At 69.0% G+C, this 57,671-nt stretch carries 41 protein-coding genes and 1 pseudogene (2 of these 42 cut by a window edge); 13 read left to right on the forward strand and 29 right to left on the reverse strand.

The annotated features are described in order from the left end of the window. On the reverse strand, positions 1 to 1,291 hold the 5' portion of the coding sequence (locus FE633_RS01905) for an NAD(P)/FAD-dependent oxidoreductase (RefSeq protein ID WP_138043231.1). Its footprint begins 92 nt before the window's first position; the window shows 1,291 of its 1,383 coding nt (coding positions 1–1,291); the start codon lies at positions 1,289 to 1,291; the stop codon falls past the left edge of the window. A gap of 150 nt (positions 1,292 to 1,441) precedes the next feature. Further along, positions 1,442 to 2,809 carry an MFS transporter gene (locus FE633_RS01910; RefSeq protein ID WP_138043232.1) on the reverse strand — a complete coding sequence of 456 codons (1,368 nt, stop codon included), beginning with the start codon at positions 2,807 to 2,809 and terminating at the stop codon, positions 1,442 to 1,444. Between the two features lie 393 nt (positions 2,810 to 3,202). On the opposite strand from FE633_RS01910, the gene FE633_RS01915 reads away from it, so the two are divergent. Then, complete coding sequence (locus FE633_RS01915; RefSeq protein ID WP_138043233.1) at positions 3,203 to 5,056, forward strand: helix-turn-helix domain-containing protein; 1,854 nt, start codon at positions 3,203 to 3,205, stop codon at positions 5,054 to 5,056. A gap of 100 nt (positions 5,057 to 5,156) precedes the next feature. On the opposite strand, the gene FE633_RS01920 is transcribed toward FE633_RS01915, so the two are convergent. Further along, positions 5,157 to 5,822 (reverse strand): GntR family transcriptional regulator, encoded by a 666-nt coding sequence (locus FE633_RS01920; RefSeq protein ID WP_138043234.1) that lies wholly within the window; start codon positions 5,820 to 5,822, stop codon positions 5,157 to 5,159. A 94-nt stretch (positions 5,823 to 5,916) separates the two neighbouring features. Here FE633_RS01920 and glyA point away from each other — a divergent pair, with 94 nt between their 5' ends. The 6 genes and pseudogenes from glyA to FE633_RS01950 all read left to right on the forward strand — a co-directional run. Beyond that, positions 5,917 to 7,242: a serine hydroxymethyltransferase gene (glyA, locus tag FE633_RS01925; protein ID WP_138043235.1), complete on the forward strand. Its 1,326-nt coding sequence runs from the start codon at positions 5,917 to 5,919 to the stop codon at positions 7,240 to 7,242. Further along, positions 7,239 to 8,459 carry a sarcosine oxidase subunit beta family protein gene (locus tag FE633_RS01930; protein WP_138043236.1) on the forward strand — a complete coding sequence of 407 codons (1,221 nt, stop codon included), beginning with the start codon at positions 7,239 to 7,241 and terminating at the stop codon, positions 8,457 to 8,459. The genes glyA and FE633_RS01930 overlap by 4 nt, the downstream gene beginning before the upstream one ends. Before the next feature lie 34 nt (positions 8,460 to 8,493). Next, complete coding sequence (locus tag FE633_RS01935) at positions 8,494 to 8,820, forward strand: sarcosine oxidase subunit delta (protein WP_138043237.1); 327 nt, start codon at positions 8,494 to 8,496, stop codon at positions 8,818 to 8,820. Further along, positions 8,817 to 11,747 (forward strand): sarcosine oxidase subunit alpha family protein, encoded by a 2,931-nt coding sequence (locus FE633_RS01940; RefSeq protein ID WP_138043238.1) that lies wholly within the window; start codon positions 8,817 to 8,819, stop codon positions 11,745 to 11,747. The genes FE633_RS01935 and FE633_RS01940 overlap by 4 nt, the downstream gene beginning before the upstream one ends. After that, a complete protein-coding gene (locus FE633_RS01945; protein ID WP_138043239.1) occupies positions 11,740 to 12,393 on the forward strand; it encodes a sarcosine oxidase subunit gamma in 654 nt (217 codons plus the stop codon). The genes FE633_RS01940 and FE633_RS01945 overlap by 8 nt, the downstream gene beginning before the upstream one ends. Positions 12,394 to 12,633: 240 nt before the next feature. After that, positions 12,634 to 13,188: pseudogene (locus FE633_RS01950) on the forward strand (formyltetrahydrofolate deformylase); the annotation flags it as partial. Positions 13,189 to 13,300: 112 nt separating this feature from the next. On the opposite strand, the gene FE633_RS01955 reads toward FE633_RS01950, so the two are convergent. After that, complete coding sequence (locus FE633_RS01955; RefSeq protein ID WP_138043240.1) at positions 13,301 to 15,064, reverse strand: hydroxysqualene dehydroxylase; 1,764 nt, start codon at positions 15,062 to 15,064, stop codon at positions 13,301 to 13,303. Positions 15,065 to 16,042: 978 nt separating this feature from the next. Here FE633_RS01955 and FE633_RS01960 point away from each other — a divergent pair. Beyond that, on the forward strand, positions 16,043 to 16,267 hold the full coding sequence (locus FE633_RS01960; RefSeq protein ID WP_138043241.1) for a hypothetical protein: 225 nt from the start codon (positions 16,043 to 16,045) through the stop codon (positions 16,265 to 16,267). A gap of 31 nt (positions 16,268 to 16,298) precedes the next feature. On the opposite strand, the gene FE633_RS49660 is transcribed toward FE633_RS01960, so the two are convergent. The 4 genes from FE633_RS49660 to FE633_RS01975 form a co-directional block, all read right to left on the reverse strand. Next, positions 16,299 to 16,745, reverse strand: coding sequence for a DUF6817 domain-containing protein (locus FE633_RS49660; protein ID WP_425473133.1), 447 nt, complete (start codon positions 16,743 to 16,745; stop codon positions 16,299 to 16,301). 58 nt (positions 16,746 to 16,803) lie between these two features. Continuing rightward, positions 16,804 to 18,096, reverse strand: coding sequence for an NAD(P)/FAD-dependent oxidoreductase (locus FE633_RS01965; RefSeq protein ID WP_138043242.1), 1,293 nt, complete (start codon positions 18,094 to 18,096; stop codon positions 16,804 to 16,806). 50 nt (positions 18,097 to 18,146) lie between these two features. Beyond that, the gene (locus tag FE633_RS01970) at positions 18,147 to 18,830 is read right to left on the reverse strand and encodes a haloacid dehalogenase type II (RefSeq protein ID WP_138043243.1); all 684 of its coding nucleotides are present in this window, start codon (positions 18,828 to 18,830) and stop codon (positions 18,147 to 18,149) included. Positions 18,831 to 19,383: 553 nt separating this feature from the next. Next, positions 19,384 to 20,601 carry a PucR family transcriptional regulator gene (locus FE633_RS01975; protein WP_138043244.1) on the reverse strand — a complete coding sequence of 406 codons (1,218 nt, stop codon included), beginning with the start codon at positions 20,599 to 20,601 and terminating at the stop codon, positions 19,384 to 19,386. A gap of 778 nt (positions 20,602 to 21,379) precedes the next feature. Here FE633_RS01975 and FE633_RS01980 point away from each other — a divergent pair. Further along, positions 21,380 to 24,406 carry an aminotransferase class III-fold pyridoxal phosphate-dependent enzyme gene (locus FE633_RS01980; RefSeq protein WP_138043245.1) on the forward strand — a complete coding sequence of 1,009 codons (3,027 nt, stop codon included), beginning with the start codon at positions 21,380 to 21,382 and terminating at the stop codon, positions 24,404 to 24,406. Between the two features lie 453 nt (positions 24,407 to 24,859). On the opposite strand, the gene FE633_RS01985 is transcribed toward FE633_RS01980, so the two are convergent. The 5 genes from FE633_RS01985 to FE633_RS02005 form a co-directional block, all read right to left on the reverse strand. Continuing rightward, complete coding sequence (locus FE633_RS01985) at positions 24,860 to 25,738, reverse strand: alpha/beta fold hydrolase (RefSeq protein WP_138043246.1); 879 nt, start codon at positions 25,736 to 25,738, stop codon at positions 24,860 to 24,862. A gap of 140 nt (positions 25,739 to 25,878) precedes the next feature. Then, positions 25,879 to 26,592 (reverse strand): ABC transporter ATP-binding protein, encoded by a 714-nt coding sequence (locus FE633_RS01990; protein WP_138043247.1) that lies wholly within the window; start codon positions 26,590 to 26,592, stop codon positions 25,879 to 25,881. Further along, positions 26,589 to 27,404 carry an ABC transporter ATP-binding protein gene (locus FE633_RS01995; protein WP_138043248.1) on the reverse strand — a complete coding sequence of 272 codons (816 nt, stop codon included), beginning with the start codon at positions 27,402 to 27,404 and terminating at the stop codon, positions 26,589 to 26,591. The genes FE633_RS01990 and FE633_RS01995 overlap by 4 nt, the downstream gene beginning before the upstream one ends. After that, a complete protein-coding gene (locus tag FE633_RS02000; protein ID WP_138043249.1) occupies positions 27,401 to 29,428 on the reverse strand; it encodes a branched-chain amino acid ABC transporter permease in 2,028 nt (675 codons plus the stop codon). The genes FE633_RS01995 and FE633_RS02000 overlap by 4 nt, the downstream gene beginning before the upstream one ends. Positions 29,429 to 29,527: 99 nt before the next feature. Continuing rightward, the gene (locus FE633_RS02005; protein ID WP_138043250.1) at positions 29,528 to 30,841 is read right to left on the reverse strand and encodes an ABC transporter substrate-binding protein; all 1,314 of its coding nucleotides are present in this window, start codon (positions 30,839 to 30,841) and stop codon (positions 29,528 to 29,530) included. Between the two features lie 277 nt (positions 30,842 to 31,118). Here FE633_RS02005 and FE633_RS02010 point away from each other — a divergent pair, with 277 nt between their 5' ends. Next, complete coding sequence (locus tag FE633_RS02010; RefSeq protein ID WP_246113364.1) at positions 31,119 to 31,853, forward strand: hypothetical protein; 735 nt, start codon at positions 31,119 to 31,121, stop codon at positions 31,851 to 31,853. A 627-nt stretch (positions 31,854 to 32,480) separates the two neighbouring features. Here the strand turns inward: FE633_RS02010 and FE633_RS02015 are convergent. The 11 genes from FE633_RS02015 to FE633_RS02070 form a co-directional block, all read right to left on the reverse strand. Beyond that, complete coding sequence (locus FE633_RS02015; protein ID WP_138043251.1) at positions 32,481 to 34,091, reverse strand: glycoside hydrolase family 13 protein; 1,611 nt, start codon at positions 34,089 to 34,091, stop codon at positions 32,481 to 32,483. A 35-nt stretch (positions 34,092 to 34,126) separates the two neighbouring features. Then, positions 34,127 to 35,071 (reverse strand): carbohydrate kinase family protein, encoded by a 945-nt coding sequence (locus tag FE633_RS02020; protein ID WP_138043252.1) that lies wholly within the window; start codon positions 35,069 to 35,071, stop codon positions 34,127 to 34,129. Next, positions 35,068 to 36,561, reverse strand: coding sequence for a glycoside hydrolase family 32 protein (locus FE633_RS02025; RefSeq protein ID WP_138043253.1), 1,494 nt, complete (start codon positions 36,559 to 36,561; stop codon positions 35,068 to 35,070). The genes FE633_RS02020 and FE633_RS02025 overlap by 4 nt, the downstream gene beginning before the upstream one ends. A gap of 46 nt (positions 36,562 to 36,607) precedes the next feature. Continuing rightward, complete coding sequence (locus FE633_RS02030) at positions 36,608 to 37,486, reverse strand: carbohydrate ABC transporter permease (protein ID WP_138043254.1); 879 nt, start codon at positions 37,484 to 37,486, stop codon at positions 36,608 to 36,610. Continuing rightward, complete coding sequence (locus FE633_RS02035) at positions 37,483 to 38,478, reverse strand: carbohydrate ABC transporter permease (protein ID WP_138043256.1); 996 nt, start codon at positions 38,476 to 38,478, stop codon at positions 37,483 to 37,485. The genes FE633_RS02030 and FE633_RS02035 overlap by 4 nt, the downstream gene beginning before the upstream one ends. Before the next feature lie 7 nt (positions 38,479 to 38,485). Further along, positions 38,486 to 39,898, reverse strand: a complete 1,413-nt coding sequence (locus tag FE633_RS02040) for an ABC transporter substrate-binding protein (protein ID WP_171059763.1) — start codon at positions 39,896 to 39,898, stop codon at positions 38,486 to 38,488. Between the two features lie 92 nt (positions 39,899 to 39,990). Next, the gene (locus tag FE633_RS02045; RefSeq protein ID WP_138043257.1) at positions 39,991 to 41,049 is read right to left on the reverse strand and encodes a LacI family DNA-binding transcriptional regulator; all 1,059 of its coding nucleotides are present in this window, start codon (positions 41,047 to 41,049) and stop codon (positions 39,991 to 39,993) included. Positions 41,050 to 41,508: 459 nt separating this feature from the next. Next, positions 41,509 to 41,967 carry a hypothetical protein gene (locus FE633_RS02050; RefSeq protein ID WP_138043258.1) on the reverse strand — a complete coding sequence of 153 codons (459 nt, stop codon included), beginning with the start codon at positions 41,965 to 41,967 and terminating at the stop codon, positions 41,509 to 41,511. Between the two features lie 221 nt (positions 41,968 to 42,188). Next, the gene (locus tag FE633_RS02055; protein WP_246113365.1) at positions 42,189 to 42,350 is read right to left on the reverse strand and encodes a helix-turn-helix domain-containing protein; all 162 of its coding nucleotides are present in this window, start codon (positions 42,348 to 42,350) and stop codon (positions 42,189 to 42,191) included. A 333-nt stretch (positions 42,351 to 42,683) separates the two neighbouring features. After that, the gene (locus FE633_RS02060; RefSeq protein ID WP_138043260.1) at positions 42,684 to 43,904 is read right to left on the reverse strand and encodes a metallophosphoesterase; all 1,221 of its coding nucleotides are present in this window, start codon (positions 43,902 to 43,904) and stop codon (positions 42,684 to 42,686) included. Between the two features lie 1,004 nt (positions 43,905 to 44,908). After that, positions 44,909 to 46,375: a non-reducing end alpha-L-arabinofuranosidase family hydrolase gene (locus FE633_RS02070; RefSeq protein WP_138043261.1), complete on the reverse strand. Its 1,467-nt coding sequence runs from the start codon at positions 46,373 to 46,375 to the stop codon at positions 44,909 to 44,911. Between the two features lie 905 nt (positions 46,376 to 47,280). On the opposite strand from FE633_RS02070, the gene FE633_RS02080 reads away from it, so the two are divergent. The 3 genes from FE633_RS02080 (at position 47,281) to FE633_RS02090 (ending at position 52,443) form a co-directional block, all read left to right on the forward strand. After that, entirely contained in the window at positions 47,281 to 48,711 is a 1,431-nt protein-coding gene (locus FE633_RS02080; protein ID WP_138043262.1) for an endo-1,4-beta-xylanase, read from the forward strand. Between the two features lie 31 nt (positions 48,712 to 48,742). Next, complete coding sequence (locus FE633_RS02085; RefSeq protein ID WP_425473134.1) at positions 48,743 to 50,113, forward strand: RICIN domain-containing protein; 1,371 nt, start codon at positions 48,743 to 48,745, stop codon at positions 50,111 to 50,113. 410 nt (positions 50,114 to 50,523) lie between these two features. Beyond that, positions 50,524 to 52,443: an ABC transporter ATP-binding protein gene (locus FE633_RS02090; RefSeq protein WP_138043263.1), complete on the forward strand. Its 1,920-nt coding sequence runs from the start codon at positions 50,524 to 50,526 to the stop codon at positions 52,441 to 52,443. 203 nt (positions 52,444 to 52,646) lie between these two features. Here the strand turns inward: FE633_RS02090 and FE633_RS02095 are convergent, their stop codons facing one another. The 5 genes from FE633_RS02095 to FE633_RS02115 form a co-directional block, all read right to left on the reverse strand. Then, positions 52,647 to 52,829, reverse strand: coding sequence for a hypothetical protein (locus tag FE633_RS02095; RefSeq protein ID WP_138043264.1), 183 nt, complete (start codon positions 52,827 to 52,829; stop codon positions 52,647 to 52,649). A 180-nt stretch (positions 52,830 to 53,009) separates the two neighbouring features. After that, positions 53,010 to 54,533, reverse strand: a complete 1,524-nt coding sequence (gene adh / locus FE633_RS02100; RefSeq protein WP_138043266.1) for an aldehyde dehydrogenase — start codon at positions 54,531 to 54,533, stop codon at positions 53,010 to 53,012. A gap of 209 nt (positions 54,534 to 54,742) precedes the next feature. Continuing rightward, positions 54,743 to 56,047, reverse strand: coding sequence for a GAF domain-containing protein (locus tag FE633_RS02105; protein WP_138043268.1), 1,305 nt, complete (start codon positions 56,045 to 56,047; stop codon positions 54,743 to 54,745). A gap of 95 nt (positions 56,048 to 56,142) precedes the next feature. Beyond that, positions 56,143 to 56,754, reverse strand: coding sequence for an N-acetylmuramoyl-L-alanine amidase (locus tag FE633_RS02110; RefSeq protein WP_246113366.1), 612 nt, complete (start codon positions 56,752 to 56,754; stop codon positions 56,143 to 56,145). Positions 56,755 to 56,982: 228 nt separating this feature from the next. Beyond that, positions 56,983 to 57,671: the 3' portion of an acetamidase/formamidase family protein gene (locus FE633_RS02115; RefSeq protein ID WP_138043271.1), read on the reverse strand. 325 nt of this gene lie beyond the right edge of the window; only the last 689 of its 1,014 coding nucleotides appear in the window; its start codon lies beyond the right edge, outside the window; the stop codon is at positions 56,983 to 56,985.

Raw genomic sequence — 57,671 nt, forward strand, 5'->3', positions numbered from 1 at the left:
GGATCGCGGTCTCGGTGTAGAGGGTGCCGAGGTAGTCACCGGCCAGGAGCACCCTTCCTGTGCGGCGGGTCAGCGTCTGCTGCAGCTTCCCGCGGCCGGGGAAGCAGTAGGGCGCGCCGGTGGGCCAGCGCTGGATCCCGGCTTCGACGACCTTGTCGGCGAAGCCGGGCAGGACCTGGTCCAGGTCGTCGAGGTAGATCCGACGGATCTTGTCGTCGTCGTGCTCCAGCAGTTCGCGCGCCAGACTGCCCGGCGAGAAGGTCATGAGGCTGCTGCCGGGCCGGCGCTCCGCCTCGTAACCGCGCACGACGTTCGACATGTTCAGCGCGACGTTGAACGACCGCTTCGGCGTCGCGATGGCGTAGGCGTCGTCCCAGACCTGACGCCCGGTCTCGTTGGTGAGGAACGCCGCGCTCACGTAGGGGCCGTACACGATCTTCGACAGGGCCTCGCGGACGTCGGGGTCGAGGTCGACGGCGACCCGGTGACTGACGGTCGCGGGAGTGGCCAGCACGACGCAGCGTGCCTCGACCTCCTTCTCCGCTCCGTCACGCCGGTAACGGACGACGACTGAGTCGTTCTTCTGCACGATCTCGTCGACGGTCGCGTTCAACCGCACCCGGTCCGACAGGGCTGCGGCGATGCTCTCGGTGAGGGTGGACGGGCCGCCGAGGATGCTCTGGGAGAGGCCGGAACCGATGTTCCACACAAGGCTGAAGTACCCCACGCCCGCGCCGGCCGAGAGTTGGTCGATGTCGGCGGCGGAGCGGGTCACCGTGGGCTTGAACAGGGCTTCGGCGTCCTCGGGCAGGTCGCCGATGAAGTCCTTGAAGGAACGGTCGTTCATGAAGTCGTAGATCCGCTGCTGGCGCTGAGCCTCGTCCTCGCCCCGCCGTCGCTGGACGATACGGGCGTAGCGGGCCACCGACAGGGCGACCTTGGCACCCGCCTTGACCATGCCGACCCGCGCCGACATCGGCATCGGAATGCGGAACGGGTAGCTCTCCACCCTGCCCTTGAGCAGCAGTTTGCCGTTCATCGACAGCCCGGCCAGCGAGCCGGGCACCGGTACCGAGTCGACTCCGGTGCTGTTCAGCAGCCACGACGTCGCCGAGTTCCCGCCGGCGTAGACGTGCCCGCCCCAGTTGAGCCAGTACGGTCCGCGCCGCTCCGATCGGATGCGCCCACCGACCCGCCCCTCGGACTCGAGCAGGAGCGCGTCCCAGTGCCGCAGACGCCAGCCGGCGGCCAGTCCCGCGATGCCGCCTCCCACGATCACAACGTCCTTCATCGGTGCCCTCCTGCACAGTTGCGGGTGAAGATTCGGCTGCTCGAAGAGCCTCGCCGCGCGATGTCCCCGTGGATGTGCCGACCGATACGGCAACCAGGGCGCTGTCGGCCGCCCGGGCCCCTGCCGGATGGTGAGGGCCCGGGCGGTTGGTCAGACGTTGGCGGGGCGGCCGGTGGGCTCGGTCCGCGGAGTCAGTGCGGCGGCTTCGTGCAGGGCCATGCCGCGTGTCTCGGGTGCCCACAGGACGGAGACGACGGCGCCGATGAGGCTGATGGCGGCAGCCGCGAGCATGGTGCCGCCGACGCCCCAGCCGGTCAGGGCCAGGGGGACGAGGTAGGTGCCGACGGCGGCGCCGATACGGCTGGCGGAGGAGGCCAGGCCGACAGCGGAGCCGCGTACCTCGGTCGGGAACAGCTCGTTCGGGTAGACCCACTGCAGGATCTGGGTGCCGCCGATGATGACCGCGTACAGGGCGAAGAGGGTCATGATCACGCCTGACGGGGCGTCGGGGAAGATGCCGAGCAGCAGCAGGGCCAGGCCCGACCAGATGAAGCTGTGAATGACCAGAGGGCGTCGGCCCATGCGGTTCACGCAGAGCAGGGCGATCACACAGCCGATGAGGAACATGACGGTGATCATGGCCTCGCCGATGTTGGCGAGGCCGCCCTCGAGCTGGAGCGCGTCCAGGATCTTCGGACCGAAGGCGTAGATGGCGAAGAGCGGGATGATGGAGCAGGTCCAGAAGACAGAGATGTAGAGCATCCGTCCGCCGTATCCGGAGCGCATGATCGCCTTGAGGTCGACGTTCTCGCGCTCCTCCGCCTCGTCCGGCAGGTCGGCGATCGTCGTGTCGGGGCCGTAGACCTGCTTGAGGACGGCTCCGGCCTCTTCGGTGCGGCCTTTGTTCGCCAGCCAGCGCGGGGACTCGGGCGTGCCATGGCGCAGCAGCACGATGATCGTGGCGGGCAGCGCGGCGCTGGCGAGCATCCACCGCCACCCGTCGTCACCGACCGCCAGCAGCAGCTCGCCGACGATGTACGCCACGGCGGCGCCGACGAACCACATGACGACCAGGCCGCCCAGCAACGGCCCGCGGTAGCGGCGAGGCGTGAACTCGGCCAGCAGCGAGGTGGCGATGGGGTAGTCCGCGCCGACCGCCATGCCGATCAGCAGACGCAGGACGAACAGCCACACCGGATCGGTGGCCCAGAACTGCGCGACGGAGCAGACGATGATGGCGATCAGGTCGATGGTGTACAGGAGCTGTCGGCCGAACCTGTCGGTCAGCCAGCCGCCCACGAACGCGCCGAGGAAGATGCCGATGAGCGCGGAGGCTCCGATGAGGCCTTGGGCGGAGTCGGACAGCTTCAGCTGCGGCGTGATCTGCACCATGGCGACGCCGATGATGCTCAGGACGTAGCCGTCGAGGAACGGGCCCCCGGAGGAGTACAGCGCCAATTTCTTGTGGAAACGCGACAGGGGCGCGTCATCCAGTCTGTTTCCTGCGCTTACGGTCATCACGGCCTCCGGGAGCGGATCCCGGACTTGCCCGTCCAAGGGCAGGCCCGGTCCAGGTCGGGGTTGATGTCTTGTCGTCGGTACCGGACGCCCGGTCGCTGCCTTGGTTTCGGCAGGCCGGGCCAGGTACCGCTGTTCCGATGTCGCGAGCGCTGCCCGGCGAGCGTGGTCGGCCCGGGCTCGCAGGACCGCTGCCTGCGTCCTGTCCGCCCGCGTGCCAGGCGGACGGTGTCGTGGTGATCGAGGCGAACTCGCGGCTTCTTGGGGACGCCGACAGCGTGGCTGCCGGATGGCAACGAAGTATGTGAAGGCCGGAGGCCGCCAACAATGCCCCCGCTGCCGCATCGGGCACCGGGGTACATCCGAGTCAAAAATTCGGCTACGGTTGCCGACATGGTCGGCCGTCCCCGCAATACCGTGGTCCTCACCGAGGACGAACGGGTCGCGCTGCTGATGTGGACCCGCAGTCGCACCTGCTCACAGGCCCGGGCCCTGCGTGCGCAGATCGTGCTGGCGTGCGAGGACGAGCCCACCAACACCGCTGTGGCCAGGCGCCTCGGTGTCTCCCGCGACATGGTCGGCAAGTGGCGCGCCCGATTCCTCGCCGAACGGCTGGACGGCCTCGACGAGCAACCCCGTCCCGGGCGGCCTCCCACGGCCGACGACGACACCGTGGCGCACGTCCTCGTCCGCACACTCACCCCGCCACCACATGGTGCCCGTCAGACATGGTCGACCCGTTCCATGGCGGCTGAGACCGGCCTGAGCCAGAGCACGGTGAGCCGGATCTGGCGGACCTACCGCGCCCAGCCGGGGGAGCACGTCACGGCAGGGCCGCGCCGGGCATGGTCCCTGCCGAACCACGCCGAGGAGGTGGTCGGTCTGTTCATAGCCCCACCGGTGTGCGTGCTCGCGGTGACGGCCCGGGCGGGACGGGACGGGGCCGTGCGCACCTCTGCCGCGACCGCCGTCGGCCGGCTGTTCGGCGAGGACCTGGAGGCGCCCCACGTACTGGCCGTGGCCTGCGCCTTCGCGGCCCTGCGGGGCAAGCAGCACACGGAGGACTCGCCCGGGACAGACCACCCCGACTTGCGCGCGTTTCTGGAGCAGGCGAGAGCGGCGGCGGGTGCCGGGGCAATCGTGCACCTGCTGGCAAACGGAGTACCGGCGGAAGGCTGCGGCGTCCTCCAGCGACCGGACACGGCCCTGCCCCCGCGCCTGCGCTGGCACCACGCACCCAGCCCCGTGGCGTGGACCGACGAAACCCAGCGTCTCCTCGCCGCCGAAACCCAACTCCCTCGTGAGGCCACACCCGACCCGCACAGCCTTCGCGATGCGCTGCTGAGCTGGTCCACCACATGGACACCCTCCGCAGCCCCCTTCACCCGGGTCGCAGCTCCGCGCCCGTCCTACGACACCCCGGCCATCTGCGGCCCTGACAACGACTCAAATGCCCGGGACGCGCGCGCACCCGGCCACCCGGCCATTCCCGCCACGCCCCAGATCACATCTCCCGACGCTCCGCCTGGCGCCCCCATCACCACCGACCCCGTCGTAGGCCTGCTGCGCGAATCTGTCCTCGACGGTCCCTACCGGCCCGGTGACCGCGTCCGGGAGGCGCCGCTCGCGGCCCGCCTCGGCCTCTCACGCCGGGTCGTCCGCGCGGGGCTGCGGGCGCTGGCAGAAGAGGGCATGCTCGACCTGCTCCCGAGCGGCGCGACCGCCGTCCCCGCCGTCACGGCGAAGGACGTCCTCGATCTCTACGCCCTGCGCGCCAGCCTCGGTGCGCTGCTCATCCGCCGCGTCGCCATGCTCGGCCAGGAGAACCTCGCCCCGGCCTCAGCGGCCCTGGCGGAGGTCCGCGCCGCTGCCCGGGACAACGATCACGCCCGCATACGTGAAGTCGACTTGCGGTACCAGGACGCCCTCGCCCGTATCGCGGACCTGCCGCAGGCCGCCCTCACCTTCGAACGCCTCACGGCCCGCCTGCGCATGTTCGTCACGGTTCTGGACATGGACTACAGCCAGGCCTGCGACACCATCGCCAACGAGGACACCGCCGTCCACGACGCGTTGCGCGAGGCCGATGGAAACGAGGCGGCCCGCCTGTGGCGGGTCAAGATCGAACGCTGCGTCCGCTACATGATCGCCCAGCTCCCCGAGGACGACGTCGCCCCACACCTGTGGACCACCCTGGCGGGCAGGCCCCGGCTGCGCGCGGGGGATCCACGGGGCGCCGCGCACTGACACGGAGAACTTTCGGCACCGTCGTGCACACCCGTGAGGCTCATCTCCAACTCGCTGGTTCGGAAGCGAGGTGTCGGCCTCACAGCCTCACAGCGCCGTCTCAGATGGCGTCGCGAATGGCACGTTCGAAGCCTTCGACGTGACTTCGGGCGAGCTGTGCCGCCTTGTCGGGGTCACCGGCGACGATCGCCTCGATCAACGGTCGGTGCTCTTCGACGTGGCCGGCCATGTCGGACAGGCGGTCGATGAAGAGGCACCAGATGCGGGTGGCCAGGTTGTCGTGGCGGACGAGGGTGTCCTCCAGGTACGGGTTGTGCGTGGCGGCGTAGATGGCGCGGTGGACCTGAAGGTCCAGGCGCATGAGGTCCGCGGCGTCGCGCCGACGGGAATCCACGCTCTCCAGCTCCCGTAGTACGGCCGTCAGGGTCGCACGGTCCGTGGCCGTGGCGCGCCGCGTGGCCTGGGCGGCGGCCAGGGGCTCCAGCTCCTGGCGCACCTCGGAGATGTGGGCCAGGTCGGTGATGTTGACCTCGGTGGCGAAGGTGCCGCGTCGGGGGTAGGTCGTGATCAGGCGCTCGTACTGGAGCCGCTTGAGCGCCTCGCGCACCGGCGTCCGTCCGACGCCGAGGGACTGTGCCAACTGGTCCTCGTTGATCGGCGCGCCCGGGCGGATCTCGAGCATGACGAGCCGGTCGCGGATGGCGCGGTACGCGCGTTCGGCGAGGGACAGCTCCTCGCCCCTGGGCTCGGTCGCCACCTGCTGCATGAAGCCCCCTTGACCTGTCGAGCAAGCTCCCATACCGTACCGCAGAGTCTGATATATCAGTTGCCCATCAGTTGACTCCCAGGATGGTGCGCAGATGGCCACGAACCCGTCGATCACCACGGTCGCCTCCCCCCTGTCCCTCCCGCTCAGCGAGCTCGACCCGGATGTCGCCACCGCGGTGGACGCCGAGCTTCACCGTCAGCAGTCCACCCTCGAGATGATCGCCTCGGAGAACTTCGCCCCGGCCGCCGTCATGGAGGCCCAGGGCTCGGTACTGACCAACAAATACGCCGAGGGCTACCCGGGCCGCCGCTACTACGGCGGCTGTGAGCACGTCGACGTCATAGAGCAGTTGGCCATCACCCGGGTGAAGGACCTGTTCGGCGCCGAGGCCGCGAATGTGCAACCCCACTCGGGCGCCCAGGCCAACGCGGCAGCGATGTTCGCGCTGCTCGAGCCCGGCGACACGATCCTCGGCCTCGACCTGGCGCACGGCGGGCACCTGACCCACGGCATGCGCATCAACTACTCCGGCAAGCTCTACAACGTGGTGCCGTACCACGTCCGCGAAGCCGACCTGCGCATCGACATGGACGAGGTGGCGGAGCTCGCTCGCACGCACCGGCCGAAGCTGATCGTCGCCGGTTGGTCGGCCTATCCCCGCCGACTCGACTTCGCCGCGTTCCGACGGATCGCCGACGAGGTGGGCGCGTATCTGATGGTGGACATGGCGCACTTCGCCGGGCTGGTGGCCGCGGGCCTTCACCCGAACCCGGTGCCGTACGCCGACGTCGTGACCACGACCACGCACAAGACCCTCGGCGGTCCGCGCGGCGGTGTGATCCTCAGCCGTGCCGGCCTGGCCAAGAAGATCAACTCTGCTGTCTTCCCGGGCCAGCAGGGTGGCCCGTTGGAGCACGTCATCGCGGCGAAAGCGGTGGCCTTCAAGGTCGCGGCCGGCGAGGAGTTCAAGGAGCGCCAGCAGCGCACCCTGGACGGCGCCCGCATCCTCGCCGGACGACTGCTGGCCGACGATGTGGCCGAGGCCGGGATCACGGTGCTGACCGGCGGCACCGAAGTCCACCTGGTCCTAGTCGACCTGCGGAACTCCGCGCTCGACGGGCAGCAGGCCGAGGACCGGCTGCACCGCATCGGCATCACGGTCAACCGCAACGCGGTGCCGTTCGACCCCCGCCCGCCGATGGTCTCCTCGGGGCTGCGGATCGGAACCCCTGCCCTGGCCACCCGAGGCTTCGGCGAGACGGAGTTCCGGGAGGTCGCCGACCTCATCGCCCAAGCACTGAAGGACGAGCAGTTCAGCGAGGAGCGTGCCGGCCTGCTGCGTGACCGGGTCGAGAAGCTCGCCGGCGCGTTCCCCCTCTATCCCCACCTGCCCCACCCGAACGGAGACGCGGCATGACCACCAAGCCGCTGCCGGAGCACCCGGACTGGCTCTGGCGCAACCCCGAGCCGCGCTCCTCGTACGACGTCGTCATCGTCGGTGCGGGAGGCCACGGCCTGGCCACCGCCTACTACCTCGCCAAGAACCACGGCATCACCAACGTCGCCGTCCTCGAGAAGGGCTGGCTGGCCGGCGGCAACATGGCGCGCAACACCACGATCATCCGCTCGAACTACCTGTGGGACGAGAGCGCGGCGATCTACGAGCACGCGCTCAAGCTGTGGGAGCGGCTCCCGGAGGAGCTGGACTACGACTTCCTGTTCAGCCAGCGCGGCGTCCTCAATCTCGCGCACACCCTGCAGGACGTCCGCGAGGGCGTGCGCCGCGTCAACGCCAACCGTTTCAACGGAGTCGACGCTCAGTGGCTCGAACCGGACGAGGTCGCCAAGGTCTGCCCCATCCTCAACGTCTCGTCCCGCACCCGGTATCCGGTCCTCGGTGGCACCTTCCAGCCGCGGGCCGGCATCGCCAAGCACGACCACGTCGCCTGGGCACTGGCCCGCCGTGCCGACGAGATGGGCGTGGACCTGATCCAGGGGTGCGAGGTCACCGGCTTCCTCAAGGACGGCGACCGGGTCGTGGGCGTCGAGACCAGCCGCGGCCGCATCCTCGCCGGCCGGGTCGGCCTCGCGGCCGCCGGACACAGCAGTGAGCTGGCACAGCGGGCCGGCCTCCGGCTGCCGGTGCAGTCCCATCCGCTGCAGGCGCTGGTGTCCGAGCTGCACGAGCCGGTACACCCCACCGTGGTGATGTCGAACCACGTGCATGTCTACGTGTCCCAGGCACACAAGGGCGAACTGGTGATGGGCGCGGGCGTCGACGCCTACAACGGCTATGGGCAGCGTGGCTCCTTCCACGTGATCGAGCATCAGATGGCCGCCGCCGTCGAGCTGTTCCCCATCTTCGCCCGCGCACACGTGCTGCGGACCTGGGGCGGCATCGTCGATGTCACCCCGGACGCCTCCCCGATCATCGGCACCACCCCCGTCGAGAATCTCTACGTCAACTGCGGCTGGGGCACCGGCGGGTTCAAGGCCACCCCGGCCGCCGGCTGGACCTTCGCGCACACCATCGCCACGGGCGAACCACATCCGCTGAACGCCCCCTTCGCCCTCGAACGTTTTGCGACGGGCGCACTGATCGACGAACACGGCGCCGCAGCCGTGGCCCACTGAGCGCCCGCCCAGGGCTCGCTGAGAGAAGGACACCGTGCTGCTGATCACCTGCCCATGGTGCGGTCCCCGCGACGAGACCGAGTACCACTACGGGGGGCAGGCCCATGTCCCCTACCCCGAGACCCCCGCGGACCTCGACGACCGGCAGTGGGCCGAGTACGTCTTCTACCGCGACAACCCCAAGGGCCCCTTCGCCGAGCGGTGGATGCACAGCACCGGCTGCCGCCGCTGGTTCAACGTTCTGCGCGACACCGTCACCTACAAAGTGCTCGCCGTCTACCGACTCGACGAGCCACGCCCCGAGCTCTCCGACCAACGTGACGTCCACCAGCCCGCCGAACCGGCCGGAGGCAACCGATGACCGACCAGCAATTCCGGCTCCGGCGAGGCGGCCGCATCGACCGCGACGCCGTGCTGCGGTTCACCGTCGACGGACGGGAACTGACCGGGCACCCCGGAGACACCGTCGCCTCGGCGATGCTGGCGAACGGACTCGTCGAGGTCGCTCCCTCGATCTACCGCAGCCGCCCGCGCGGCATCGTCGCCGCAGGCGTCGAGGAGTCCAACGCCCTGTTGCAGATCGACGGCGCGTGCTCGGAGGGCATGCTGCCGGCGACGACGGCAGAGCTGTACGACGGCCTGTCCGCCACGACGCTGTCCGGGATGGGGCGGCTCGACCCGACCCCCGACCCCGCCGTCTACGACAAGAAATACGTACACACCGACGTCCTGGTCGTCGGCGCCGGACCGGCCGGGCTGGCGGCCGCCGCCGCTGCCGCAGGCTCCGGCGCCCGCGTGATCCTCGTCGACGACCAGCCCGAGCCCGGCGGTTCGCTGCTCTCCGGGCGCACCGAGATGGTCGGCGCGCAGACCGCCCCCGAGTGGGTCACCGAGGTCCGCGCAGCGCTCGACGCCGCCCCCGAGGCCGTCGTCCTGCAGCGCACCACGGCGTTCGGCTCGTACGACGACAACTATGTGCTGGCCCTGCAGCGGCGCACCGACCACCTCGGAGCCGACGCCCCCGAATCGTCCGAAGGTGTCTCGCGCCAGCGGCTGTGGCACATACGAGCCCGCCAGGTGGTCCTGGCGACCGGCGCTCACGAGCGTCCGCTGGTCTTCGCCGGCAACGACCGACCCGGGGTGATGCTCGCCGCGGCCGTGCGCTCGTACCTCAACCGATACGCCGTGGCTCCGGGCTCGCGGGCCATGGTGAGTACGACCAACGACAGCGCCTATGACACGGTCGCCGATCTCCACGCCGCCGGGATCGACATCGCCGCGGTCGTGGACGCGCGCTCCGAGCTGTCCCACCGGGCGGCCGAGGTCGCCGTGGCGACCGGGGTGCGGGTGCTGACGGGCAGTGCGGTGGTCGACACCGCGGGCGGCGGTCGCCTCACCGGCGTCACCGTCCAGGCCCTCGACGACCGCGGTCGACTCACCGGTGATCCGGCGTCGTTCGACTGCGACCTGCTCGCCGTCTCGGGCGGGTGGAGCCCGGTGGTGCACCTGCACAGCCAGCGCCAGGGCCGGCTGCGCTGGGACGAGGAGCTGGTCGCCTTCGTCCCCGACGGCACCGTTCAGGACCAGCAAGTCGTCGGTGCGGCCCGCGGGACGTACGGCCTCGACGGCTGTCTGGCCGAAGGGGCGCGGGCCGGTGCGCGGGCCGCGACGGAGGCCGGGTTCCCGGTTCTCCCGCCCGCACCGCCGTCCGACGACGCGCGGTCCGGGGCCGGAGCGGGCCCGGTGCGCGCACTGTGGCTGGTGCCCGCCCCCGGCGACGCCTCCGACAGCGGTCGGGACAGCGACCCCCGTACGTGGGACACCCACTTCGTCGACCTGCAGCGCGACGTCACCGTCGCCGACGTCTGGCGGTCCACCGGCGCGGGCATGCGCGGTGTCGAACACGTCAAGCGCTACACCTCGCTCGGCACAGCGAACGACCAGGGCAAGACGTCGGGCGTCAACGCGATCGGCGTGATCGCCGAGGCCCTCGGCGCGGGCGCGTCGCCCGGAGAGATCGGCACCACGGCCTACCGGGCGCCCTACACGCCGGTGGCTTTCGCCGTCCTGGCCGGGCGTGAGCGTGGCGAGCTGTTCGATCCCGAACGCACCACCTCCATCCACCGCTGGCACGTCGCCCACGGCGCGGAGTTCGAGGACGTCGGGCAGTGGAAGCGCCCCTGGTACTACCCCCGGCCCGGTGAGGACATGGACACGGCCGTGGCCCGTGAGTGCCGCGCGGCCCGCGAGGGGGTGGCGTTCATGGACGCCTCCACCCTCGGCAAGATCGAGATCTGGGGCGCGGACGCGGGCGAGTTCCTCAACCGCATCTACACCAACGCCTTCAAGAAGCTCAAGCCCGGCATGGCCCGATACGGCGTGATGTGCAAGCCCGACGGCATGATCTTCGACGACGGCGTGACACTGCGCCTCGACGAGAACCGCTACTTCATGACCACCACGACCGGCGGAGCCGCCGGGGTCCTGGACTGGCTGGAGGAGTGGCTGCAGACCGAGTGGCCCGAACTCGACGTCCACTGCACCTCGGTGACCGAGCAGTGGACGACGATCGCCGTCGTGGGCCCGCAGTCTCGCGAGGTCGTCGCCCATCTCGCGCCCGACGTCGACCTGTCGAACGAGGCCTTCCCGTTCATGGCCTTCCGCGAGACGACCCTGGCCTCCGGCATCCCCGCCCGTATCTGCCGGATCTCCTTCTCCGGCGAACTCGCCTACGAGATCAACGTCTCCGCGTGGTACGGCCTGGCGGTCTGGGAGGAGGTGTACGCGATCGGCCGGCCGTACGACATCACCCCGTACGGCACCGAGACCATGCACGTCCTGCGGGCCGAGAAGGGCTACATCATCGTCGGCCAGGACACCGACGGCACCGTCACCCCGCAGGACGCGGGCATGTCCTGGGTGGTCTCGAAGCAGAAGGACTTCGTCGGAAAGCGGTCCTACTCCCGCGCCGACACCTCCCGTACCGACCGCAAGCAGCTGGTCGGCCTGCTACCGGCCGACCACAGGACCCGGCTGCCCGAGGGCACTCAGCTCGTCGCGCCGGACGTGCCCCTGACTCCCGAGGCCGGGCCGGTGCCGATGCTCGGCCACGTCACCTCCAGTTACCACAGCCCGGCCCTCGGCCGCCCCTTCGCCCTCGCCCTCGTCGCCGACGGGCGGGCAAGGATCGGCGAGACCCTGCTCGCCCCGGTGGGCGAGGACCTGGTGCCCGTCCTGGTGGCCGACTCCGTCCTCTACGACCCCGAAGGGACCAAGCGAGATGGCTGAGCCGACGATCGACGCAGGCGCAGGCGCAGGCGCAGGCGCAGGCGCAGGCCCGGTGGCCCTGCGCACCAGCCCCCTGGCACATCTGGAGGAGCGGATGCGTGCCGCCGCCGTCACCGGCGCCCGCGGTGTCGCGCTGACCGAGTGGCCGTTCATCACGATGGTGAACCTGCGCGTCGACCCCGCTTCCGAAGCCGCCGACCGCATCGAGAAGACCCTGGGGGCCCCGCTCCCGCGGCAGTGCGGCCACACCACCGCGTCCGGCCCTCACACGGTCGTCTGGCTCGGCCCCGACGAGTGGCTCGTGCTGTGCCAGGCCGAAGAGACCGCTGTGGCCGCCGAGTTGCGGGATGCGCTCGCAGGAGACCCGGGCTCGGTCGTGGACGTCTCGGCGAACCGCACCACGCTGGAGTTGAGCGGTCCGGCCGCTCGGCAGGTGCTGGAGAAGGGCTGCCCGCTGGACCTGCATCCTCGGGCCTTCGGTCCCGGCCAGGCGGTGTCGACCACGGTGGGACCTGTCGCGGTGCTGCTCTGGCAGGTCGACGCAGCGCCGACGTACCGGCTCTTCCCGCGGTCCTCGTTCGCCGACTACCTGGCCCGCTGGCTCATCGACGCGATGAGCGAGTGCCGCGGCCCGGAGGTCCCGTGATGGCGTCGAGCGCGTTCGATCTGTACTCGGTCGGCATCGGCCATTCCGCCCCTCACACGGTGGGGCCCGGTGACGGCACGCACAAGGTCAGTCTGGACAAGGCCGTCAAGGCCAAGCGCGACACCGGCCGGGGAAATGAAGGACAAGTACGAGGGGACCGCCCGCGGCGACCTCGCCGTCAACGTCATCGAATGCTGACACCATGACTGATCCCCTGGCTTCCGCCAAGTCCCCCGCCCACTCAACGACCTGCTCTTCCGCGCCCGCAGCGGCGACCTGCCCATCGATGTGGTCGCGGTTGTCTCCAACCACCGCGACCACGAGGCGCTCGTCGTCTGGCACGACATACCGTTCTTCCACGTGCCGGTCAGCGCCGGCACCAAACCCGAGGCCGAAGCCCGACTCCTGGAGGTCATCGACTCGTTCGACGTCGACCTGGTCGTACTGGCGCGCTACATGCAAGTGCTCTCCGACGACCTGTGCACCCGACTCGCAGGCCGGGTGATCAACATCCACCACTCGTTCCTGCCGAGCTTCAAGGGGGCCAAGCCCTACCACCAGGCACACGATCGCGGCGTCAAGCTCGTCGGCGCCACAGCCCACTACGTCACCGCCGACCTCGACGAAGGCCCGATCATCGCTCAGGAGGTCATCGACGTCGACCACAGCCACACCCCCGACGACCTGGCTGCCATCGGCCGCGACGCGGAGTCGGCAGCGCTGGCCCGAGCGGTCCGGTGGCACTGCGAAGGCCGGGTGTTCGTCCAGGGCAGACGCACGGTGGTCCTCCGCTGACGGCCGGAACTCAACGATGCGTTCACCGACAGGTCCTGCCGCTTTGTGGCGCGCCCGTGCGTCGCCGTTCGTGGTCCTTCCCCGTCGCCGGGGGACGGGTTCAGCAATGCTGTCAACCGACGTCGAAGAGATTCGGCAGTCGGAGGAGGTAACGGGTGCGGTCGTGGCGTTTGAGCGGCTCGAACTCGGGGGCCCGGTACAGCGGGGTGACGGTGCAGCGTTCCGCGGCCGAACCGATCCCGTCCAGCAGGGCGTTGACGGCCTGCCGGGCCGAGGTGTTGGCGCCTTCCATGGTGGCCAGATCGATGGGCACGGCCACATAGTCGCCGGACAGGAAGAGGTTGGGGATCTTCGTGGCCGATCGCGGACGGTGGTGGAAGGTCCCCGTCGGATGGATGAGCAGTTGCTCCTCGTTGACCGGGTTCGGAGTGCCGAGGCCGTCGACGGCCGGATCGAGGAACCAGGAGTGCAGTACGGAGTCCTTCAGGACCGTACGGCCGCTGTCATTGAGCGCCGCCTTCAACTGCGCCCACACCTCGCGGGCGACTTCGGCGCGGGTGCACTGCTTGGCGGTCTTGCCGTACAGGATGCCCGGCTGGTCCCACTCGGAGACGTCCACGGACAGACAGTCCGCGACCGTGCCGTCGCCGAAGTCGGCGGGGAAGTCGTGGCCCGGCCAGTGCTGGGCCTGGGCGATCGCGGTCAGCGACCAGGGGGAGTCGATGAGGTCGAGGTGGCCGTGCAGTATCGGCGTACGTTCGGTCAGATAGAACTGAATGCCGGTCATCCAGTCCGTCTCCAGCCGGTCGCACTCGGCCAGTTGGGGATCGGCGGCGCGCACGGCGGAGTTCCAGGTGCGGCGGGCGTGCTCGACAGGCATGGCCGAGATGTAGTGGTCGGCGGTGACGGTCCGGCGGGCACCACCCGGGTCCTCCACGACGGCCCCGGCGATCCGGCCCCTGTCCAGGGTCAGGTCCCGTACGGTCCAGCCGATGTGGAACTCGACCCCGAGTGACTTCAGGTACGTCACCCAGGGGTCGATCCAGGCCTCGTTGGTGGGCGCGTTGAGGATCCGGTCCAGCGGTCCGTCCGCGCCCCGCCCGAGGAGGTTGAAGGCGAAGGCCTCCAGCAGGGTGGCGACGGTACGGGTGCTGGCCTCTTCCGCCTTGGTGGCCACGATGTTGCGGGTGATGCCGATGGCGAGGATCCGCTGGTAGTCGTACGACATCCGTCCGGCCCGTACGAACTCCCACCACGGCATCTGCTCCCAGGCCTCGTCGCGGCGTTCGTCGCAGCTGGTGAGGAAGACCAGGAAGCGGTTGGCGAAGTAGAGGGCCTCGTGGAGGGGGAGGTTGAAGGCGGTGTCCAGGACCGAGGTGAGGGCGCGGCGGATCTCGTCGGGGGTGAGTTCGGCCGGGGTGTTGCCGGGCCAGGGAAGCGGGATCCGGATGTCCTCGCGGCCGCCCGACCGGGCGAACAGCATCTCCTTGGGGGCGACGAGGTTGTCGTGGACACCGTTGGGGTTGCCGGGGAAGGGGATGCGCCGCATGGTGTCGGGCAGGTTGTGGTAGATGCCGGGGATGAAGCGGAAGCCGTGCTCCCCGGGCAGGGGCCCGCGGCCGCCCGTGCCGCTGTCCGGTACGTCCATGCTGCGGGCCTTGCCGCCCAGCGCCTTGCGCTCGTAGACCGTGACCCGGAAGCCGCGTTCGGCGAGTTCGTGGGCGGCCGTGAGCCCGGCGACGCCCCCGCCCAGTACGGCCACGGTCTGTGGGGCGGCGCCGTTCCGGGCCGCGGCCCGCTGGGGGGTCGCGAGGGCGACCCCGCCGCCGGCGGCCGCGGCCGATCCCAGGAACCCTCTGCGTGTGGTGCCGCCCATCGCTACCCCTTACCGTAGGTAACCACCGGCGCACGAGGATATGGGCGACGCACCGATCCCGGAAGACGACCAACGGCGCTTGGGCCACTTTGGCTTGATGCCGCATCACCTCGGCGCACCCGACGGCGTGCGGCCAAGGCGTTCCAGATCCGACTGCGGCCAGCCGCATGCCGAAAGGCGGGGACGTGTTGAGGGAGCGAATTTCGTCCTGGAGCGGAGCAGCGGACTCATAATCCGTCGGCCGTGGGTTCGAGTCCCACCCGCCCCACCATCGCAGGGCTGTGACCTGCGAAAACGTCCCTCTCGGGGCGTTGGAACGCCGACTTTAGCCCAACGGACACAATCCGCTGCTCACTTCAGTGAAGCGTTGCGCCCGCCTGTTCCGCTTGGGTTGCCGCAAACGCTCTGACCTGCGGATCTGTAATTGATCAGGGAAGTCGTCAGCATGGGTGTGGCGGCCCTCGGGGCAGCAGCACAGGTTGTTGGGGCCGGATTGAGGCCGAGGGGATCGGGTTGGGGTGGACAGCTGCGTGGCTGGGCCCTGCCTGGCAGGTTCGACAAACTGCCCGAACTGGAAACGACCCGGAAAAGGGGAGAGGTCAGGGCATGAGGGCGGGGCGAGCTGTGACGGCGTTCGGAGTAGATGCTGACCACAGCGTGATGGGGCGGCGGTGGGTGCCGAACCGTGGGGCCAGAGGGTTGCTTCGCTGGTGGTGCGGTCGGTACTGCGAGGGCGTCGATGATGATCAAGCTGGCCGCAGATCGAGGGCCCCGTAGGCTGTGCCCGGTGACCACTAGGAAGGCGGGTGGGTCGCAGCCACGTGTCACGAAGAGCGCCAGGGCCCAGCAGCGACGGCAGGAGACCCTGCAGATCACGATGGACACCTTTCGCGGCGCCCGCGGCTACAACACGCGTCGCGGAGCTCGCCGGCCTCGCGCCCTACCTCGGCGTCCCCGTGTGCGGGCCTCAGCAACATCATGAAGCTGACCGCCAACGCCCCGAAGGGCTTCCAGCCATCCGCCGCGTTTGTCACCCAACAGGCCGCCTACATCGTCGTCCGAGCCATGATCGCCCGCAGCACCGGCCAAGCCATCGGTCCGATGCGCCACGTCGAGTACGACGCCCGTTTCAGCCCCTGGTATGACATGCCGGCACCCTGTCGCCCCCGGCTGGCGTGCGCCTGCCGGTCGCACGAGCCGTAGAGATACACGATGGCTTCGGCCTCGGCTCCGATCACCGCCGCGAGTTTCGGCACGGCGGTCCGGAAACAGCAGCGTGGTGGGGAAGCCGTCGGTGCCGCAGCACGCGTGACACAGGCGAGCCGGAGGGGCGGGGGCGGGCGCCCCACGCCGCGAGCTGCTCCTGGACGCGGTGGAGGTGCGCGAGGAGGCTCCCTCCGGGATGGACGAGCTCCGCCGCACCGAGATCGCGCAGGAAAGCAACCGCCTGAGCGGATGCGGAGGGTAAGACGGACACGGGCGGGCTCCTTCCGTCGCTCGGTCGGCACCCGTCCGTGCCTTCGCCTGGAGCCCGGACCGCGCGAAGACGCCGGACGGGTTGCCGTTGCCTCGATGTGCGCCCTTGGCCTCGCGCTTTCACACCCCGCCTCGGTCTGGACGGCAGCCGTCGAGCTCGGTGACGAGATCCGCGACTGCGCTTTTCGAGTGCCGGAAACGACATGGCAAGGGCCAGTGGCGGGCGGACACCGCCACTGGCCCTTCCGGTGAATCGCTGTTGGTCAGCGCAGGCGGTCCTTGGCCTTGTAGTAGGCGCCGCCGAACGGCAGGAACCAGGCGGTGCCGTTGTAGAAGGGGACGGGAACCTTGGGGAAGCCAAGGTCACGCAGGGGGTTGGCCTCCGGCTTGCCGTCCATCATCTCGGCGACCGCCCGGCCCATGTAGGTGGCCATCTGGACTCCATGGCCGCAGTACCCCATGGAGTAGTACAGGCCCTTGGCGCCCTGTGCCTCACCCGCGTGCGGGAGGCGGTCCCAGGAGAAGCCGACCATGCCGCCCCAGACGTAGTCGACCCGGACGCCCGCCAGTTGCGGGAAGATCTCCGTCATCTCCCGCTTCAGGACGTCCCCGCTCTTCACGTCGGAGGCAGGGTTGGAGGGCGCGAAGCGGGCCCGGCCACCGAAGGCGAGGCGGTTGTCGGGGGTGAGGCGGATGTAGTGGCCGACGTTCTTGGAGTCGACCACCAGGCGCCCGTTGGGAATGATGTCGCGAGCGCGCGCCTCGCCGAGCGGTTCGGTGACGATGATGAAGCTGCCGACGTTGATCAACCGCTTCCGGAACCAGGGCAGCGCCTTGTCGGTGTAGGCGTCGGTGGCCGCCATGACCTGCTTGGCGCGGATGGTGCCGTGCATGGTCTCGACGAGGAAGCCGCCGCTGGGGGTCCTCGTCAGGCCCGTGGCGGCGTTCCGTTCGTGGATCTCCGCACCGGCGTGTTCCGCGGCCTCGGCCAGGCCATGGACGAACTTGCCCACATGCAGGGCCGCGCCGAGCGGGTCGAGCAGCGCGCCGTGGTAGTAGTCGGAGCCGAGTTCGGCGCGCAGTTCACTCTTGGTCAGCAATACCGTGTCGTGGCCGAAGTTCTCGGCCAGATCGCGCTGCTTGGCCCGCATGGCGTCGAAGTGCTGGGGTTTGAAGGCGACGCCGAGGCGCCCGGCACGGTGGAAGTCGCAGTCGATCTTCTCCCTGACCGCGAGCTCCTCGACGAGGTCCACCGCATCGCGGAACGCATCGTAGATCTCGCGGGCGCGCTCCATCCCGTAGCGCTTGCGGGCCTCGGCCGGGCTGATGGTGATGCCGGGGTTGCAGTGGCTGCCGTTGCGTCCGGAGGCTCCCGAGCCGACCTTGTCCTTCTCGACGAGGACGACCCGGGCGCCCTTGCGGGCGGCGTGGTAAGCGGTGGACAGTCCGGTGAGGCCGCCGCCGATGACCACCACGTCGGCCTCGTCCGGCAGGTCCTTTCCAGACCGGTCGGGCAGGGCGGGAGCGGTGTCGAGCCAGTAGGGGATCTGCTTCATGGCGTGCGTCCTTTGCGTTCTCTATCCTGTGTCGCCGTGTCGCCGTGGGGTCAGCAGCCGAGCAGGGCCGGCAGGCCGGACAGGTCGGGCAGCTCGTCGAAGGGCTGGTAGTCGGCGCTGCCGCGGGCGCCGATGGAGCCGTTGTGGCCGTAGCGGTTGATCCACACGCGGCGAGCGAGGCCGAGGTCGCGGGTGGGGATGAGGTCGTACTCCCAGCCCTGGGCGACGTGGATGACCTGGGCGGGGTCGATGTCCATGGCCTGGAAGGCGTACTCGAAGGTCTGCCGGGACGGCTTGTACGCCTTGGCCTGCTGGGCGGTGATGACATGGTCGAACTCGACGCCCATGTTGGCCAGGTTCTGGGCGATGAGGTCGTCGTCCGTGTTGGAGATGATGGCGATCTCGTACCGCGACTTCAGCGCCCGCAGGGCGGCCGGGACCTCGGGGTGGGGGCAGAAGGTGGGCACGGCCGCGACCAGGGCCTCGCCGTCGGACTGCCGGTACTCCAGGCCGTGCAGACGCATCGCTATCTCCAGGCTGGAGGGCAGCAGCTCGCGGAAGGGGCGGTATGCCTCCAGGACGGCGTGGAACCGCATGATGCGGAAGTCGTCGAGGAACTCGTCGACGTTCAGACGGTCCAGGTCCAGCCGGTCGGCCAGGACCTTCAGGGTGGTGGGGCCGAGCTGGAAGTCGACCAGGGTGCCGTAGGCATCGAAGGTGACGATCTGACGCATGATATTCAACCTCTTTACGGACATATAGGGCATCCCGTTTACCGGGAGTCACGATCTCGTCGAGTGCGGCCAGGCCGGCCGCATCGGGGTTTTTCAGGAGGCTGCCGAGCGTTGGGGCGGCGACCGATGGCATGGGGGCTGAGGGGGTGCCCGAGGGGCCGCCGCTGGAGGACGAGCCCCCGGACAGGCCGGGGACGGCGAATGCTGATCAGGTAGTCGGCGGCAGCATCATTGCTGCTCCGATGCGATGAGCCTCTCCGGCTCGAGGTGATGCGTCAGTGAAGCACTGTGGAGAATCCGGCAACAAGGGACGTGAGGCCGCGAGATCGACCGCGTATTTTGTGCCTGTGCACAATTTCTGAGAGGCACCGCGAGCGGCTCCGGCGCGAACTGCGGCCGCTTGGCGCTGCTGCCCGGCGGCGTGACCGGGCTGTCGGCCACCAAGGCTGCCATCCTCATGAAGGGCATATGGCCTCTGACCGCCACGCTTTGTCTCCAGCTCTCTCGGTCGCGGCCCCGGCCGGTTGCCACAACCCGTCCAGCAATCGGTGGATCAGGACACCGTCACCCGGAAGCGGGCGCCCGCGTCCGTCTCCAGCCAAGCCAGGGCGAGGACCAGCCGGGCGGCGTCGTTCGGTCGTGACAGCTTCAGCCCGGTCGCCTCTTCCGCGGCCTGCAGGCGATTGCCCACCGTGTTCCGGTGACGGTAGGTGCGTGCGGCCACCTCGGCGACCGAGCCCAGGTCGAGGTACCAGCGCAGGGTCTCGACGATGCTGTCGCGGTCGCGCAGCTCGAGGAGTGGGCGCAGCACGCCGGTGGCCATCGCACCGGTGAGCTCCTCCTGCGCCGACATGATCGCCCCGACCCAGTGGCCCTCCACGTGCCGCACTCCGGGCTGCGCGGAGCTGCGGATCGCGGCACGTGCGAACCGGATGCCCCGCGCCGTCAGCGCCAGCCCGGGGACTTCCGCGACGCCGCAGCGCCACGGGGCGAACGGCCGGAGCATGGCAAGCATGGCCTCTTCATCGCGCTTTCCGTGACCGATGATGCCGAGGAGCTCGTCACCCATCCATCCGAAGTGACGCAGCAGGCCGCCTCGGCGCAGCGCGTCGTCGACCTGGGACAGAGCAGGGTCCCCGGTAGGAACGGATTCGACCACGACCACGGTCAGGGCGACGTGCTCGGAGAAGCCCAGCAACGTCGAGGCCTCGGCGACCGTGGAGGGATCCTGCTCCCCTTCCAGGACGAGGCGACTGAAGGCGCGGTTGCGCACCTCCGTACGACGGCTCGCCAGGTCGCGCTCGGTGCGGCGGTAGGCGTCGACGACCTCGACGCTGTTGGCGTCCGTCGCCTCCCAGACGCGGATCAACCCGTCGAGGAAGTCGGGATCGGCGCTGATGCCACGTGCTCGCCCCTCCGCGAGCACGGCCTCCCACAGGGTCCTGAGGTCCAGCTGGAAGGAGTGCATCAGAGCGGTCAGAGGAAACGCCTGTTCCGCTCGCTCGCGTCCCACGTCCTCGGTGGCGCGCGAGACTGTGCGGGGCACGGAACCGCCGGCCAGCCGGGTCAGGGCGAGTTCGAGGGTTCGTCGCATCCCCTCCCGTTTCTGGACCGGGTCCCAGTCCGCCGACGCGTAGGCGGCCTCCTCGGCTTCCAGCTGTTCGAGAGCACGAGAGGTCAGTTCGTCAAGTCGTTCCTCGAGGAGCCGGCGCGCGATCGCCTGCACGGCGTCGTGGCGGGCCCCACCCTGACGGCCTCCCGGGCCGCTCACGAGGACCGCCTCTCCCGACGACAGCCGTCACCGGACGGATACGGGGCCGCCTCCGGGAAATGCCGCTGACATGCCGGTGGGGCTCCCTGGCAGAAATTGTGCACAGGCACAAAATACGGGGTCGATGTCGCGGCCTCACGTCCCTTGTTGCCGGATTCTCCGCGGTGTTTCATCTGACGCATCACCTCGGGCTGGAGAGGGCTCGGGACATGACGACGCACTTGGAGCAGCTATGGCGCTTCCGTAAGCACCTGATCCCCAGTCCGTCACCTTGAGTAGGCGCTGCTGAGGACGCCGCGTTCCTCGGGTCAGTGTCAGCGGTTCGCCAGGCAGAGCGGGATCGAGATCACCCAGGACTCCCCCAGAGACTACGCCGAGCTCAAGGCGAGGGTCGAGGACCATGAGGACACCGCTGGACCCCGCCCAGGCGCTGCGCGGGGTGCTTCCTCCAACGTCACCTGGGACGTCATAACCGCCGCCGCGTGAGCAGATGACAGGTCTCGATGAGCGCTCCGCCTTTGACGGACGGCCCACCTCGGACCTGATGCCGACCAAGGCCAAGGTCTGCGCAGCCCGTGAAGCGATCGAGACACAGCCGCGGCAGCCCTGCCCGCCTCCTCCCAGGAACCGCATCGATCGGACCGTCCGAGAGCTGACTGACAGCGTCGGGCAAAGGTCCGACACGGGTGGCGGCGGGGGACCGGCCACGACCCGAGCGTCGTGACGCAGGCCCACGGCGAGTGATGAGCGACCTGACGACGAGAGAGAGAACGCACCGATGACCTCAGCGACCACCGCCGGCCAGGACGGAACGACCATCCCCGGTCACACCAGCCAACTGCCGGGCTCCCTCCTCGATCACGTGCTGCGGCAGTCCTTCGGACTCGAGGGATATGTCCAGCACCCACTGGGAGGGGAGGTCGACCAGAACGTCCGGATCACCGGCGATGACGGCATGCGCTACTTCGTACGGGTCACCCGCGCGGAGCCGGACTCAGCCGACGTCCTCTGGCAGAACTCGCTCCTCCAGCATCTGGCCTCCACCGTTCCCGACCTTCCGGTGCCACGACTGGTTGCGACACGCGAGGGGAAGTGCCTTGCCGCCGTCGTCCACGAGGGCCGAACGCACGTGGTCCGCGTGATGAGCTGGCTTGAGGGCCGGGTCCTGGCGGATCTCGACGACCATCCCGCGGCGCTTCTGCGTCAGCTGGGAGAAGCCGCTGGGCGGCTGAGCCTCGGACTCTCCAGCATGGAGCCACCGGTGGGCTTGGAACCGCACGACTGGGACATGCGCCGGGCCGCTGAGATCGTCGAGGCGTCGCTGCACGCTGTCCAGGACGCGGACCGGCGGGAGTCGGTGCGCACGATCATGGGCTGGTACGACGATCTCCTGCCGGCATGGGACCGACTGCCGCGGAGCGTCCTACACCAGGATCTCAACGACGCCAACGTTCTGGCCGACGCCGACGAGGACGGGGTGCTGCGGATCTCGGGCATCGTCGACCTGGGCGACTCGCTCTACAGTGTGCGCGCGGCAGAGGTGGCGATCGCGGCGGGCTACGCCATGGTCCGCAAGGCCGACCCGCTCGCTGCCGCGGCCGAAGTCGTGGCCGGATTCCACTCGGTGCTCCCCCTCACGGCTGAGGAACTGGCGGCTGTCTATCCGTTGGCGGCCGCCCGGCTGTGCATGAACGCCGTGACGTGGACGCGCCGGGTCGCCGAGAGCGACACGCCGTACGGGCGGACCCGCGTGCAACACACCTGGCCGGCGATCGCGCAGGTGGCCGAGGTCTGCCCCGACGTCGCCGAGGCGACGTTCCGGGTCGCGTGCGGACTCCCCCGGACGCCGGAGCAGCGGGGTTTGGAAGAGGTCTTGGCAGAGGCGGTCCGAGACGGTGCCCCGCACACACCGGCCCCGCAGCTGCTCGACCTGCGACCGGCAAGTGATCTCTACGACGAAGTCGACTGGCACGATGCGAGGGCGGTGCGCGCGAGCATCGACGACGTCCTCGACGGACGGCGGCGGCGGGGCTACGTGCCCCACCTCAGCGCATCGCTGCTCCTGGGGGGCCGGCGCCGCCCAGGAGCCGACGAGCCCGCGACGGTTCAGGTCGGCGGCTTGCTGGTCGTGGCCGACGCCGAGGAGGTTGCCAGCCCGCTGTCCGGCGTCGTCGAGGCCCGCGGTGGCCCCGGTATGCCGTTGGTGCTGCGACATGCGGTCGAGGGGCTGGAGTTCTGGACCTGCTGGTGGGGACTCGACGACTCGCCGCCCGTTGCGGCGAGAGTCCCGGCCGGGGCGCCGTTGGGACGCGCCGGCGCGAGCGATGAGACGGACGCGCTCGGGCCCTGCGTCCAGGTGCAGGTCCATCGCACCGCACGGATGGCCACCTGGCCGCCGCCTCGTGCCGTGCCGCCCTCCGCACGGCAGGTGTGGAGCCACCTGTCACCTGACCCCGCCGGGCTCTTCGGGTTCACCGAGTCCCCCGCCGCGGTCCCCACCATCGACGACGTCGTCTCAGTGCGCCGTCGCCACATCGCTCGCTCCCAGCGCAACTACTACCGCAACCCGATGAACCTCGTGCGCGGGCGGGGCGTGTGGTTCCACGACGAGGACGGCCTGGCCTATCTGGACTCGCTGAACAACGTCACCCACGTCGGCCATGCCGAGCCACGGGTGACGGCCGCCGCCACCCGACAGATGCGCAAGCTCAACACCAACAGCCGTTTCGTCTACCCGCAGATCGCCAGTTACGTGCAGAAGCTGGTAGCCACCCTGCCCGACCCGCTCGAGGTCGTCTTCCTCGTGTGCACGGGCAGCGAGGCAAACGACCTGGCGTTGCGGATCGCTCGCCAGGTGACAGGTCGTCAGCACATCGTCAACATCGACGGCGCGTACCACGGAAACACCGGCGTGGTGACCGGGATCAGCCCGAACCGTTACAAGGGCCCCGGCGGCGCCGGTGCACCCGCGACCACCCACGAGGTCGTCATCCCGGACCGCTACCGCAGCACCTACGGGTACGACGACGCGGACGCCGGAGTCAAGTACGCGCGCGACGCCGCGGCTGTCATCGAGCGGATCACAGCCGACGGCCGACCCCCAGCCGCCTTCATCGCCGAGTCCCTTATGGGATCGGGCGGGAACATCGTGTTCCCCGACGGCTACCTCGACGGCGTGTTCACTGCTGCCAGGCGGGCGGGCGCCCTGTGCATCTCCGACGAGGTCCAGGTCGGCGTCGGACGACTCGGGCCCTGGTGGGGTTTCGAGCTCCAAGGGGTGGTCCCGGACATTGTCACGATGGGCAAGCCGCTCGGGAACGGGCATCCCCTCGCGGCGGTGGTCACGACTCGGGAGATCGCCGACGCGTTCGACACGGGCATGAAGTACTTCAACACCTTCGGCGGCAACCCGGTCTCCTGTGCGATCGGCGAGGCCGTGCTCGACATCGTCGAGCAGGATGGGCTGAGGGAGAACGCCGTGAGCGTGGGCGGGTACTTCACCCAGTCGCTGCGCGAGCTCCAGCAGCACCAACCGCTCATCGGTGACGTGCGGGCAGAAGGGCTCTACCTCGGCGTCGAACTGGTCCGCAACCGCACCACCAAAATGCCGGCCACGGAGCAGGCCTTCATGGTCACCGAGCTCATGAAGGAGCGAGGCGTCATCGTCTTCCCCAATGGCGTGCACGACAACGTACTGAAGATCAAACCGCCCATGACCTTCCGTCGTGAGCATGTGGATGTCTACGTCGACGCGCTGGACGAGGTCCTGTCCCTGCCCGAGCTGCGTTCGGCCGTTCAGTCCTGAGACGGGCAACCGTCCACTGAGGCAATGAACGAGAGTGACCCGCGAAACGCGAGAAGTGCCCTGCTGGCCGGCCACTCCGGCCAGGGCTTCAAGCTCTCGCCCGCCATGGGCGGCATCGCCGCCGACCTCGCTCTGGAGGACCCCACCTCCCAGCCGATCGCTTCATCACCACAAACGGCCGCACCGCGGCCTGAGCTAGCCGCCGTCTTCAATGAGGCCCGGTCCGCTGCGGGCCCGTCATGTCTGCGAAGCCCTCGACCGCGAACTGCTGCCCAGGAACATCGAAGGCACCCGCGCCAAGCTGAAACGCTCCGTCAAGCTCGGCACCCTCACCGAGATCGACACCGGCAGCTTCGCCAGGAAAGCAGTAACCGACCAAGGCCCGCGACCAGCCGGGGAAGGATCATGCCCAGCCGACGTCCGGCCCGCGACTATGAGCCCCTCCCCGCCAGCTCAGCGGGAATCTGTCTCCAGCGCCGAGCGGGCGAGGACGCGGTTCAGCCAGGCCAGCAGGTCGTTGACGATCTCCTGTTTGTTGGTCTCGTGGAACAGCTCGTGGCGGGCTTCGGGATAACTGAGATAGGTCACGTCGATGACGCCGGCCTCGCCGTAGCGTTCGACAAGCAGGTTGCTGAGTGAGAGATCGGCGTTCAGCGGGTCGTGATCCCCGACCAGGACGCAGATGGGCAGATCCGCCGGGATGCCCTTGGGCTGGGCAAGTGACGCCGAGGCGATGGTGATGTCAGCCATGCCCTGGGCGTCGAGGCTGAAGCCGCACATGGGGTCGGCGAGGTAGGCGTCGACGGCCAGTTCGTCCCGGCTGAGCCAGTCGAACGGCGTGCGGCTGGGCTGGAACGCCTCGTTGAGCGCGTGCAACGGGTCTCCTCCCTCCGCGGCCTCCTGTGCCTGTGCCGCTAGCATCACGTCGACCGCGGTAGTCCCGGCGAGGGCGACGGCGTCGATCAGGTGGGAGTGGCCCAGGACGTACTGCTGCGAGGCGAAGGAACCGAGGCTGTGTCCGAGCAGCACCAGGGGCAGGCCGGGGTGCTGCTCGCGGATGGCCTCTGAGAGGGTGACCATGTCACTGACGAGTCGGTTCCAGCCGTCGTCCCCGAGATGACCGGGCTCGGCGTGCCTGCTCAGCCCGTGTCCGCGGTGATCGTTGGCATAAACTGCGTAGCCCTCAGCGGTCAGTGCTGCCGCGAGTGGGGCATAACGGTCGGCGTGCTCTCCCATGCCGTGGGCGATCTGGACGACGGCTCGCGGGGGCGACTCCGGCTTCCATTCGTGCACGTGGATCTGGACGCCGTCTTCGCTTTCGAAGGTGAACATCGGGTTCCTTGTCTTGGGTACGCGGGCAGCCCTGAGCGTCCGGCCGAGTTGTACGGGCCGAGTTGTACGGGGTGGGCCGGCCCGAGCGGTTCAGGCTCACGGCGGTCGTGGTGTACGACGGTCGTGGCCGCCCGGCCGGGTCAGACGTGCTGCTCGCCGAGGTAGCCGGCGATGATCCGGGACTGGTCGGCCCGGAGTTCCCGGGCCGCGGCGTGCGCGGTGATCTCGCCGTGGGAGAGGACGTAGCCGCGGTCGGCTATGTCGAGGGCGAGGCCGACGTGCTGTTCGACGAGCAGCACCCCGCAGCCGGTGTCGTCGGCATAGCGCCTGACTATGGGCAGCAACTCCTCGACGATGATGGGTGCCAGACCGAGGCTGAGCTCGTCGAGCAGGAGCAGCTTGGGGCTGCGGGCCAGGGCCCGTCCCATGGCGAGCATCTGCTGCTCGCCGCCGGAGAGCAGTCCTGCCTTGCGGTCCTGGAGGCGGGACAGGGCGGGGAAGTAACGCGCGGCGGCCGCCTGGTCGAGGCGCTCGCCCCGGTGACCGAGGCGCAGGTGTTCCGCCACCGTGAGGCCGGAGAAGATGCCTCGTCCTTCCGGAACGTGGGCGATGCCGAGGCGGGCGCGGGTCGCTGCCGGGATCCTGCCGAGGTCCGTTCCGTTGAAAGTGATGGTGCCGGCAAGGGGGCGCAGCAGCGCGGAGACGGCCTTGAGCGTGGTGGTCTTCCCCGCTCCGTTGGCCCCGAGGAGGGCGACGACCTCTCCCGCGCCCACTTCGAGGTCGATCCCGCGGATGACAGCGGCTCCGTCGTATCCGGCGGTGAGTCCGGCCACCTTCAGGACTGGGGTGCTCATGGTGTCTCCGGTGTGCTGGTGAGGGCCTTGGCGGAGCCGGCGGTCGAAGTGCCGGACGCGGTGGCAGGCTGGACGGCGGATGCCCCGAGGTAGGCGGTCACGACGGCTGGGTCGGTTCGGACCTGTGCCGGTGTCCCGGAGGCGATCACCTTGCCGAACTCCAGGACGACGACGTGGTCGCAGATGCCCATCACGAGGCTCATGTCGTGGTCGATGAGGAGCAGCGCGGTGCCGGCCTCGGCGACCGCGCGCAGTCTGCGTCCGAGTTCGGCGCTCTCCGTCGTGTCCAGGCCGGCCGCGGGTTCGTCGAGACAGATGATGCGGGGGCGGGCTGCCAAGGCCCGTGCCACACCGACGAGTTTGCGTCTGCCCTGGGACAGTTCGTGTGCCGAGGCGTCGGCCAGGTCCTCGAGTCCCAGGGCCGCGAGGGCCTCCGGGACAGCGAGGTTCGGGGACGGGCGGCGGCCGAAGGTCTCGCCGAGCGTGGTCCACCACGTCGAAGGGTCCGCCGTGACCTGGAGGTTCTCCGCGACCGTGAGGTCTTCGAAGAGTTCGCTGCTCTGGAAGGTGCGGGCGAGTCCTCGGCGGGCTCGTACATGGGGCGGCCGTCCGGTCAGGTCCTTGCCGTCCAGTTCCACCTTTCCCCGGGCGGCGACGAGGCCGGTGACCGCGTCCACGAAGGTGGTCTTGCCGGCCCCGTTGGGGCCGATGAGCCCCACGAGTTGGCCCTCGCCGACCTCCAGGGAGACATCGCTGAGCGCGTGGACGCCGCCGTAGCTGACGCCCAACTGCTGGACAGAGAGAACGTTCACGGTGCGACCTCCTTGGCGTCGGCAGTGGTACGGCCGAGGTGGATCTCCGGGGAGCCGACGGCGGATGCGTTGTCGGCCGGTGGTCCGGTCGTGGCCGCCGCGCGTCTCGCCCTCTTCGCCGTTCTCCGGCGGTGGGCGGCGCCCGCGATGCCGTCGGGGTTGGCGATCAGCGTCACGATCAGGGAGACGCCGCCGAAGAGCAGGGCCCAAGTCCCCTTGATCCCGAACCACTTGTCCAGCGCGTGGGGCAGCAGCGCCTCGGTGGACATCAGCCCCGCGATCACGGCTCCGGACACCATGGTGATGCCGCCGATGTAGGCGAAACCGATCAGGCCGAGGGCGGCCAGCGCGGTGAACCGGGCGGCGCTGACCGAGCCGAAGTTGTAGCCGTAGAGGGTGCCGGCGGCGCTGGCGATGAAGGAACTGATCGTGAACGCGGCGATCTTCACGGCCCGCACGTCTACACCGGCTGCCGCGGCGGCGCGCTCGTTGGAGCGGACGGCGAGCATCCGTCGGCCGAGTCCGGTGCGCCTGAGATGGGCGACGTACAGTCCGAGAGCGACGGTGACGGCCAGGACGAGGAAGCCGAACATGGGGCTCGGTTCGTTGCCGTCCAGGCCGCGGAAGTCCGCTTTCGGGCCGAGGTCGATCCCGAACAGGCGCGGCGGGGGTACGGACACTCCGGCCGTTCCGCCGAACGAGGTGTTGTTGAACAGCGCCTGTTCCATGGCCAGGGCCGCGGCCAGGGTGACGACGGCCAGGCTCACGCCCCGCACCCGCAGGGCGGAGACGCCCGCGGCTACTCCGAGCAGTGTGGCCAGCACCATCGCGCCGAGGGCGGAGAACGGGAACGGGATCCCCAACCGGACCGAGAGGTGGGAGAGGACGAAGCCCGCGGTTCCGGAGAGCGCGAGCTGCATCACGGAGATCTGTCCCACGTAACCGGTGATGACGACGTAGGACAGGACGATGACCATGCCGATCAACGAGTTCGTGAGTGCCTGGCGGAAGTCGAACGGGAGCACTATCAGTGCGGCGGCGGCGACCGCGGTGGCCATCAGGGCGGGACGTAGCAGCCGCTCGGGCAGCGGCACCGCGGGCAGTCGCTGTTCGACGAGTTCACCACGGCGCGGCAGACCGGCACCCCGCACATACAGGGCGACGACCATCAGGGCGAAGACGAGGAGCTGCTGGAGGCCGGGCATGGCGTTGCCGTTGTCGGTCGGGAACCAGCTCTGCGTGGACAGGTAGTACACGATCGACTGGAGCACTCCGATGAGGATGCCCGCGGTGCAGGCGATCCACAGCGAGGTGAACCCGGCGAAGAGGGCGGCGGCCAGGGCCGGGACCACCTGCAGGGGGAGCGTCATGGAGTCGACCTGGACGATGGGCGCGGCCAGGACACCGAGGAGCCCGGCGACCAGGGCGGCCAGGAGTGTGTTGGCCATCGAGACGCTGTTGGGTGACAGGCCTGCCAGAAGAGCGGCCTGTTCGTTCTCCGAGGCCGCGCGGGTGGCCAGGCCGAAGCGGCTCCACCGGTACAGGGCCCCGAGGACCATGGCGATCACGACGACCAGTCCGGCCAGGCCGAAGCGGTCGAAGGGTGTGGTGATGCCCAGCATGGTGACGGTGCCGGTCGGAAGGATGCTCGGTGCCTGCTGCGGCTGCACCCCGAAGACCAGGAGCACGGTGGCCTGCAGGGTGAGCAGGATGCCGAGGGAGGCCGCGAGTTTGGCCAGGGGCGAGACGGTGCGCAGCGGCTTGAAGACCGCCACCTCTGTCAGGACTCCGATGGCCAGCGCGACTGCCAGCGCCCCGGCGAGAGCGGGTCCCACGGGCAGGGTGAGCCCGAAGAAACCGGTGGTCAGGGCCCAGAAGGCGTAGGCCGAGGCCATGGCGACCGCGCCGGTGGACAGGTTGATGATGCCCGAGCCCCGGTAGGTGACCACCACGCCGAGCGCGATGCCGGCGATCAGTGCCCCCTGGCCGAGGCCGAGGACGGCGAAGAGCAGGATCTGTTCCAATTCATGACTCCTGTCATGAGTCCGCAAGTCCGCGAGTCCGCGCTGCTGAGGCTGCGTCCTGCGAGGCTGCAACCTCAGCGGCGGCGGGGCGGGCGGGGCTCACTGGGGCGGGCGGATCCAGTCGGTCAGGGGCTTGAACTGGCCCTTGCCTTCGTACTGGTAGAACCTCGCCTGGTCGTTGCAGACGGCGGGGGCGTCCGAGTACTTGCCGCACTTGACCTCTGCGGCGCCCATGATGACCGGCCCGGGGAACTTCTTGAGCCGCTCGGTCACGGACGCGGGGGTGATCTTGTCCGGGCCGATGGCGTTGAGCACCTTCGCGTACGTCAGGATCGTGCTCCAGCCCAGCGGCGCGAAGACCTTGGACTGGTCGTCCTTGCCCAGCCCGGCCTGCGCCGAGGCCTTCAGGAACGCCTTGGAGTCGGCGGCCGAGGAGTCCATCGGCAGCGTCTGGGCGACGCCGTACGTCCAGGTGGGCAGGTCCCCTCCGAGCCCCTGGGCAACATCGGGGGACATGCACAGCGGCGTGGAGACCACCGGCTTGGTGACATTGAGCTGCTTCAGTGCCTTGGCGATTCCGACGCATCCGCCACCGATGGAGATGGGGACCACGACATCCGCGGTGTTCGCCCCGGCCGCGGTGACCGGGCCGATCAGATCGGTCGACTGCGCGTCGAATCCGACGGACTTCACCTTCAGACCGGCGGCTTTCAGGCCTTTCACCGCTGCCCCGGAGGCGATCTTGTCACCGGGCGTGCTCGTGTGGATCACCGCCGCGGTCTTCGCCTTCAGCACGTCACGGGCGTACGTGCCCCAGGTGCCGAAGATGTGCGGCAGGTCGCCGAACGTGCTGAAGGTGTTCTTCGCGGTGGGCATGGTCGGGCCCGTCGCCACTCCGACCAGCACGGGCTTCTTGCCCGCGATCACGGAGTTGAAGGAGGCGTCACCGAGGTAGAGATTGCCGACGCCGATGGCGGAGACCTCCTTGTCGCCCAGCAGTTGCTGGCCGCACTTCTGTCCCTCCTCCTCGGCGGACACCACCGTGCAGACGTTCAGCTTCAGCGGGTGCCCGCCGATGCCGCCCAGCCTGTCGTTGACGTACTTCACCGCGGCACGGGCACCGAGGGTGGCTTCGGGGTTGCCGCCGGGGCCGCCTTCGACGTTCACCCAGCCCAGGGTGACCGGGTCGAGGCCGGCGTCGGCCTTGCCCGCCTTTCCGCCGACGTAGCCGAGGTAGTCGGTCACGACGTCACTCGCCGAGCGGGAGTCCGAAGTCGCGGAGGAGCCACCCCCGGAGGCGCCGGACGACGAGGGTGCGTTGGTGCCCGATCCGCCGCATGCGGCGACGCCCAGCAGGGGCGCCATGGCGGCGGAGACGAGGCCGAGTCTGAGGGGGCGTGAGATTGCGGGCATGCGGGATCCTCCAGGATCGGAAAACGGCAGGGCGATGCCCGGCACGGCATGCGGGGAGAGCGCGGAAGGCAGCGGAGGGGCAGGAGGGCGCACCGGGATGACCGGTGCCTCGGTCCAGCCCGAGGAACTTCGAAAGACCAGGTGATCGGTGCTTTCGAGTTTCGTAACTTTCTTACGGATCGGGAATCTAGGTGTACGCTGGCGCCCTGTCAACGCCCCCGTTCACACCGAATTAACGATCATGCAATGGGAGGGGAAGGACATGACGGAGCACGCCGTGAGACGCAGGCTCCCTCGGCGCTCACCCGAAGAGACCCGGGCCCTCATGCTGGAAGCGGCAACCCAGCTCGTCTGCGCCGGCACCTCCGACACGAGCGAGGCTGCCGTCTCCGCAGCCCTTGCTCATATCCGCGTCAAGCGGGTCACCGAGGAAGCCACCCGCATCATGCGGGAGAGACTGGGCGACGACACCGCACCGGCGATCACGACCGGATCCATCTACCAGATCTGGCCTGCCCAGGCCGACTTCCAGGCAGATCTCCTCTTCCACCTCACCAGCCGACAGGCCGAACTGGTCCCGGGGCTGCCGGAGAGCATCCGCCGTTTCAAGGAGGCGGTCGACACCGGCACGACCTGGCAGGAGGCTCTCAACGACGTCCTGACGGACAACCACGAGAACCACCGAGTGGACCCGATCTACCGCGTGCTGCTCGGTTTCTACTCCAGCGCCGCCAACCCACGCGTCCGCGACGCCCTGGGGCACTACGGCGAGTCGTTCACCGAGGTCGCCTGCGAGGCGTACCAGGCGCTGCTGGACGCCTACGGGCTGCGCATGCGCGCGCCCTACAAGATCGAACACCTCGCCACCACCATCGCCGCCCTGCTCGACGGCTTCCACATGCGCTGGATCGCCGGACATCCCAACCTGGAGGACCCGGAAGGACGGGACCGCTGGTCCCTCGCCACCCGGGCCGCGGTGATGGTGTTCGACCAGTTCACCGAACCGGTGTAGGTGGGTGCGTACGTCCATGCGTCGATGAGCGCGGAGCGTCTGCGCATTGGATAGGAACAGACCGACAAAGACGGAGGCGCGGAGACACAGCACACCCCATCTGACCAGCAAAAACGTCATGAACGGACGCTGATCGGCAAGGGTCGCCAAGATCCTCAAAGGACTCATAATCCGTCGGCCGTGGGTTCGAGTCCCACCCGCCCCACCATGCAGGTCTGTGACCCGCGGAAACGTCTCGGCAGGGGTGCGGATTCAGGACTTTGGGTCGACGGACTGAATCCGCTGCTCGTGAGTTCAGCAGCGGTGCGGTGATCCGTGGTTGAAAGCACGTTGACCTGCGGTTATGGATCGTTCGGTGGCTCTCGCAGGCTGGAGCGGGAGGCTTGATCAGCGAGCAAGAGTGGTTGTTGGGACGCTGATGGGACGCAGGGAATCGGAAGTGGCGACTGCCGGCCCATCGTGTCGATGTCGGCCTGTGGAGACAGCGGAAGCCGTCGGTGGCGGCAGGCGGGGGTTCTCCGGACCTCTGGAGCGCAGGGTTCGCATGGGCCAGGGCCGGTGCGGTCTGCGGGGAGTGGACACCGGACAGGCCCTGGCGGATCGCGGGGGTGCTCCAGATGGAGGCCGCTAATTCTTGAGCCAGACCGCTTGGTCGGGCTCCAGCAGTCCGTCTTCGACGGGACCGCTGACCAGCAGGATCGTGGTGTGGTCGGGCAGCCGGTATGTCTCGGTCGAGAGGTTGACGACGCACACGAGGCCGGGGTCGCGGTGGAAGGCGAGGATGTCGGCGGGGGTGTCGAGCCAGGTCATGGTGCCGTCGCCGAGGGCGCGGTTGTCGCGGCGGAGCTGTAGGGCGGTGCGGTACAGCTCCAGCATCGACGTCTCGTCACCGGTCTGTGCCTCGACGCTGCGGCTACCCCAGTCCGGGGGCTGCGGCAGCCAGGGCGCGGCGGTGGCGCCGGCGGGGCTGAAGCCGAACGGGGCCACGTCGCCGGACCAGGGAATCGGGACTCGGCAGCCGTCGCGGCCCGGGTTGGTGTGGCTGGAGCGTTCCCAGACGGGGTCCTGGCGTACGGCCTCGGGCAGGTCTTCGACCTCCGGGAGGCCGAGTTCGTCGCCCTGGTAGATGTAGGCGCCGCCGGGCAGGGCGAGCATCAGCAGGGCTGCGGCGCGGGCGCGGCGGGTGCCCAGCTCCAGGTCGGCCGGGCCGTCGGGGAGGTAGGGGACGTTGGGTATCCAGCGTTTGACGTTCGGGCGGGCGTAGCGGCTGGTGTGGCGCATGACGTCGTGGTTGGACAGCACCCAGGTGGCCGGTGCGCCCACGGAGGAGAGCATGGCGAGGGAGTCGTCGATGGCTGCGCGTAGCACCTTGGCGTCCCAGCTGGCCATGAGGAAGTCGAAGTTGAAGGCGGTGTGCAGGCCGTCGGGGCGGACGTAGGCGGCGAGTCGGTCGGGGGTGTCGGTCCAGGCTTCGGCGGCGAAGGTGCGGTCGCCCGGGTACTCGTCGGCGATCTTGCGCCAGGTGCGGTAGATGGCGTGGACGTCGTCGCGGTCCCAGTGGGGGTGCGGGATCTGCGCCTGGGCCAGGTCGGGCAGTTCCGGGTCCTTGGCGAGGCCGTGGGCGACGTCGATGCGGAAGCCGTCGACGCCCCGGCTGAACCAGAACCGCAGGATGGACTCGAACTCGGCGTGGACGTCGGGGTGTTGCCAGTTGAGGTCGGGCTGCTGGGGGGGGAACAGGTGCAGGTACCAGTCGCCGTCGGGTACGCGGGTCCAAGCGGGGCCGCCGAAGCAGGACACCCAGTTGTTGGGCGGCTGGGCGCCGTCGGGGCCGCGGCCGGGCCGGAAGATGTACCGGTCCCGCTCCGGGCCGCCGGGGCCGGCGGCCAGCGCCTGCTGGAACCAGGCGTGCTGGTCGGAGGTGTGATTGGGGACGATGTCGGGGATGATGCGGATTCCGTGCCGGTGTGCGTCCTCGATGAGCTGTTCGGCGTCGGCGAGTGTGCCGAACAGCGGGTCGATGGCGCGGAAGTCGGCGACGTCGTAACCGCCGTCCGCCATGGGTGACTTGTACCAGGGGTTGATCCAGAGGGCGTCCACGCCGAGCGCTTTGAGGTAGGGCAGGCGGGAGCGCAGGCCGGCGATGTCGCCTTCGCCGTCGCCGTTTCCGTCGGCGAAGCTGCGGATGTAGACCTGGTAGATGACGGCGCTGCGCCACCAGGGGGTGATGGTGGACATGGCGGGGTCCTTTGACGGAAGGGGCTGCAAGGAGCTCACCGCGTTGCGGGGGCGAGGGAGGAGTCCTCGGCTGCCCGTGCCGCGTCGATCTCCTCGCTGGTGGGGGGTTGTGCGCCTGCACGGGCGCAGGTGAGGGCGCCGGCGGTGACGCAGCGGCGTAGGGCCGTTTCCAGTTCGGCGGGCGTGGCCGGGATGTGGACCGTTCCATCGGGCTGGAGGAGGGTGTCGAGGAGGCAGGCTTGGAAGGCGTCTCCGGCGCCGATGGTGTCGACGACGCGCGTCGGTGGTGCGGGGAGGGTGACCTGGTGGTGCGCGGTGAGGGCGGTTGCGCCCTGGGCGCCGCGGGTGATGACGGCCAGGCGCGGGCCGAGGGCGAGCAGGGCCTGTGCGGCGGCTTCGGGGGTGAGGTCGGGGTAGAGCCAGGCCAGGTCCTCGTCGCTGGCCTTGACGAGGTCGGCGGCGGCGATCAGCCGTTCGGCCCGGGTGCGGTAGGCGTCGCGGTCGGGCAGGACGGCGGGGCGCACGTTGAGGTCGAGGGAGACGGCGCGGCCCGGGTGGCTGCGGTGTGCTTGGCAGGTCTCGACGACGCGGGTGGCGCCGGGTTCGACGACGGCGGCGAGTGAGCCGGTGTGGATCAGGGTGGTCTGGGGCGGGAGGGGGATGTCGACGGGGTCCCAGGCGGCGAGGAAGTCGTAGTGGGCGCTGCCGGTGGTGTCATCGAGGTAGGCGAGGGCGATGGTGGTGCGGGCGGAGGCACTGGGCAGGTGGTGCACGTCGACGCCGATGGAGTCCAGGTGCGCGCGGACCAGTTCGCCGGGCAGGTCGTCGCCCCAGCAGGTCATGAGGGTGGCGGGTTGGCCGAGCCGGCGCAGACCGACGGCGACGTTGGCGGGGCTGCCGCCGGGGTGCGGGACGATGTGGGCGCTGCCTGCCCGCCAGGCGAGGTCGACCAGGGCTTCGCCGATGACGACTGTGGTCATGAGACACGTTCCTTCCGGTCCGGAGCAGCGGCCGCAGCTTCCTTGATCTGAAGCGGCTGCAGGTCCCATGCGTCGACGGTGTAGTCGAGCCGTGCGCCCGTGGTGGCGCGTGCCTCCAGGCGCCAGGGGCGGTCGGACTTGGGGTAGAAGCCCTGTGCGCCGACCGGGTAGAAGCGCACGGTGAGTGCCTGGCCGGTGGCCAGGAAGATCTCGGCGATCGAATGGTCGACGATGATGCGCAGGTCGACCGGTCCGCCGCCGGGGCAGGGGATCTTGTAGGTGCCGCCGTGGGCGCGTGGGTCGAGGGAGGCGCGGTCGCGGTTGACGACCAGCTCGCCGGCGTCGGCGTCGAGGCGGATGTCGAGGTATTCGGAGTTGTCGGGCGAGGTGACCAGGCGCAGGCCGGCCGTGCCGCTGACTTCCAGGCGTGCCGTGAGGTCGAAGCTGCGGCCCACCGTGCCCAGGTCCACCGGTTCGGTGTTCGAGGCGAGTCCCGCAGAGTGGAGGATGCGCTCACCGCGCAGGGCGAGGAGCTCCTCGGCGGGCTGCTGGTGCGGTCGGCCGTCCTCGGTCAGGGTGATCTCGCGGGGCAGGGTGAGCGTGCCGGCCCAGCCGTCGGCGTCGGACCACTCCTGGTCGCGGGCTTCCCAGGACCAGCCCCACAGCAGCCATCTGCCTCCGGGGGCGGACAGCAGGGCGGGGGCGTAGAAGTCGGGTCCGTGGTCGAGGAGTTGGGGCGAGGTGGCGTGGAGAACGTTGTCGTGTTCCTCGCCGGCCAGGGCGAGGACGGAGCGGGGGCCGTCGTGGTCGTCCCAGGCGGCGACGATGAGGGCGCCGCGTCCGCCGCCGGCGGGGAGGTATTGGGGGCACTCCCAGCCCTCGCCGGTGAGCAGGCCCGCTTCGGGCGGGCCGACTGGCTTCGGGGCACCGGCGTGGAAGGGGCCGCGGTAGGTCCAGGTTTCCAGGTCGGGCGAGTCGTACAGGAGGACCGCGGCGCGGCCGTCGGCGAGGGAGGCGCCGACCAGCATCCGCCAGCCCTGCCCGTCACGCCAGACGTACGGGTCGCGGTACATGGTCGTGCCCTCGGGCGGCTCGGGTATGAGCAAATCCCCTCGGGGAGCGAAGCTGCGGCCGTTGTCGAGGGAGGTGGCGGTGGTGACGGGCTGGTCCCAGCGGTCACGTCGGTAGGCGGAGTAGAAGGCGACGATGCGGTCTCCGTCGGAGACGGCGTTGCCGGAGAAGCAGCCGTCGGCGTCCACGCCCCCGGGGGTGGGGGTCAGGGCGATCGGCAGGGGTTCCCAGCTCAGCAGATCGGGGCTGCGGAAGTGGCCCCAGTGCATGTTCGCGTGGCGGGTGCCGTAGGGGTTGTACTGGTAGCAGACGTGGTAGTGGCCGTCGTGGAAGACCAGCCCGTTGGGGTCGTTGATCCAGTTGGCCGGCGGTCGCAGGTGCGCGACGGGACGGTGGGAGTCAGAGGGCGCGGTGGACACACGCGTGCCTTTCAGGGTGTGCAAAACATGGGGGCGGAGGGAGGGCTCAGCGGAAGGAGCCGGCCACGATTCCCTCGACGAAGTACCGCTGAGCGGCAAGGAAGATCAGCACGCTGGGAATGAGGGCGAGGATCACGCCGGCCAGGACGATGGAGACACTGCCGGTGCCGTTGCTTCCCTGCAGGCTCACCAGTCCCAGAGGGAGGGTGAACTTGTCGGTGGACTGCAGGAAGATCAGCGGGCGGAAGAACTCGTTCCAGTAGGCGGAGAAGGTGAGCACCGCCAGCGTCGCCATCGGGGCGCGGGCCATGGGGGCGTAGATGCGGGCGAAGACCTGGAAGTGCGAGGCCCCGTCCACGCGGGCCGCCTCGCCGAGTTCGCGGGGCATCTGCAGGAAGTACTGCCGCATCAGGAAGGTGCCGAAGGCGCCGCCGACCGCGGGCAGGATCAAGGCCATGCGGCTGTCGGTCAGGCCCAGGTACTTGATGATCAGGAAGACCGGGATGATGGTCGTCTGGACCGGCACCATCATGGTGGCCAGGATGATCCAGAACAGGGCCTTGTTGCCGCGGAAGCGGACCATGGCGAAGGCGTAGCCGCTCATCGTCGAGGTGATGAGCTGGCCGGCCACGATGAGCCCGGTGACGATCGTGCTGTTGAGGAAGAACGTAGCGAGGGGGACCTGGTCGAAGACGGCCTTGTAGTTCGACCAGATCGGATCCGTGGGGAACCACTTCGGGGGCTGGTCGAAGCTCGTGGCCGGGGTGCGCAGCGAGGTGGACAGGGCCCACACGAGCGGGGCGACGACCAGCACGGCCGCCACGATCAGCACGGCGAGGGACAGCAGCCGTCCGACGGTGAGACGACGGCGGCGGCGCGGCGCGGGGACGGTGGTCGCGGGCTGCTTGTCGAGGATGGCGGTCACGAGTAGAACACCCACTTTCGGCTCACCGTGAACTGCACGGCCGTGATGACGAGCAGGACGGCGAACAGCACGACGGACATGGCCGAGGCGTAGCCGAACTGAAGGTTCTGGAAGGCCGTCTGGTAGACGAGCAGCACGGTGGTGTACGTCGAGTCGCCCGGTCCGCCCTTGGTCATCACATAGGGCTGGTCGAACAGCTGCATGGTGTTGATCAGGCCCACGGTGGACGCGAACAACACGGTCGGGCTGATCAGCGGGAGCTTGATCCGCCAGAACATCCGGGCCGAGGAGGCGCCGTCGATCTGCGCGGCCTCCAGGACGTCCTGCGGCACGGAGCCGAGGGCTGCGACGAAGAGAATGAAGGTGAAACCGAGTTGCTGCCACACGGCGACGATCACGATGGTGGCCGTCGCACCACCGGTGGAGCTCAGCCACGACACCTCGGGCAGGTGCAGAAGGCCCAGGTAGTAGTTGATGACGCCGAACTGGTCGTTGAACACATACGACATCACGATCGAGATCGAAGCCGCCGAGGCCAGCATCGGCAGGAAGAACGCCGCCCGGAACAGGTTCTGGACGATCTTCGAAGCCCGCTGGGCGACCAGCAGCGCAAGGCCCAGGCCGAGGACCACCTGAAGGAAGACGATCATCACGGCGAAGCCGGCCGTCACCAGCAGGGAATGGGTGACAGCTTCGTCGCTCAGCAGCGCGTCGAAGTTGTCCAGTCCCACGAACTCGGGGCTGGAGATGGCGTCCCACTTGAACAGGGCGAGGACGAAGGAGGCCAGGATCGGGGCGACGGTGAAGACGACGACCACGATCAGGGACAGCGACACCATCCCGTAACCGAACAGGGTCTCGCGGCGGGCGCGCCCTGCCTGGGCGCGGCGCCGCAGGACAGCGGGGTCGTCCGCCGGGGACTGTGGGGGGCGGCCGGGCCGCGCGCCCGACGGGGCGGACGCGCGGCTGCCGCTTCGGACAGGGTGGGCCATCAGCGCGTCATCCCGTCTTCGCGGCGGTTTCGAGGTCGCTCTGCAGACCGTCGAGAGCCGCCTTCGCCTTGCCCGACGACATCGCCTCGGTGGTGCGCTTGTTCAGCGCGATCGCCATCGCCTGGTAGTACGGCGGGGCCGGGATCGGCGCGGTCTCGGGGAACTTGGTGAGGGTGTCGTAGAAGACCTGCCAGTTCTTGGGGCCGGTAGTGGCGTACCGCTCGGCCGTCAGCATCGACTTGCGCGCCGGGGTGGTGACGTTGCCCGGGATCAGCAGGTCGATGCTCTTCGGCTGCACCAGGGTCTTGAGGAACTCCCAGGCGAGGTCCTTGTTCTTGGACGACTTCATGATGCCGTAACCGCCGGAGCCGAACAGGTGGCGCTGCGACTGCCACTTGGGGAAGTACTGCACGTCGAACGCGTCGTCCGCCATGCCCGCGTTGTGCAGGCCACCTGCCCAGAAGCCGCCGCCGATGGCCATGCCGATCTTGTTGCTGGCGAACAGGCCCTGCAGGGTGGTGCCGCCGCCGACGTCGGGCTTGGGCGAGATGCCCTCCTTCTGCAGCTGGATCAGGTACTCCAGCGACTCGACGGTAGGGGCGGAGTTGGCGGTCGGGTCACCCCAGCGCCAGCCGCCCTTGCGGCCTGAGGCGGCCGGGTCGTTCGGGTAGAAGGTGTTCCACAGCCAGTCGCCGCCGTCCCACTTGCCCTCGGTCAGCAGGTTGCCGCCGTTGGCGTACATCCAGGACGTCCACGAGCCCCACAGGCGCACGACCCAGTTGTAGCCGACCGTGTTGCCGCCCTTGGCGGAGATCTTCTTGGCGATGTCGTAGAAGTCCTCCCGGGTCCAGTCGTCGGCCGGACGCTCCACGCCGACGCTCTTGAACAGGGAGGTGTTGTAGAACATGTTGCCGGCATTGAAGTCGGTCGGCAGCTCGTACAGGTGCCCCTGGTACATCATCGCCTCGACCAGCGCCGGGTGGACGTCGGCGAAGTACGGCTTGAGCTCGGCGGCGTCGCGCTTGACGTAGGTGTCCAGCGGTTCGGCCAGGCCCTTGGCCGCGAAAAGCTGCAGGCCCTCGGTGGCGACGCAGCAGACGTCGGGGGCGTTGCCCCCGGAGATCTGGGTGAGCAGCTTGCTGAAGAAGTCGTTCCAGTCGGTGCCTGTGGTGCCGATGAACTTCACCTTCACGCCCTTGTGGGCCGCCTCGAACGTCGATGCCGCCTTCTGCATCTTGTCCGCCTGCGTCTGGTCGGTGAAGATCGCCACCTTCAGCGTCTTCGAACCGGACGAGCTGGAGGAGAAGCCGGACGAGCATGCGGCCGCCAGCGAGCCCACACCCGCCACCGCGGCGGACGCGGCACCGGCTCTCAGCAGGGAGCGGCGGCTGAGCTGAGTCTTGAAGTCCCCAGAGGACATACGTGTACCCTCACTGTGTTCCAGTACAGACAGGGATGACGACCGATTGCAGCGGTCGCCTGTCTTTGTGCGAGTGCTTCGCCGTCCCGGGTTCAGAGCCGGGGCGGCGAAGTGACCGATGCCCGCGCCACCAGCGGGCAATGCAGCATCTCCTGCGTGACCGGGCCCGGTGGCGAGTCCGGCGTTCCGGTGAGCGCGAGCAACTGCGTGACCGCCCGCGCCCCCATCTCGTAGTGCGGGAGCTGGACCGTGCTCAGCGCCGGATACAGCGTTTCCGAGACCAGCTCCTGATTGTCGAAGCCCACCATCGACAGATCGCCGGGGATGGACAGACCCAGTTCGGCGGCGGCGCGGTAGGCGCCGGCGGCCATACGGTCGTTGAAGCAGAACAGCCCGGTCGGGCGCTCCTTGAGCGTCAGCAGGCGCCGTGCGGCGCGGTAACCGGCGTCCGCGTCACCGGCGGGAGTACCGATGCGCTCGGCCTTCTCCGCGGCGACCAGGTCGGGGTCGTACGGGATTCCAGCCTCATCCAGGGCCTTGCGGTAGCCCTCGATGCGGCCGTGCAGAGCGGGGATGTCCGCGACCCCCACCGTCATGCCGATCCTGCGGTGCCCGTACTCGATCAGCTCGCGCACCGCCGTGTGACCGCCCTGGACTTCGTCCGGCACCACGAAAGGAACCGCCGGATCGTCACAGCGCGCGTCCAGCAACACGGTTGGCGTCGAACGCAGACTCTCGGGAAGCTCCACGACCCGGTGGTACATCGCCGCGTACAGCACGCCGTCCACCTGGCGCTGGAGCAGCATCTCGATACTCCGGCGCTCCAACTCCTCGTCACCACCGGTGTTCACCAAGAGCAGCACCATGCCCTGGGCCGCCGCGGCCTCCTGGGCACCGAGGATGATCCGGCCCGAGTTCGGGGTGGTGGCGATCTCGTCGCCGATGAACCCGATGGTCTGCGAACGCTGCGTCCGAAGCCCCCGGGCCAGATTGTTCGGCTTGTACCCGAGTTCCTCGGCAACCTGCCAGACGCGCTGACGGGTCTCCGCGCTGGCCCGCTTCCCCTCCACGCGATTGAGGATGTACGACACCGTCGTGACGGACACACCTGCCGCCGCAGCCACGTCCTTGATCCCGATCCGGCGTGCCATGGCCCCTGCCCAAACTGTTTGATATCGGGTTGGCCAATCGTTTCACCAACCGCGTGCACTGAGAGTGCCTTCGGCCGAAGCCGCTGTCAATGGCTCGTTACGAACTCGTGGCCGCGACATGTCCGGTGGACAGCCTCGGCAGTTGATCGGGGGTGCGGTCCTCGTTCAGAGCCGGTAAGGCGGGAGCTGGCATGCTTGGCCCGTCCGGCTGTCGGTGGCAGGCTTGGGTGGCTCCTGCGGCAGCAAACGGCCATCGATGCACTGCTCCAGGCCTCCGGGGGCGAAGCTTGTGCACGGTGGAAGGTGAATCCGCTGCGGACGGTTCGGAACCCATCCAAGCGTAGCGGTCGTACCGTCCAGATCCGCGAGTCGTGCGGCGAGAGTGGCCTCCGCGAGCCGGGGTGGCAGTGCGGCGCTGAACTTGAGGCCGTTCAGTGCGCGCGCATCCACTGCGGGAAGTCACAGTTGATCAGCTGCCTCCGAGATGACCTTCTGCCACTCCGTGGGTGTCACGTCCTCGCGAAGCTGGATGTACGTGTCTGTTGGCCTCTGGAGGGGGTCGGCGATCGTGGTGAGTGTGGCGGCCAGGGTGGCGTTGGCTCGGTAGCCGGCCCAGGTCCACCAGCGCATGTTGGCGTCGCGCCCGCCCCTTACGACGACTGTCCCGTCGGGGTGGACCAGTTCCGAGTTGCTCTCGCGTGTTTGGGTGAGCGCGGTCCCGGCGCGTCCGGTGAGGGTGACCGGTGGGTGGGCGCCGAGGAGTACTTCCCGTGCCGCGCGAGTCAGTCCGTACGAGGCGGTCCGGCTGGAACCTGTTCCTCCCCAGCGCGCCCTGCCGCCGCCGTCGACCGGTTCGACGAAGCATCGCCGCCGGGACCAGTCGAAGTTCGGGATGTGCCTCGTCCACCTCCTGCTCAAGGGTGTGGAAATGGCGGTCGCGCCGTCGGCGCGACCCGACGAAGTGAAGGCGTGACGAGCTCTTGAGGTCAGCGTCGCGGAATTCGGGGGACCGGTTGGGATCTGGGTCCGCGACGAGGTGAAGCCGGTGTGGCTGCGAAGCGTGGTCGACCCGGCTCGGCCAAGCCCCATCGGTTCGGAACGCGGTCGCCGCCGTCACACCTTCCGGAAGGCGGCCCGGCTCACCCCCGACCGTCGCCGGACGACGGGTCATCCATGCGCCGGGCCGCGAGCGCGGCGGCGATCCGTTGCATGCCGAGGGGGTCGGCGGGTTTGAGCCCGGTAATCCGGGCCACGCGCCTGAAGCGGTAGTTGGCGGTGTTCGGGTGGATGCATTCGCTCAAGCGTGGCATTTAGCGCGCAAGCCGGGCCCAGCCGTGAATCGGCCGAGTGAAAGGCGCCTGACCGGTGAAAGGCTAGGTCAGGCGCCTTTTCGTGCGTCTAGAAGAAGCCCAGCTTCTTCGGCGAGTAGCTCACCAGCAGGTTCTTCGTCTGCTGGCGGTACAGGCGTCACGCGTCGCTGACCTGCGTAAAACGTGGCGACGTACGGCTCGTTGGAGCCGTCGGCCCGGGAATGGTCCGGATCTTGTCCTCGGCGAGACGGGCCTGGTCATCTGTCGACGCCGCACCTCTCGGTTCGTGGACTGCTCCAAGCGGATGTGTTGGCCCGCCCAGTGCTACGGCGAGGTGGGCAGGTGCGGGCTGCGGAGCACGAGCAGGGTGATCTCGCTGGGGGCGAAGACGCGGAACGGCGGGCCCCAGAAGCCGGTGCCGCGGCTGGTGTAGAGGAGGGTGCGGGTGCCGTGGTGGCTAAGGCCGGCGAGGGCGGGCTGGTCGATGCGGACCAGGTGGTGGAAGGGCCAGATCTGGCCGCCGTGGGTGTGGCCGGAGAGTTGGAGGTCGATGCCGTCGGCTGCCGCCCGGTCGACGAACTTGGGCTGGTGTGCCAAGAGCAGGACGGGTAGGTCGGGGTCGGCGCCGTCCAAGGCTCCGGCGAGGTGGGCGCGGTGGCCTGCCAGGCCGGAGGACTCGGCGGTGACGTCATCCACGCCGGCGACCACGAGGGTGTTGCCTCTGCGTTCGAGCAGCAGATGACGGTTGCGCAGCGGCTCCCAGCCCAGCTCGCCCATCAGGTCGACCCAGCCCTGGGCCTCGCTGTAGTACTCGTGGTTGCCGGTGACGTATACACGGGCCCGGGTGGCCCGCACGGTACCGAGTGGGACGGCCTGGGCGCGGCGGCGTTCGGCCGTGCCGTCCGCGATGTCGCCGGTGTGGCAGACCAGGTCGGCTTCCAGAGTGTTCACCGTCTCGCATACCCGCGCCGACCAGCGAGTACGGTCGAGCGGGCCGTAGTGGGTGTCGGTGATGAGGACGACGCGGATGCCGTCCAACCCGGCACCCAGCCGTGGGAGTTGCACGTCGAGTCGGCGCACGCGCGGCACGCGGCGGGCTTCGGCGTACCCCCAGGCGAGTAGTACGGCGGTTATGCCGAGGACGGCATGAGTGACGATTCGGGCCCGGTCCTGACTCTCGTCGACGCCGGCCACGGTCAGGGCGAGCCGCAATGGGACGCCGAGCAGAATGGACCAGGTGAACAGAACCCAGCTGGTGCCCAGCAGGGTGTCACCGACGATCGCCGCCCGGTCCTGCTGGCGCCGGCCGTGCCCGCGCACCATCGCGAGCGGCATACCAACGAGGCCGAGGGCGAACAGGGCCGTGCCGACCAGCGTGACGGGCATCGGCCAGTGCTGGCCGGTGTGCAGGAGCACCCAGCAGGGCACTGTCCACAGCAGGACGGGGGCGATCAGGGGGATGTAGCGCATCAGGCGGTGCAGTCGGCTCTGCCGCGGAGCTTGCGCTTCGCTGTCGGCGGGTCGGGTGTTGCTGGTGTCGGTCACGCTTCCCCTCCCTGACCAGGCTGCCGTCTCGCGCACTGTATCCGGTCGCCCTCGGGTCGGCCGGACCGGCGTTCATGGGCGCGGCCCCTTGCCTCACTGATGCCGGTCAATGCACTCCCGCAACGGGGCGTTGACGTACCCCGAGTTGGGGAGGTCGTGCTTGGTGATGACGCCACGTAGGCGTAGGTGTTGACCTTCGCGCCTGTCTCGGCCAGGCCGACGACGGAGCCGTGCGTCGGTGAAGTAGTAGTACGCCGCCCCGCCGGACGTCATGGAGTTCAGAGTCCCACCGGGGTTCCCGGTTGAATCCCATGTCCACCCCGCCGGTGGTCTGTGCGGACAGGCACGGCCCGGTCGCCGGCTTCCCGGAAGTTACGTGTTCCGGCCAGCACGACCAGGACCGTGATCGTCAGCACCGATGCCGGCTCGTGTCGGATCCCCCTTGGCCTACACGGGTCGATCAGGCCGCTGGAGACCTGTAGCAGAGCGGAGATCACGTCCAGCCATGCGTCACGGTCGGTATGGGTTCCCGGGGCGTGCGACACCGGCACCGGTGGCCTCCTGGCTGGTCCGCGACGACGTGTTGGGTGAGAACTCGCATCGGTGCGGACCGGGGAGGCCACTGTCCTCCCTGGACTTGTCCGGGCCGGCTGGGTCGCCTTCCACGACGTCATCATGCAGGCGTCGGGAAACCGCATCACCCGTGGGGTGGTCCGCGCGCTGGAGAGCCAGGTCGTCAACTCCGCGCGGTACATGGGCCGGCCCGACCGAAGCCTGGCTCGTCCGAAGCAGCGCACCAGGCGACCCGGTGCGCCTGGACCGCGCGCAAGCGCCACCGGCGGCGGCACCGCGTTACGGGATGGCCCTCGGGCTGGTGAGCGTTGCCCGACCCCGCGCTCCGTCGTCGTATGAGCGCTGACGTTGTCGCGTGACCCGGGCGGGCTCGGCCTTCCGCCGAGCCCGCCACGCCGGCTCCATACCGGAGCCGGACTCGTGTCACGCCATCAGCGCTGCAGTGTCAGCAGACCCGGACGGTAGGGCAGGAGGCCGTAGTCGCCGCCGGAGTTGGGGCTGCGCCCCTGGTAGAGCAACTGCAGATTGCAGGGATCGACGGTCATGGTCTGATCGGGGCTGGTGCGGAGCAGTTCGCCGTGGCTGATGTCATTGGTCCACGTGGCGCCACTGTTGGCCTTGCCGGCGAAGGGATTGCTCTCGGTCGCGGCCTGGGGTGTCCATGAGCCGTTCAGACTGGTGGCCGTGAACGAGCGGAAGTAGCGGCCCTGCGAGCCGATCGCCTCGACGATCATGAGGTAGCGGTTCTGGCCCTGCAGCTTGTAGACCTGCGGCGCCTCGAACAGGTTGTTCGTCGAATCGCTCATGATCACTGTCGAGGTCGAGCCGAAGCTGCCCGGGAAGTTCCCGATCGGCATACTGGCCCGGTAGATCTTGCCGTTGTCACCGGCGAAGAACAGGTACATGTTCGTCCCGTCACCGATGAGCGTCTGGTCGATGGGTCCTGTTCCGGAGCCGGCGATGCTTCCGGAGAAGAGCACCTGCGGGGATGACCAGCCATTCGGGTTGGTGGGGTCGCTCGACGTCCGGTAGGAGAAGGCGGTCCCGCCCCACTGGTAGGTGAGCACCCAGATGTTCTTCGGCGCGAAGTAGAAGAGCGTGGGCGCGACAGTGGAAGCCGACATCGCGTTCTGGCTGGCCGAGGCCATCTCCGACCAGTTGCTGAACAGGCCGAAGTTCATCGAGCCCCAGCGCGTCCCCGTGTCGTGCGTCGTCGCATAGACGAGTTGCTTGCCGTTGTAGGGGACGACGGTGAAGTCCTTGAGCGAGACCCACCCCGGCTTGGGCTGCGCCAGCGCGCCCGTCGATGTCCAGCGGTATGTCGACGGAAGATCGCACGGGCCGGGGCTGTCACCGCCGACCTTGACGAGCTGCCACTGCTGGTTGGTGCCGCTCCAGTCGTCGTACTGGACGATGTTCGCGCTGTCGGCGGTGGAGGCGCCTTGTACCTCGAGGGCCTTGTTGCTGTGGCGCGAGATGAGCCTCACGTAGCCGTCCGAGCTGTCGGCCAGCCGCCACTGCTGGTTGGTGGCGTTCTGGTCGGCCCACTGGACGATCGAGCCGCCGTTCGCGGTGGACCAGTTGTAGACGTCCAGCACCTTGCCCGAGTGGCGGGACTTGATGCGGTAGTAGCCGCCCCCGGAATCGACGAACTGCCACTGCTGCTGGCGCTGATCGTTCCTGGTCCACTGGGTGATGCGGGCGCCGTCGTTGGTCGCCATGTTGTAGACGTCCAGGGCCTTGCCGCTGTTGCGGTTGACCAGCACATACGAGGCGTTGGGGTCTACGGTCGCCGCGTCGGCGGGCTGGGCACCGAGGAAGGTAGCCACGAGCAGCAAGGGCGCAAGGACGGCGAGTAAGCGTCTTAGACGGACCGGGGACGGGTGGCGAAACCACATCAGAGGGCACTCCTTTGGGGGCGGGGGTGAGGTGACCCCGATGAACTGCGGAGCGGACTTCCGGGGGCAGGGACAATCTCGAAATATTTCGAAGAATTCCCGGAAGCTTTGACGCCACAAGCTAGGAATGTGGGGCCGTCTGGTCAAGGCCTATGGCCGATCTGTCTACAAACAGCGCCTCCCCTTTGGGCTTGACAAGCTGTCGCGCCGACCGGAAACACTCCGGAGTTCGCCATACAGCTCGCCAGTCCAAGGCGTCCGCGCGGAGGAGAGAAGTCGAGCCAGCGGCGTCCGCACACTTGTCCCGGCCCCGGGCCCCACGGCATCCGCCGACGGCGGCGCCGGGGGTTCGCGGTCCGGCTCGCCGGGATTCCGGAAAGTTTCGGGCGAGGAACGGAAACTTCTTCTGCGGGGAGTATTGACGATCCATCGTCAAAACCTCAATCATCCCTGTCTGAGAAAGCGGCCTTAGTTCGAGATATCGAACCACGTCGGCCCTGAGCAATCTGTGCTGCACGGCAGATCCGCGCACAGCTGCACGACAGATCCGCGCACCGAAGCACCCGCGCCACCCCGTTTCGTTCCGGTGAGGTTCGCACCAACGCATCCTGGCTCTTCGCGCAGTTGGAGAGGTACGCGACGCCGCGTGGCGGTCCCCCGGCTGAGCCGCGATGGAGTACCCCCATGCCTGTGTCGAAACGCCGCCGCCGCCCGCCGTACGTCACCCGACGGCCGACCGGCTGCCGTCCGTGCCGGTTGAGATCGTCCCGGTCCCATGACCGCGGTGTCCGGTGATTCCGTGCTGCCCGGGTTCCGGCCCGCCCCGTCCGTCTGCCGAGTGGGAGCGGACGACGCATTCCCCTGCGCTTCAGTCCTTCCGTGATTTCTACCTTGGAGGCACAGTTATGGGCTCGTATGCCCTTTCCAGACCCGCTGTCCGCCGGAAGATCCGCGGCCTGCTGTTGACTCTGGTCGTCGGCGTCCTCGGTGCGGTCGCCGCACTGGTCGCGCCGCCGACCGCACACGCCGCCGAGAACACGCTCGGCGCCGCGGCGGCGCAGAGCGGCCGCTACTTCGGCACCGCCATCGCCTCGGGCAGGCTGGGCGACTCGGCGTACACGACGATCGCCAGCCGTGAGTTCAACTCGGTGACGGCCGAGAACGAGATGAAGATCGACGCCACCGAACCGCAGCGGGGCCAGTTCAACTTCACCGCCGGTGACCGCGTCTACAACTGGGCGGTGCAGAACGGCAAGCAGGTGCGCGGCCACACCCTGGCCTGGCACTCCCAGCAGCCCGGCTGGATGCAGAGTCTCAGCGGCAGCACGCTGCGCCAGGCGATGATCGGCCACATCAACGGCGTGATGGCCCACTACAAGGGCAAGATCGCCCAGTGGGACGTCGTGAACGAGGCCTTCGCCGACGGCAGTTCCGGAGCCCGGCGCGACTCCAACCTGCAACGCACCGGCAACGACTGGATCGAGGTCGCCTTCCGCACCGCGCGCGCCGCCGACCCGGCCGCCAAGCTCTGCTACAACGACTACAACGTCGAGAACTGGACCTGGGCCAAAACCCAGGCCATGTACGCCATGGTCCGAGACTTCAAGCAGCGCGGCGTGCCGATCGACTGCGTCGGCTTCCAGTCGCACTTCAACAGCGGCAGCCCCTACAACAGCAACTTCCGCACCACCCTGCAGAACTTCGCCGCCCTCGGCGTCGACGTGGCCATCACCGAACTCGACATCCAGGGCGCCCCGGCCACGACCTACGCCAACGTGACCAACGACTGCCTGGCCGTCCCGCGCTGCCTCGGCATCACCGTCTGGGGTGTGCGCGACACCGATTCCTGGCGGTCGGAGCAAACGCCGCTGCTGTTCAACGGCGACGGCAGCAAGAAGCCCGCCTATACCGCCGTCCTCAACGCACTCAACGGCGGCACCTCCACGCCCCCTTCGGGTTCCGGACCGATCAAGGGCGTCGGGTCGGGTCGCTGCCTGGACGTGCCCAGCAGCAGTACCACCGACGGCACTCAGCTCCAACTGTGGGACTGCAACAACGGCACCAACCAGCAGTGGACGTACACCGCCGCCGGTGAGCTCAGGGTCTACGGCAACAAGTGCCTGGACGCCGCCGGCACCGGCAACGGCACCAAAGTCCAGATCTACGGCTGCTGGGGCGGCGACAACCAGAAATGGCGCCTCAACTCCGACGGATCCATCGTCGGCGTCCAGTCCGGCCTCTGTCTCGACGCCGTCGCAGGCGGCACCGCCAACGGCACCCTGATCCAGCTCTACTCCTGCTCGAACGGCAGCAACCAACGCTGGACCCGCACCTGATGGGGCCTGCCACGAACGAAAGGGTGAGTCGATGAAGACCTACGGTGCGGTTTCCCCCGCCCCTCCACGATTACATCGCTGGTGGTCCCGGGTCGCCGCCGTGGTGGCGGCGACCCTCGCGATCGGCATGCTCGCCGCGGTGAATCCGGCGCCCGCCGAGGCGGCGACGGTGGACACCAACGCCTGGTACGTCCTGGTCAATCGCAACAGCGGCAAGGCGCTGGACGTCTCTGGCACGTCCACCGCCGACGGCGCGCGGGTCAGCCAGTGGACGCGCAACGACGGAGCCAACCAGCAGTGGCAGTTCGTGGACTCCGGCGGCGGCTTCTACCGCCTCAAGGCCCGGCATTCGGGCAAGGTTCTCGACGTGGCCGGCGCCTCGACCGCAGACGGTGCCGCGATCCAGCAGTGGGCCGACCAGAACGGGGCCAACCAGCAGTTCCGCCTGGCCGACTCCGACGCGAGCCACGTCCGGCTGATCAACCGCACCAGCAGCAAGGCGGTGGAGGTGCAGGGCGCCTCCACTGCCGACGGCGGCAACGTCGTCCAGTACTCCGACTGGGGCGGCGCCAACCAGCAATGGCAGATGATCAAGCTGTCGTCCGGTGGCGGCGGCGGATGCGGCAGCGCCCCGACTCTGGCGAGCGGCACGCACACGATTCAGAGCGGCGGCAAGAGCCGCAGCTTCATCCTCAGGGTTCCCGCCAACTACGACAACAGCCACCGCTACCGGCTGATCTTCGCGTTCCACTGGCGGGGCGGAACCGCCGGCGACGTCGCCTCGGGCGGCACGAGCGGGAACGCCTGGTCCTACTACGGCCAACAGGAACAGTCCAACAACAGCGCGATCCTCGTCGCCCCCCAGGGCCTCGGCAACGGCTGGGCCAATTCGGGCGGTGAGGACATCACCTTCGTCGACGACATGATCCGGCGAATCGAGGGCGGCCTCTGTGTCAACCCGGCACAGCGTTTCGCCACGGGATTCAGCTGGGGCGGCGGTATGAGCTACGCACTCGCATGCAGCCGGGCGAACGTCTTCAGGGCCGTCGCGGTCATGTCCGGCGCTCAGATCAGCGGGTGCAGCGGCGGCAACCAGCCCATCGCCTACTTCGGAATCCACGGCATCAGCGACTCCGTCCTCAACATCGGGCAAGGACGGTCCCTGCGCGACCGATTCGTCAGCAACAACGGCTGCACCCCCCAGAGCCCGCGCGAGCCCGCGCCGGGCAGCCGAACGCACATCACCACCACCTACTCGGGCTGCCGTGCCGGATACCCGGTCCAATGGGCCGCGTTCGACGGAGGCCACATACCCGGTCCGGTCGACGGCTCTCCCGGCGAAAGCGGCGTCGCCACCTGGACCAAAGCAGAGATCTGGAGGTTCTTCGCACAGTTCCAGTGACACGCCCGCACCGCGGAGTGGAGCCAGGATGATCCTGGCTCCACTCCGTCGACGTCTGCCAAGTTTCTGAGGGCGTGGCGATTGCCTTGGGGGGATATGCGGGATCGAAGATGCGTGATGTACCACCAGCAGACGAAGAACATTACTGGCGGCGCCGAAGCCGTCGAGGCTGGAAAAGACGTCGAATGTGTAGGTAGCGGTCACGCGACCCGTGGGCGGAACTGCGGGCCACATTCCTGCGAGCTCTTCTACGAGGACGGCTACACCAACTACCGCAAGCTCACCGCTGGATACGTCCGCTGCGTACCCTGAACGCAGCGGTGTCCGGTTCTCGCCAGTCCGCGGTAAATGCCTGGACTGAGAACCTCCCCTGACGGGAAACTTCCGACTTCCCAACCTCCGGGAGTGTGATGGGGACAACAGATACGCGAGGGCCGACGCCGGGCAGGAGCGCGGTCGTTCTGGCACTGCGCCGCTACGGCCGGGAACTGCTGCGACTACGACGGCTGGCCCTGCCCGCCCTGTTGCTGCCGGCCGTGGGCAACATCGGCATCCGCTACGTCGCCCCCCTGCTGATCGCCAAACTGGCAGGGCAGGCCGCCGACGACGGTGGTCTCACCCTCAGCTCGGCGCTGCCGTACGTGCTGGGCTTCGGCGTGACACTGCTGCTCGCCGAGGCCGTGTGGCGGGTCGGGCAGCACTGCCTGAACCGCGTGGACGCCCTCGGTATGGAACACCTGTATGTGAGCGGCATGGACGAACTCCTCGCCAAGGACGCGGCATTCTTCCACGACAACTTCGCCGGCTCCCTGACCAAACGGGTGCTGAGCTTCGGCAAGCGCTTCGAGGACTTCGTCGACACGGTGACGTACCGGATCGTGGGCAGTCTCGTCCCCCTGGTGTTCGGTGCCGTGGTGCTGTGGAGCTACGAACCGATGCTCGTCGCCGGCCTTCTTGTGATGATCGCGCTGACCGTGGTAGCCGCGACACCTCTGATTCGTCGCCGGCAGAGGCTCGTCAACGACCGTGAGGCGGCGATCGCCCGGGTCTCCGGCCACGTCGCCGACAGCCTCATGAACATGGAGACCATTCGGGCGTTCGCGGCCGAGGGGCGGGAGGCCGACGAACACCGCAGCCGTGTCGCGGACTCCCGGCGCCTGACGCTGAGTTCGTGGGACTACGGCAATCTGCGCGTCGACACCCTGATCGCCCCCATGTCCGTGCTGACCAACGTGCTGGGCCTGTTGGTCGCCATCGCCTTCGGTGGCCCGGGCCAGGGAGTGGAGGAGGTCGTCGTCGCTTTCACCTACTACTCCAACGCGACCCAGATCATGTTCGAGTTCAACCAGATCTACCGGCGTCTGGAAAGCTCCATGACCGAGGCCGCGCAGTTCACGGAGCTGCTGCTGGATCCGCCCACCGTGCTCGACCCGACGGAACCCGAACCGCTCACACCGCGGGACACAGGCATCCGCTTCGAGGCGGTGACCTTCGCCCACGCGGGTGCGAAGCCGATTTTCCAGGGACTCGACCTGGACGTGCCCGCAGGCGCGCGGATCGGCCTGGTCGGCAGGTCCGGCGGCGGCAAGACCACACTCACCCGGCTCCTGCTGCGGATGTCGGACATCGACGACGGACGCGTCCTGATCGGTGGTCAGGACATCAGCCGGCTGCGTCAGACCGACCTGCGCTCACTGATCGCCTACGTCCCGCAGGAACCCGCCATGTTTCACCGCACCCTGCGGGACAACATCGCCTTCGCCCGGCCCGGCGCCACCGACGAGGAGATCCACACGGCGGCCGCGGCCGCGCACGTCACGGAGTTCGCCGACCAACTCCCCGACGGCTTCGGCACTCTGGTGGGGGAGCGGGGAGTGAAACTCTCGGGCGGCCAGCGCCAGCGCGTCGCCCTCGCCAGGGCGATCCTGCGCGACGCCCCGATCCTGCTGCTCGACGAGGCGACCAGCGCGCTGGACTCGGAGAGCGAGCTCCTCGTTCAGGACGCCCTGTGGCGGTTGATGGACGGACGTACGGCCCTTGTGGTCGCCCACCGTCTGAGCACCGTCGCCGGCATGGACCGTCTTGTCGTCCTCGACCGCGGAAGCGTCGTCGAGCAGGGCACCCACGAGGAGCTGCTCGCGGCGAACGGTGCCTACGCCAAGCTGTGGCAGCACCAGTCGGGCGGCTTCCTCGGCGAGAGCAACGAGTCGGCCCCCGGACGCCCGGTCACAGGAGCCGGTTCCAGCGGGCTGCCCGGACCGGCCTACCCAGCGCCGGACGGGGACCGCAGGACGTCGTCACACGCTCGTACGAGCACCGGGTCCACGTGACCGAGTCGGTTTCCGGACATCCTCGACCGCAGGCCGCGTCACGCTGATACGTCCGTCGCATGCGGCAAACCGCGAAACGCCGAGGGAAACGACCGCTGCTCCCGGACCGGCCGACGCGGTCCGGGAGAACGAGGGGGCTGTCGACGATGATGCGGGTGCTCACCGATCCCAAACGCTCGCCCCGTTTGTCGCTCCCACCCATTTCAGAGGTTGTTCAGGGCGAGAGCGAGGCCGGTCTCGTACTGATCCGGTTGGGTCGCCGTCAGACGCCAGAAGATCCCGACCGCTTGCTCGGTGGGGGCCACGAGAGCGGCCGCCTCCTCGGCCGCGTGCAGGGCGCTCGGGGGCTTCGGCGTCGAAGGCGTGCTGGCCCAGTTGCTTCGCATCGCGGATACGCCTGGGGCCGCCGGCGCGGCGTAGCGCTCCAACTGGTCCGTGGCTAATCCGGGAGCCGTGCAGATTCGCGGCGCATGGTGCCGGAAAGTTCCTGAGTGATCGCGGATAGTGACTGCGAGTCTGGGTTGCCTGGAGGGGCGAAGCTCCCTCCAGGCAACCGACTTGAGGCTCTAGAAGAACCCAAGCTTCTTCGGGCTGTATGAACAAAGAATGTTCTTCGTCTGCTGGTAGTGGTCCAGCATCATCTTGTGGGTCTCGCGGCCTATGCCCGAGCCCTTGTAGCCGCCGAACGCCGCGTGCGCCGGGTAGGCGTGGTAGCAGTTCGTCCAGACGCGGCCTGCCTGGATCGAACGGCCCGCGCGGTAGGCCGTGTTGATGTCCCGCGTCCACACGCCGGCCCCGAGACCGTACAGCGTGTCGTTGGCGATCTTGATGGCGTCGTCGAAATCGTTGAACGACGTCACCGACACGACCGGCCCGAAGATCTCCTCCTGGAAGATCCTCATGCGGTTGTCGCCTTCGAAGATCGTCGGCTGGACGTAGTAGCCGCCCTTCAACTCGCCGCCGTGCTCGATGCGTTCACCGCCGGTGAGGACCTTGGCGCCCTCCTGCCGGCCGATGTCCAAGTAGGAGAGGATCTTCTCCAGCTGGTCGTTGGAGGCCTGCGCGCCGATCATCGTGTCCGTGTCGAGCGGGTTGCCGGTCTTGATCTGCTCGGTGCGGGCGACCGCCGCCTCCATGAACTCGCTGTAGTGGCCGCGCTGGACGAGCGCCCGGGAAGGACAGGTGCACACCTCGCCCTGGTTCAACGCGAACATCGTGAAGCCCTCGAGCGCCTTGTCGCGGAAGTCGTCGTTCGCCGCCCAGACGTCCTCGAAGAAGATGTTGGGCGACTTGCCGCCGAGTTCGAGCGTCACCGGAGTGATGTTCTCCGAGGCGTACTGCATGATCAGCCGCCCGGTCGTGGTCTCGCCGGTGAAGGCGACCTTCGCCACGCGCGAACTGGACGCCAGCGGCTTGCCCGCCTCGACTCCGAAACCGTTGACGACGTTCACGACGCCCGCCGGCAGCAGATCCGCTATCAGGCTCAACCAGTAGTGAATGGACGCCGGGGTCTGCTCCGCGGGCTTGAGGACCACCGCGTTTCCCGCGGCCAGTGCCGGCGCGAGCTTCCACGTGGCCATCAGGATCGGGAAGTTCCACGGGATGATCTGCGCGACGACCCCGAGCGGCTCGTGGAAGTGGTAAGCCACCGTGTCGTCGTCCACCTCGCCGAGCGAGCCCTCCTGAGCGCGGATCGCCCCCGCGAAGTAGCGGAAGTGGTCAATGGCGAGCGGGATGTCGGCGGCGAGCGTCTCGCGGACCGGCTTGCCGTTCTCCCAGCTTTCGGCGACCGCGAGCTTCTCCAGATTCGCCTCCATCCGATCGGCGATCTTGAGGAGAATGTCGGCACGGGCGGTCACCGAGGTGCGGCCCCACGCGGGGGCGGCGGCGTGTGCCGCGTCCAGCGCGCGCTCCACGTCTTCGGCGGTGCCCCGCGCGACCTCGGTGAACGGCTGCCCGTTCACCGGACTCGGGTTCTCGAAGTACTGCCCCCGCGCGGGCGGCACGTACTCCCCGCCGATGAAGTGGTCGTAACGCGCCTCGTAGGAGACGATCGCGCCTTCAGTGCCGGGCGCTGCGTAACGGGTCATGCGGCTCTGCCTCCCAGAGAAGCGCTGCCCGCCGTTGGGCAGCTCTGCGCGCGACGGTAGGCACCGGGACGTTGCATGTACGTTGCGCGCCGGTGCGCCGACGCGCCCGCGCGCCGGCGCTGGTCCGGGTACCGGTACCGGTACCGGTACCGGTTCCAGCCCGGGGCGAGGCGCTGCCCGTGCGGATGCGCGCAAGCGTGGTCGAAACGTCAGCCCGGCGCCCGCCCGGGAAGTGCCGACTGCTCGTTCTCCAGCTCCTCCAGGCGTGCTCGTACGGTTGCCGTCGGCCGCGCCGCAGCGAGCGCCCGCCAGACGTCGAGGTCGTCCTCGCCCCAGGGTGCGTGGGCCCAGTCCGCAAGCAGGTCCGGGTCGCGGCGGGCGACGAGCGCCGCGCGCAGCCCGTCGGCGAGCCTTCTGCGCAATCGCGCCACCGCCGGTGCCTGCGAACCGGGAAGCAGCGGACCCGCGTACGCCCTCACGGCCGCCGTGACCGCACCGGTGCCGAGCCTGCGCTCCACGACCGCGACGTCGGACTCGACCGGAACCGCCAGCCGATACGGCCGTGAGCCGAGCACCCCGGCGCCGAGGAGACGCCGCAACCGGGCCAGTTCCGCGCGCAATGTCACCGGCGTCACCGACTCGTCCTCGTACAGCGCGCACAGCAGCTCGTCTCCGGTCAGCCCCTCCGGGTACCTGGACAGGAGCACCAGGATCTCGCTGTGCCTGCGGCTCAGACGCAGCTTGCGGCCGCCCGCCAGGAGCAGTGCCTCGTCACGGCCCAGCGCGGTCAGTTCGAGCGCGTCGGTGGTGACCGGGGCCGGGGTGAGCAGCGCCAGCTGGGACTCCGCCGCTCGTGCCACCGCCTGCACGAAACCCAGGCTGTGCGGATGCGCGAGCCCGTCGCCGCCGGTGATGTCGACCGCGCCGAGCAGCCGTCCGGTGCGTGGATCGTGCACGGGAGCCGCCGCGCACGTCCACGGCTGCACGCGCCGGAAGAAGTGCTCGGCCGCGAAGACCTGCACCGGTCGATCGAGCGCCACGGCCGTACCCGGAGCATTCGTGCCGACCGCCGACTCCGCCCACCGCGCGCCCGGCACGAAGTTCATCACGTCCGCTTTCTGCCGGGTCCCCGCGTGCCCCTCGACCCACAGGAGCCTGCCCTGCGCGTCGCACACCGCCAGGAGATGCTGGCCATCCGCCGCGAACGTGCCCATGAGTTCGCGGAACAGCGGCATCACCTGGGCCAGCGGGTGCTCCGCACGGTACGAGCCGAGGTCACCGTCGGTGAGCTCCACGCACGCCGTGCCGTCCGGTCCGACGCCGGCCCGTGCGGAGCGTCGCCATGACTCGGCCACCACGGAACGCACCGGCCGCGGCACCGTGCCCGCCTCCGTGAACGTCTCGTGGGCGGCGCGCAGCACCCGCACCCGCTGTGCGGGATCGGCCCCCGGCTCCAGGGCCACCCATGGATCGGTCAACTTGCCCTCCCCGGAATGCGATGCTGCTGTGGACATCGTCACTCCGGTGGCGAGTGCGGACAAGCGTCGTGACCGCGCTCCTGGCAGGGCCCTCCCCATGGCCCCGCCGGACCTGACCGACGGCCCGCCCGTCACGCGGAGCCGACGAGCCTCATGTAGCGCGTCCAGTCCCAGTTCGGCCCCGGATCGGTGTGATCCGATCCCGGCACCTCGTAGTGCGCGATGATGTGCGCACGGTCCTTCGGGATGCCGTATCTCGTGCAGATCGCCGCGGTCAGCTTCGCCGACTCCGCGTACATGGCGTCGGTGAAGTACGCGGGCTGATCCACCCAGCCCTCGTGCTCGATGCCGATGCTGCGTGTGTTGTAGTCCCAGTTGCCCGCGTGCCAGGCGACATCCCGCTCCCGCACCATCTGCGTGACATGCCCGTCGGCCGACCGCACGACATAGTGCGCGGACACCTGCTTCTCCGGGTTCTGGAAGATGCGCAGGGTGTTCGCGTAGGTCGCCTGCGTCATGTGGATGATCAGGAAGTCGACGGGATGGCTCGTCGGACGGTTGGCCGCGGTGTAGTTGGCGGCGTGCGCGGGAGACCACTCGGCGAGCCGGTAGTCGAACGCCTGGGTTTTCGCGTCGGCCTGCGTGCTGGGCAGTAACACGGTGGAGAGCGTGGCGAGGGCCGCGCTCTGCAACAGGCGACGCCTGCTCGGGAGCGACTTGGGCAGGTAACGGGTTCGGTTCAAGGAAGGAACTGCCTTTCGGCGGGAGTCTGATGAGGGATGGGGCGAGCTCCGGGTGACACCGCCGCACGCAGTAGCCGCGTGGCCGGTGGTCGAGTACCTGAGCACGCCGCAGGGCGTGTGGTGGTCGGTGCGCAGAGCAGGGATGGAGAGCAGGGGCGAAGAGCAGACCCGGAGCATGGAGGCGCGGAGACCCGAAAGACGCCGAACCGGGGGGGTGGCTTCGAAGTGTCAGCGCCCCAGCGTCGTCGCCGTTTCGCGCATCCGTTCGTGCAGCCCGCGATGTGTCTCGCGCTTGGGCAGCCACTCTTTACGGAGCTTGGCCACACACGTGTAGTTGGTGTCGCAGACGTTGGCGAGCGGCGACTCGACGGCCTGGGTCGCGAACTGGTATGCGTCCAGCTCGCTGAACCCGTAGTCCCGCACCAGCCACTGCACCAGGTCGAGCTGGGATATTCGGAACGCGTCCTCCAGAGGACGAGCCGAACCGGTCGAGATGATGTGCGTGTCGGACTCGATGCGGGGCCAGGGCGTGGAGATCCCCTTGAGGAGCTCGACGATCACCACGGTGTTCATCGCACACTCGACGGCGACACCACAGGTCTCGCCCTCGCCCTGCCGCGCGTGCCCGTCACCGAGGCTGAGCAGCGCGCCGTCGACATTCACTCCGAGATAGCAGGTGACACCGGCCCGCATCTCCGGCGTGTCCATGTTCCCGCCGTGCGCGTCGGGCACCAGTGCGGAGCGCACCTCCAGGTTGGCGGGCGCCACCCCGACGGTGCCGTGCATCGGATCCATGGGCAGCTCGACCTCGATGTCACTTTCCCGGGCACTGAACAACGCTGTCCGCCTGTCCCGGTCGAGCTGCCAGATCCACACGGTCTCCGGCAACGGCGGCTGCAGCGTGGCCGTGGTGTGCG

This window comes from Streptomyces montanus, assembly GCF_005786655.1.
GTDB classification, from domain to species: Bacteria; Actinomycetota; Actinomycetes; order Streptomycetales; family Streptomycetaceae; genus Streptomyces; species Streptomyces sporangiiformans.

What these genes read in the sequence shown, in the direction of transcription:
- FE633_RS01955 (WP_138043240.1), bottom strand. Translation starts at nt 15,064, where the DNA reads ATGGGCGGCACCACACGCAGAGGGTTCCTGGGATCGGCCGCGGCCGCC.
- FE633_RS02085 (WP_425473134.1), top strand. Translation starts at nt 48,743, where the DNA reads ATGAAGACCTACGGTGCGGTTTCCCCCGCCCCTCCACGATTACATCGC.
- FE633_RS02015 (WP_138043251.1), bottom strand. Translation starts at nt 34,091, where the DNA reads ATGTCCACCATCACCCCCTGGTGGCGCAGCGCCGTCATCTACCAGGTC.
- FE633_RS01990 (WP_138043247.1), bottom strand. Translation starts at nt 26,592, where the DNA reads ATGAGCACCCCAGTCCTGAAGGTGGCCGGACTCACCGCCGGATACGAC.
- FE633_RS01970 (WP_138043243.1), bottom strand. Translation starts at nt 18,830, where the DNA reads ATGCGTCAGATCGTCACCTTCGATGCCTACGGCACCCTGGTCGACTTC.
- FE633_RS01915 (WP_138043233.1), top strand. Translation starts at nt 3,203, where the DNA reads ATGGTCGGCCGTCCCCGCAATACCGTGGTCCTCACCGAGGACGAACGG.
- FE633_RS02035 (WP_138043256.1), bottom strand. Translation starts at nt 38,478, where the DNA reads ATGGCCCACCCTGTCCGAAGCGGCAGCCGCGCGTCCGCCCCGTCGGGC.
- FE633_RS02040 (WP_171059763.1), bottom strand. Translation starts at nt 39,898, where the DNA reads ATGTCCTCTGGGGACTTCAAGACTCAGCTCAGCCGCCGCTCCCTGCTG.
- FE633_RS02095 (WP_138043264.1), bottom strand. Translation starts at nt 52,829, where the DNA reads ATGCGAAGCAACTGGGCCAGCACGCCTTCGACGCCGAAGCCCCCGAGC.
- FE633_RS02090 (WP_138043263.1), top strand. Translation starts at nt 50,524, where the DNA reads ATGGGGACAACAGATACGCGAGGGCCGACGCCGGGCAGGAGCGCGGTC.
- FE633_RS02020 (WP_138043252.1), bottom strand. Translation starts at nt 35,071, where the DNA reads ATGACCACAGTCGTCATCGGCGAAGCCCTGGTCGACCTCGCCTGGCGG.
- FE633_RS01910 (WP_138043232.1), bottom strand. Translation starts at nt 2,809, where the DNA reads ATGACCGTAAGCGCAGGAAACAGACTGGATGACGCGCCCCTGTCGCGT.
- FE633_RS02005 (WP_138043250.1), bottom strand. Translation starts at nt 30,841, where the DNA reads ATGCCCGCAATCTCACGCCCCCTCAGACTCGGCCTCGTCTCCGCCGCC.
- FE633_RS02105 (WP_138043268.1), bottom strand. Translation starts at nt 56,047, where the DNA reads ATGTCCACAGCAGCATCGCATTCCGGGGAGGGCAAGTTGACCGATCCA.
- FE633_RS02070 (WP_138043261.1), bottom strand. Translation starts at nt 46,375, where the DNA reads ATGTGGTTTCGCCACCCGTCCCCGGTCCGTCTAAGACGCTTACTCGCC.
- FE633_RS01985 (WP_138043246.1), bottom strand. Translation starts at nt 25,738, where the DNA reads ATGTTCACCTTCGAAAGCGAAGACGGCGTCCAGATCCACGTGCACGAA.
- glyA (WP_138043235.1), top strand. Translation starts at nt 5,917, where the DNA reads ATGGCCACGAACCCGTCGATCACCACGGTCGCCTCCCCCCTGTCCCTC.
- FE633_RS01940 (WP_138043238.1), top strand. Translation starts at nt 8,817, where the DNA reads ATGACCGACCAGCAATTCCGGCTCCGGCGAGGCGGCCGCATCGACCGC.
- FE633_RS01965 (WP_138043242.1), bottom strand. Translation starts at nt 18,096, where the DNA reads ATGAAGCAGATCCCCTACTGGCTCGACACCGCTCCCGCCCTGCCCGAC.
- FE633_RS01930 (WP_138043236.1), top strand. Translation starts at nt 7,239, where the DNA reads ATGACCACCAAGCCGCTGCCGGAGCACCCGGACTGGCTCTGGCGCAAC.
- FE633_RS01920 (WP_138043234.1), bottom strand. Translation starts at nt 5,822, where the DNA reads ATGCAGCAGGTGGCGACCGAGCCCAGGGGCGAGGAGCTGTCCCTCGCC.
- adh (WP_138043266.1), bottom strand. Translation starts at nt 54,533, where the DNA reads ATGACCCGTTACGCAGCGCCCGGCACTGAAGGCGCGATCGTCTCCTAC.
- FE633_RS01980 (WP_138043245.1), top strand. Translation starts at nt 21,380, where the DNA reads ATGACCTCAGCGACCACCGCCGGCCAGGACGGAACGACCATCCCCGGT.
- FE633_RS01945 (WP_138043239.1), top strand. Translation starts at nt 11,740, where the DNA reads ATGGCTGAGCCGACGATCGACGCAGGCGCAGGCGCAGGCGCAGGCGCA.
- FE633_RS02045 (WP_138043257.1), bottom strand. Translation starts at nt 41,049, where the DNA reads ATGGCACGCCGGATCGGGATCAAGGACGTGGCTGCGGCGGCAGGTGTG.
- FE633_RS01960 (WP_138043241.1), top strand. Translation starts at nt 16,043, where the DNA reads ATGAAGCTGACCGCCAACGCCCCGAAGGGCTTCCAGCCATCCGCCGCG.
- FE633_RS49660 (WP_425473133.1), bottom strand. Translation starts at nt 16,745, where the DNA reads ATGTCGTTTCCGGCACTCGAAAAGCGCAGTCGCGGATCTCGTCACCGA.
- FE633_RS02080 (WP_138043262.1), top strand. Translation starts at nt 47,281, where the DNA reads ATGGGCTCGTATGCCCTTTCCAGACCCGCTGTCCGCCGGAAGATCCGC.